Below are 51,633 nucleotides of genomic sequence, written 5' to 3'. Positions count from 1 at the left end.
CGAGGAAGGCAAGTTCGGCTGGGACGGCATCCTGCGCGCGGCATCGATCGTGTTCTTCGCCTATATCGGGTTCGAGGCGGTCTCGACCGCGGGGCAGGAAGCCAAGAACCCCAAGAAGGACATGCCGATCGGCCTGCTCGGATCGCTGGCCGCCTGCACGCTGATCTACATCCTCGTGTCGATCGTGATGACGCTGATCGTGAACTACAAGACGCTCAACGTCCCCGATCCCGTCGCCGTCGCGGTCGATGCGCTTGGGCCGCAATGGGCCTGGTTCGCCAAGCTGGTGAAGGCAGGCGCGATCGTCGGCCTGACGTCGGTGGTGCTGGTGCTGATGTACGGCCAAACCCGCATCTTCTACACCATGGCGCGCGACGGCCTGCTCCCGCGGGTGTTCGCTACCGTCCACGCAAAGTTCAAGACGCCGTGGGTCAACACCATCCTCGTCGGGCTGATAACCGGCGCGGCGGCGGCGTTCTTCGACATCAACACGCTGGGCGACATGACCTCGGTCGGCACATTGGCCGCCTTTGCCATCGTCTGCCTTTCGGTCATCTGGCTGCGCAAGACCCACCCGCACATCCCGCGCGGCTTCACCGTGCCGTTGTTCCCGGTGCTGCCGGCGCTGGGGATCGTATCGTGCATCGCGCTGATATTTACGGTCGAGAACCGCGTGCTCGTGTTCTTCGGCTGGTACACGCTCGGCGCGATCATCCTCTATTTCGTCTATGGGATGCACAACAGCCGGCTCTACAAGGGGCTGGATCAGGAAGACCGCCCGGAGATGGGCGAATATGTCGCGCCGGTGGGCGAACAGCCCTGACGCGGCTGCGGCCGTGCTGACATGAGAAGGCCCCGGCGAACGACCGCCGGGGCCTTTTCTTTGCATCGCATGTTCGGGCGACTTTACCCCACCCGCGCAGTCAATTCCCTCAGATCGACGATCGGCCGTGCGCCGACATGGCTGATGATCTCCGCCGCGCAGATCGCGCCGAGCTTCAGCGAGGCCTCCAGCCCCTTGCCCTGCGCCTGGCCGTGCAGGAATCCTGCCGCGAACAGGTCACCCGCGCCGGTAGTGTCGACGACGCGCGCGATCGGCTCGGCGGAAACTTGCGCGCGCGTGCCGTGCTGGATCGCGCATGCGCCCTCGGCACCGCGCGTCACCACCAGCGTCGCGACCTGCGGTGAAATCCGCGCCACCGCCGCCTCGAAATCCGTCATCCCGGCCAGCGCCGCCAGTTCGGCCTCGTTGGCGAAAAGGATGTCGATCAACCCGTCGGCGAGCAATCTGCGGAAATCGTCGCCGTGGCGCGAGATGCAGAAAACGTCGCTGAGCGTGAACGCCACCTTGCGGCCCGCCTTGCGCGCGATCTCGATCGCGGCGCGCATTGCGGCGCGCGGTTCCTCGGGATCCCAGAGATAGCCTTCGAGATACAGAATCGCGGCATCCGCGATGAGGTCGCGATCGAGCGCCCCGGCCGGCAGGAACTGCGACGCGCCGAGGAAGGTGTTCATCGTCCGCTGCCCATCGGGCGTCACGAAGATCAGGCAACGCGCAGTCGTCGGGGCGCCTGCGCGCGCCGGCGTATCGAAACGGATGCCGACGCTGCGGATGTCGTGCGCGAACACCTCGCCCAGCTGATCGTCGGCGACCTGCCCGATGAAGCCGCACTTGCCGCCCAATGCGGCGACGCCGGCGACGGTATTCGCCGCGGACCCTCCGCTCGCCTCGATCCCCGACCCCATCTTGGCGTAAAGGGCGTCGGCCTCTTCCGGCGAGAACATCAACTGCATCGAGCCCTTAGCCATGCCCTCGGTCGCGATGAAGGAATCGTCGGCCTGGGACAGGACGTCGACGATGGCATTGCCGATCGCGACGACATCATAGGTGGGCTGGGTCAACGCTGGCTCCGCATACGGTAAAGCGCCGCCGTAATCGGGCGGTCCGGCGCGCGCAACCGGCGCGACGTTGACGGGCGGGGCGGGCGACGTGCATCGCGGCGCCCGGTCGTCCCTGATTCCGGAGAGAAGTGTGACGAAGCGAAGTGCGATCCTCCTCCTGCCGCTGCTGGGCGGCTGCGTGGCTGGCGCCGGCCCCGGCATCGTGGCGGCGCCTCGCGTCACCTATGGCAGCGTCGGGCTGGAGCGCGTCAACGGCCAGACCGCGGCCGCGCTGACCCAGCTGTTCGGCCAGCCGGACGCCGACTTGCGCGAAGGCACCGCGCGCAAACTCCAGTTCCAGAGCGGCATCTGCGTGCTCGACGCCTATCTCTACCCGTCCAGTGCCGGTGCCGAGCCGCGCGTCACCTATCTCGATGCGCGCGAGCCAGACGGCAGCACGATCGACCGCGCAAGTTGCGTCGCGGCACTGACCCGCCGGGACGGAGGAAAATAGCCGCTCGTTGCCGGGTCGGATCGTGCGGTCCAGAGGCGGCGATCCATCGGCCTCGGCAGCTTGAGCGAACCGCGCGCTAGATTCGTTCATCTTGACTTTTTCGACGGAACTTGAGCAGGTCTGGGGCGGTTGAGGCATTTCGGGCGTCGTCCAATTGGACGGTGTTGATCCTGGAACTGTTGGGAGACGTTGAATGAAATTTGGTAAATACATGGCGATCGCCGCCGCTGCATCCTTGTCGGCCGCACCGGCCCTCGCTGCACCGGCCAATCCGGCAGCGTCGCTGTCGGTCGCCAAGAGCGTTCGCGCGAAGGCACCCTCGGCCCGGGCCAACAAGCTCGGTGGCGGCGCAGGCGGCATCGTTGCCCTGCTGATCGGCGCCGGCATTGCTTCGATCCTGATCGTCGACGCGACCAAGAACGACGATTCCGACAGCAACTAAGCGATAGGGGGGCGGAACGGCACGGCGTGCCGCTCCGCCTTTCACCTGACCGACGGTGTAGCTCTACCGGCCTATATGATCGGTGCAATCCTGGCCGAGCTCACCCCGCGCCCGGACGCACCGGCTTTGCGGAACAGCCGCGCCGATGCTAGCCATAGCGCCACGAAGAATCCGTCGAGGATCACGGCAGCACCGCTTCCCGAAAGAAGCGCGATTATCGCGACAAGCCCCTGCATACCCGCCACAGCAGTCATCGCCCGCGCCATCCCTAGCGGCCTGCCGCGCGCCACGATCGCGCCTGCGACACCGACCACCAGCACCCCGCCATAGATCAGATTGGCCGCGTCACGCTCGGTGCCGATCATGCCGACCGCCAGATTGAGCCACACCAGCGAGAAGGCGCCGAGCACCGCCAGCCCGGTTGCGGCGCGATATGCGATGCTCGCACTCATCCGCACGGCAAATTCGTAGGTGCCGCATGCGGCGAACAGCATCGCGCCCAGGATCACGAAATCGGCCGTGTCCCACCGCATCTCTCGCGTGAACTGCATCGCGACCAGCGGCAGCATCAGGAGCAACGCGGCACCGCCCCAGACGAACGGCCGCGACGGGTTCGCCTGCGTCGCAGGAATGCGCATGATGGCCATCAAATCCTCCGTTGCCCGCGAGGCGTTCCGCTAGACTATCGTGATGAAGCCGGCTTGAGCAAGGTCCATCGATCCGGCCATGCCACCGTCCCCGACCATGCTACGGCCGGAAGCGTCCCACTCTGCCAGCACACCCACGTCCTGCTCCGCAGCAGCCCTGCCGTCCCGCTCCGCCGCCCACCGCCGCGGGTCCAGCCGTGCGAGCGCCCACACCGCCGCCCCGCGCACCGCCGCCGCCGGATCGGCCAGCAACGCCGCCACCGGCCCGGTCAGGTCCGCGTCGCCACTGTTTCCCGCCGCGATTACCGCGTTGCGCACCATCCGGTCGCGCCCGATCCGCTTGATCGGCGAACCCGCGAACACCTTGCGGAACCCGGCATCGTCCAACGCCAGCAGATCCGACAGATCGGGCGCAGCCAGTTCGGCGCGCGGTGCGAACGCCAGGTTCGCCGAGGCCGAAGCCGCAAACTTGTTCCACGGGCACACCGCCAGGCAATCGTCGCAGCCATAGATGCGGTTGCCGATCGCCTCGCGGAATTCGTACGGGATCGGCCCGGCGTGCTCGATCGTGAGGTAGGATATGCAGCGCCGCGCATCGAGCCGGTAGGGCGCGGGAAAGGCAGCCGTCGGGCAGGCACGCTGGCACGCATCGCAACTGCCGCAGGTATCGGCCGCCGCCGCGTCCGGCTCCAGGTCGATGGTGGTATAGATGGCGCCCAGGAACAGCCAGCTGCCATGCTCGCGGCTGACCAGATTGGTATGCTTGCCCTGCCAGCCGACGCCCGCCGCCTCCGCCAGCGGCTTTTCCATCACCGGCGCGGTATCGACGAACACCTTGAGATCGCATTCCTGTCCCGAACCGGCCCCCTCCGCGGCCAGCCACCGGCCCAGCGCCTTCAGCGCCTTCTTGACCACGTCGTGATAATCGGCCCCTTGCGCATAGACCGAGATGCGTCCGACCCCGCCCTCGTCCGCCAGCCGCAACGGATCGGCTGTGGGCGCATAGCTCATGCCCAGCGAGATGACGCTGCGCACCTCGGGCCACAAGGCGGACGGGCTGCCGCGCTGATGGCTGCGCTCCTCCATCCAGATCATGCCGCCGTGCATGCCCTCGTCCAGCCATTGGCGCAGCCGCGCGGCCGTGCGCGGCGCGGCATCGGCGCGCGCGATCCCGCAGGCGGCGAAGCCCAGTTCGCGCGCCTTGGCCTTTATCCGCGCTTCCAGCTTGTCTTGGGACACGTCCGCCCGCTACCACCCGCGCGTGTCCGGGGGAATGTCGCGCGTGCAATCTGATCTGGCGGTCCATGCCCAGGGCCTGGTGAAGCGCTTCGGCGACCGGCGGGTGGTCGACGGTGTCGACATCGCGGTGCCGCGCGGCAGCATCTACGGCGTGCTCGGGCCCAATGGCGCAGGCAAGACGACGACGCTCAGGATGCTGCTCGGCATCATCGAGCCCGACAGCGGCGAGCGGACGCTGCTCGGCGAAGCGCACCCGCGCGACGCGTCGGACCGGGTCGGCTATCTGCCCGAGGAACGCGGACTCTACCCCTCGATGAAGGCGCGTGAGGCGATCGCCTTCCTCGGCGCCCTGCGCGGCCTGCCGCTGCGTACCGGTCGCGCCCGCGCGGTGACGTTGCTGGAAGCGGCCGGCCTCGGCCACGCCGCCGACCAGAAAATCCGCAAATTGTCCAAGGGCATGGCACAGCTCGTGCAACTCCTCGGCTCGGTCGTCCACCAGCCCGACCTGCTCGTCCTCGACGAACCTTTTTCGGGCCTCGACCCGGTCAATCAGGAGCGGCTGGAAGCGTTGATCCTGGCCGAGCGGACCCGCGGCGCGACCATCCTCTTTTCCACCCACGTCATGGCGCATGCCGAGCGGCTGTGCGACCGGCTGGCGATCATCGCGGGCGGCAAGAGACGGTTCGAGGGCACGGTAGACGAGGCGCGCGCCACCCTGCCCGAGCGTGTCCGCTACCGCCCGCATCGCGACGGGGCGGGCGTCGCGGCGCTGCTCCCGCCGGATGCGGTGCGCGAGGGCGCCGAGTGGAAATTCGAGATGCCCGGCGGCGGGATCGAGCCGCTGCTCGTGGCACTGATCGACGCAGGGTTCGGCATCGCCGGGCTGACGATCGCGCGGCCGGGGCTGCACGAGGCGTTCGTCCGCATCGTCGGCGAACAGGATGCGCCGCGCGGAGACGCCGCATGACGCGCACCCGCCGGATGATCCGCCAGACGCTGACGATCGCACGCCGCGATTTCGTCGCGACGGTGTTCACGCCGATCTTCCTCCTCTTCCTCTTCGCGCCGGTGCTGCTGGGGTCGTTCAGCACGATCGGTGCGCTGGCCGCCAGCAACGTCGGCAGCACGCCGGACGTCGAACGCATCGTCGCGATCGTCCCGCCCGCGCTGGCCGCGCCGATGCAGGCAGCGGACAAGCGATTGCGCACAGTCTTCCGGCGCGAAGAGGCCCCGCCGATGCTGCTCATCGCCGCGCCCTCGCGCGATCCCGCCGCCCAGGCGCGTGCCGCCTTCACGGCAAAGGATTACGACGCCAGCGCGGTCATCTACGGCCCGCTGAACCGCCCCGCGATCCTCTATGGCCCGCGCGGCCCGCGCGCCGCCGATTACCTGGCGGTGCTGGCACGGGAGACGCTGACCGATAGCCGTCTGGGCGCCAGGGCACCGGAAGTCGTCGCGACCAGAACCATGATCCAGCCCCCGGCGCACGCCACGCGGCGATCGCAACGGTTCGGGCTTCCTGGCAGTCTTCGGCATCTTCTTCCTGACTTTGTTCCTCTCCGGCCAGGTGGTCGGCACGATGGCCGAGGAGCGGAACAACAAGGTCATCGAGGTGCTCGCCGCCGCGGTGCCGCTGGAGGCGGTTTTCCTGGGCAAGTTGCTCGGCATGTTCGGCGTTGCGGTCCTCTTCGTGGGCTTCTGGGGCACGGTTGCGGGCAACGTCGGCGCGCTGCTGCCGCCCGCGATGGCCGCGGGGCTTGGCGGCCTGTCGCCCGCGGTCGGCGCCCCCATGTTCGCGCTGCTGTTCGCCGGCTATTTCACGATGGCCTATTTGCTGCTCGGCTCGGTCTTCCTCGGCATCGGGGCGCAGGCGTCCACCCCGCGCGAAATCCAGATGCTGTCGCTGCCGATCACCATCCTGCAAATGGCGATGTTCGGGCTGGCGAGTGCCGCCGCCGCGCGGCCGGGAAGCTGGGTTGCCACCGTGGCCGAGATCTTCCCGCTGTCGTCACCTTTCGCGATGGCCGGGCATGCCGCCAGCCTGCCCGGATTGTGGCCGCACGCCGCGGCGCTGGCGTGGCAGGCGTTATGGGTAGCGATCTTCATCATCATCGGCGCCCGCCTGTTCCGCCGCGGCGTGCTGCAATCGGGCAGCGCCCAGCCGTTCTGGCGGCGGCGCAAAGCTGTTGACATGGGTGTCAGTTAAGCGTCTGCTCTGCGAAAATTGGAGAGATGACATGGCGACACAATCGGTAGAGGCGCTCACCGCCGACCCCTTCGACGTCAGCCGCGCGGCACTGTACCGCGACGACGTGTGGCAGGCTCCGTTCCGCACGCTGCGGGCAGAGGCGCCGGTCCATTATGTCCCGCACAGCGATTATGGACCCTATTGGTCGGTCTCCACCTACAAGGGCATCGTCGAGGTCGAATCGCTGCCCGACCTCTACTCCTCCGAAGCGGGCGGCATCACGATCGCCGATTTCCAGGAGGGGCGCGATGTGCGCATGCCGATGTTCATCGCGCGCGATCGGCCCGTCCATACCGCGCAACGCCGCACCGTGGCACCGGCATTCACCCCGTCGGAGATGACGCGGATGTCAGGGGACATCCGCCGGCGCACCGCGGACATTCTCGATTCGCTGGAGTGGAATACGCCGTTCGACTGGGTGGACACCGTCTCCGTCGAACTGACGACGCAGATGCTGGCGATCCTCTTCGACTTCCCCTGGGAAGATCGCCGCAAGCTGACCTTCTGGTCGGACTGGGCCGGCGACATCGAACTCGTGAAGACCGAGGAACTGCGCCAGCAGCGCCTGGTCCACATGTTCGAATGCGGCGCCTATTTCCAGAATCTGTGGAATGCCAAGGTCGGCAAGGAACCCACCCCCGACCTCATCTCGATGATGATCCATTCCGATGCGATGCGTGAGATGGATCATCACGAATTCATCGGCAATCTGATCCTGCTGATCGTCGGTGGCAATGACACGACCCGCAATTCGATGAGCGCGCTGGCCTATGGCCTGGACTGCTTCCCTGATGCGCGTGCGAAGCTGGAGGGCGATCCGTCGCTGATCCCCAATGCGACCCAGGAAATCCTGCGCTGGCAGACCCCGCTCGCGCACATGCGCCGCACCGCGACTGCGGACACCGAGCTGATGGGGCAGACGATCCGCGCGGGCGACAAGCTGGCGCTCTGGTATATCTCCGCCAACCGCGACGAAACCATGTTCGAGGATGCGGACACCATCCGCGTCGATCGGCCCAACGCACGGCGTCACCTGGCATTCGGCCACGGCATCCACCGCTGCGTCGGCGCACGGCTGGCGGAATTGCAGATCGGCATCCTGCTTGAGGAAATGGCCAAGCGCCGCATGCGCGTAAACGTCCTCGGCGAGCCGGAACGCGTCGCTGCATGCTTCGTCCACGGCTATCGCAAGCTGCCGGTCGAGATTTCGAAATATTGAACCTGCCCCCTTCCCTCTCCCGCGGGGAGAGGGAGAGACGGCGAAGCCGGCGATGGGTGAGGACAGCCGGCTGGCAAGACACTGGAACTGGGCGACACCGCTCCCATATTCCACGGATGGATACAGACCGCCGCACCTTCTTCCGCCTCGCCGGGCTCGGCGCCGGCGCCTTCGCCCTGTTTGGCTGCGGAAGCCGTTCGGCCGACGCTGCCGAGCGCTTCCCCGTCACCCGCAGCGACGCCGAATGGCGCCGGATGCTCTCGCCGGCCGCCTATCGCGTGCTGCGCCAGGAGGATACCGAAACGCCGGGCACCAGCCCGCTCAATCGAGAAAAGCGCGCCGGCACGTTCGCCTGCGCCGGCTGCGCGCAGCCGCTGTTCGCCTCGAAGACCAAGTTCGAAAGCGGCACCGGCTGGCCCAGCTTCTGGGCGCCGCTGTCCGGCGCCGTCGGCACCCGCACCGACGGAAAGCTGATGATGGCACGTACCGAAGTGCATTGCGCGCGCTGCGGCGGGCATCTGGGCCATGTCTTCGACGACGGCCCCAAGCCTACGGGGAAGCGCTATTGCATGAACGGCGTCGCGATGACTTTCAGGCCGGAGAAGGCGGCTTAGCGCGATTTGCGATCACGATTCGCTCCCGCCGCGCCGTTCTCCTGCGAAAGCAGGAGCCCAGGACGGCAGGGCACATCGCTGGTGGCTCTGGACTCCTGCTTTCGCAAGCAAACAGGTGCGCGAGAGGATACCAGATACCGCGTCGCGCCTAGAGCGCAGCGCCCACCGCGGCCAGCGAACCCGCATTGGCGAGCTGCGTCTCGTTCGGTGCGGCGACCAGCTCCACCGGCGGCAGCGTGTCCGCCTTAAGCGCGCGATCCGCATAGATGAAGCCGTTTGCAGGATAGGCCGAGGTGCCCAGCGACCCTTGCGGTCCGTACCACACCCGCACCAGGCTCCAGTCGCCCGCCGCCGAAACGTCGATCGCCCGAACGTCGGTCTCGACACCGCCGCGGCGCGACCAATTGGCATGGGTGAGCAGCACTTCGCGCTCGCCCACGACCTTGGACACCATGGCCACATGGCCCACGCGCATCCGCCGCGTCGCCTCGAACGCCAGCACCGCGCCGGGTTTCGGCGTGTTGCCGCGGGCGTACCGCCCAGCGGCCTGGCCCCACCAGGTGTTCGCATTGCCGCGGATGTCGATCCCCGAAGCCTGGCGGGCGAACGGCGCGCACTGCCAGAATTGCGCGAACGCCGGAGTGGCCGTCATCAGGCCGCACGAGAACACCAGCGCGAATCGCACTGCAAAAGTCTTGAAGTTCAAAATGACCCCCCGGTCGGAAGCGGTTGTCGCAGCCTCGCTACGGGCGGAGGTTTATTATTCCTATACGCGCCGGAACCTTATCGGATGAAGCGTGTTCCGCCGCCGACGACCTGTGTCGAAACCCGCATTCGCGCCGCGATGGACCCCAATCTTGTCGGCACTCACGCCAGCGAACGCCGCCCGTTGCGGCCGGACTCGCCGATCAGTCCGCCGCGGCCAGCCGCGCCAGTCGCGCGTCATGCTCTGCGCGCCCGAACGGAAAGCGGGTGAAGAAGAACGCAGCGGCGCAGGCGAGCAGGATGTAGAGCCCCGCATAGGTCACCGTCAGCCGGTCGATCGTCGCCACCGGCACCGTGCCCGGATTCGCCCGCGCGGGAAAGTTCGCAAGCGCCAGGATCATGCCCGCGGCGAAGATGCCGATGCCCGATGTGCATTTCTGCACGAAGAACGATCCCGCGAAGAACACGCCCTCCGATCGCCGCCCGGTCTTCGCCTCCGAATCCTCCGCGACATCGGCCATCATCGACGCCCCCAGGATGAAGCCCGACACGTTGCACGCGGTGCCCGCGATGAAGAAGGCGAACAGGACCGGCAGCAAGGCGGCGTCCCCCACCTCCGGGAACAGACCGGCGAGCCGCAGCCAGTAGGGCGCGGTGTTGAACGTCGCCCCCATCAGCACCCCCGCCATCGCCGCGCGCGGCTTGCCCAACAGCCTTCCGGCACGCGGCGCCACGCCGAATGCCACGAACACCCCGGAGAACAGCGCCATCGTCAGATACGCGAACACCGGCCCCTCAAACCGCCAGACATAGCTGTAGAGGTAATTCGACATCGCATAACTGATGCCCTGGAGCGTGTAGGCGCACACGCTGGCGAGCATCAGCACGACGAAGGCCCGGTTGCGCACCGTCTCGCCCAATTCCCGAAAATTCTGGACCAGCGACTGCGGCACGATCTCGGGCTGCGGCAGATTGGGGATTTCGTGGTGGGTGCCCCCCGCCGACACCAGGATGGCGATCCCCATGAACAGCGCGCCCGCCAGCGCGAACCCGCCATAGCCCGCGCGGTTGAGCAGCCCGTTGGGAAAGCCCGCGGTGGGCGCCAGGAAATAGAGGTATGCCGCGGTCAGCATCGCCAATCCGCCGATCCAGCCGAAAAGATAACGCCACGCCATGATCCGCGTGCGCTCGTCGTAATCGGCGGACAGTTCGGGGGTAAGCGCGACCGAGGGCACCTCGTAGCAACTCACCGCACTGCGCACGAGCACCGCGCAGGCGAACAGCCAGACCAGCGCGGTCGTGTGTGAGGCATCCGCGGGCGGGTTCCACAATGCGATCCACCCGACCATGATCGGCAGCGCGGAGGCATACATCCACGGATGCCGCCGCCCCCAGCCCGAACGCGTGCGATCGGACAAGAAACCCACCGCGGGGTCGATGAAGGCGTCGATCACCAGCGCCAGCATGATGACCAGCCCGACGGTCGCGGACGGCAGCCCGACGACCTGATTATAGAACAGCAGCAGGAACGTGCCGAAGCCCGAATCCTTCACCCCGTAAGCCGTCGCCCCGAACGCATAACTCGTCATCGTCCGGCGGCTGAGGCGACGGACGGACGGCGTGGCCGACGTCACCGGAAAGCCTCCAGCGCGGTGAGGAGCGAAGGCGACTGCCGGTCCCAGCTCGCACGCGTGCCGATCGTCAGCCCGCCGTCGATCACGATGTGCGTACCGGTGACGAAGCTGGCGTCGTCGCTCGCCAGGAAGGCGACCGCCGCCGCAATGTCCTCGGGCGTACCCGCGCGCTGGATCGGCTGCGCGCCCGCCGCGACCCCGGCGATTGCGGCATCGGCCGCGGCCAGCTTCTCGCCCGCGATGCCGAGATGCCGGGTGAAGATGCCGGTCGTGATGAAGCCGGGCACCACCGCATTCACGCGAATGCCGTCTCCCGCCAGATCGGCGGCGGCGAGCCTGGTCAGATGGAGCACCCCGGCCTTGGCGGTGGAATAAGCGGTCGGCGCATAGCCGGTGCCCAGCGCCGAGACGCTCGACGTGTTGACGATCGCGCCGCCGCCGCGTTTCGCCATCAGCGGCGCGGCATGGCGGATGCCCAGCGCGACCGATCGCAGCAGCAGTGCCATCGTCGCGTCCCAATCCTCCGCCGCGATTTCCCCGATCGGCGCGCGCGCGCCGCCTGCGCCGGCGTTGTTGAACAGCACGTCCAGCCCGCCCGCGGCATCGGCGGCGGCGAGCAGCGCGACGATGTCCGCCTCGTGGGTGACGTCGGTGCGCAGGAACGCGATCGCGCCGCCGGACGCGTCGGCAATGGCCGCACCGCCCTCCGCGTCCAGGTCGCCCACGATCACATGCGCACCCTCTTGCGCCAGCCGCAGCGCCGTGGCGCGCCCTATGCCCGAAGCGCCGCCGGTCACGACCGCGCGCTTGCCCTCGAACCGCATATGTCCACGTCCTTTTTTCGGAGCATAGTATGGGCGCCACCCCCGTCAATCGGGCATCGTTTCGAACTCCGGGTTTGCGCACCGCCGCCGCGCGCGATAGCAGCGGCGCAAACATGCAGGAGAGCCAAGCGATGGATACCACCAACCTCTTCCGCCTCGACGGGCGCGTGGCGCTGGTCACCGGCGGATCGCGCGGGATCGGCAAGATGATTGCCGCCGGCTTCATCGCGCAGGGTGCCAAGGTCTATATCTCGTCGCGGAAAGCCGATGCCTGCGAAGCCGCGGTCGCCGAACTCGGCCCCAATTGCATCGCCCTGCCGCAGGACGTTTCGACGGTCGCGGGCTGCAAGGCGCTCGCCGCGCAACTGGCCGAGCATGAAGGCGCGCTCGACATCCTCGTCAACAACGCGGGCGCCGCCTGGGGCGAACCGTTCGAGGATTTCCCCGAAAAGGGCTGGGACAAGGTCATGGACCTGAACGTCAAATCGCCGTTCTTCCTGACCCAGGCTCTCCACCCCGCGCTAAAGGCCGCGGCGTCTGCGGCGCGGCCCGCCAAGGTCATCAACATCACCTCGATCGACGGTCAGCGGCTGAACCCGTGGGAGACGTACAGCTATCATGCCTCCAAATCGGCGCTGATCTATCTGACCAAGCGGATGGCCGCGCGGCTGGTACAGGATTCGATCAACGTCACCTCGATCGCACCTGGCGCCTTCGCCAGCGAAATGAACAAGGCCGCACGCGACCACGGCGACGCCATCGCCAAGGGCATCCCGGCCAAGCGCATTGGTGTGGACGAGGACATGGCCGGCACCGCCATCTATCTGGCAAGCCGCGCCGGCGACTATGTGATCGGCGACACGATCACCGTCGACGGCGGGCTGGTCCATGCCGCTCTGGGCACCAGCATCGACGCCTGAACGCTCGTCGGAGAGTGGTCTTGTTCCACTCCGATCTTTCCTGTTCTCTTGGCGAAAGCAGGAGTCCAGGGTGGCAGGGCGCATCCCCCCCTTGGCTCTGGCTCCTGCGTTCGCAGGAGAACGGATCCCGCAGTCAGAAACTCGGCCGAATGTCGCGTGCATCCCGGAGCCGTTCGCGACCAAGTTGATACGCCTGGGCCAGCGAACGCCTCCCCGGCGAAGGCCGGGGCCCAGGCGCACAGGTCGTGCGCCGTCGGGACGACCTTGCCATCCAGGCTGGAGCCGTTCGTTTCGAGGCGCCGGCCCGCGGTGTCAGATCGCGCTCAACAGCCGCAGGAACTCGACCTCGGTCGGATCGTGCGCCACCCCGCCCTCGTCGAAGATATCGTGGAACCAGGCGTCTGCCGGCGTATCGGGCAGGCGGCCGTCCCAGCCGTCCCACGGCAGATGCGTCTGGGTCTTGCCGCGCACCAGGCCCCAGCAGAAGGCGCCGACCTTATATTCTTTGGCGGGTGGCAGGATCGCCTGGAACGTGCTGCCCGCCGGACGCGCCATGAATTCGGTGCACATCAGCGGCCGGCCCATCGCGCCGAGCCACTTCACGCGGGTGACGAAATCCTCGGCATTGCCGTAATTGTGAAACGAGATCACGTCCGACTGGCCGGTCTGCGCGCGCTGGATCGGACTGAGCAGGTCGGGTGCGGACCAGTCGCCCAGCCAGATGCCGCTGGTCAGGGGTTGCGTCGCCCCGCTCTCGCGCGCCCAGCCGAACGCCGCATTCAGCAGCGGCACGACCAGGTCCGCCTTGGCCTTCAGCGCGACCGGATCGCACAGCGCCACTTCCGGACCATTGTCGGGCTCGTTCCAGATGTCCCAGGCCAGCACGCGGGAATCGTTCGCGAAACGGCGAACGACGTCCTTCACATAGCTTTCCAGCCTGAGATGCTGACTGGCATCGTTGAGCGCGGGGATGCCCGGCGACTGGACCCAGCCCGAATTGTGCACGCCCGCACGCGGCGCGCGCTGCGGCCCGAGCGCGGGTTCGGGATCCCAGCAGGAATCGAACAGCACCAGCATCGTGCGGATGCCATGCCGGTCGGCAGCGCGCAGAAACGCATCGACCCGATCGAGAAAGCCCGGCCCATCCTGTAGCCAGAGAAGATCGTGAAGATAGACGCGCACGGCATTCATGCCCAGCGACGATGCCAGCGCCAATTCGCGCGCGATCGCCACGAGATCGAAGCTCTCGGGCTGCCACATCTCCAACTGGTTGATCGCATAGGCAGGCGTGAAATTGCACCCCACCAGCCACGGTTGCGCATCGAACCAGCCATGCGCGGCCTCAGCCGTCCATCGTCCCGACATCATTTCCATTGCCTTCCGCTCCCTCTCCACGGGCGGATATACATGGATAACCTGAATTAACCCTTACATTGAATCCGGTACGCCCCCACCGCCAATCCGCTCGCATCGCGCACGCACGTATCGAAGCAGACGGCGGATCAGTTGGGCGGCGGCAGCGGCGCAAGCACCTGAGGCGCAACCGCGGCGGGCGGCGGCACGGCGGGCGGAGCTGCGGCGGCAGGCGCCCCCGGGGCCGGGGCGACCGGAACGGGGGCCGCCACGAGCGGTTTCGACTGGGCGGCATTCTGCTGTTCGATCTGCGCGGTCTTCTCCGTCACCGATGTATTGAGGAGATCCTGCATGCCCAGGAACGAACATAGCCCGGCATAGCGCAGGATCGTCGATTCCGCCGCGAAGATGGTCTTTGGCGGCTCGTTGTCGATGCGCAGCCGCATGTTGTCCTGTGCAGAAAGAACCAGGCGGCGCAGCTTGGACAGATCGGCGTCCACCATGAAACTCTGGTCGTAATTGCGGAACGTGCCGTTGATCGCGTTGAACCCCAGCGTCGACGCCGTGATCCCGTCGGCGCCCGCCTTCGCCAGGTTCAGGACACCCGCCACCAACGTGCTGGCATCGGTCGCCAGACCGCTGCCGAACCGTCGCTTGCGCGCCGCCTGGTTGGTGCTGCGAAAGAAACGGTCGCAATAGAGATCGGAGAGCGCCATCCCGGCACCGGTGAAACGCGTCACGCCGGCCACGTTCAGGTCGGTCTGAAACCCCTGGCAATCCGCTGGCGCGTCACCGGGGCCGCACCGCGCGCGATACGCCTCGCGAAGGTTGGCGACCAGCGCCTCGGCCTCCCGGTCGGTGGACGGCGCCGGTGCCGAAAGATCGGTTCGCAAGCTGTTGAGCGACGAACACCCGCCCAGCGCCAGCGCGCCCGCCATGATCCAGATCCGCATGTCCGCTTCCCCCCTCGGTTCGACAGACGATGCCTGCGCCATCGCTGGCGGCAAGCAAGACAACCTCCGAAACGGAGGCATCCTCTCCAACGACAGCCAGGGCGGATCGACATTGGACCGCTGGAATGGCTTGCGTCACTCCTCCCGTTCTCTTGGCAAACGCAGGAGCCCAGAGCCACAGGCCGCACCCTGCCATCCGGGACTCCTGCTTTCGCAGGAGAACGGTTGCGGTAGGTGAGCCCTCGAAAGAATAGCGCGCCCTAGCGCGCGATTCCCCCGGCGGCCAGCACCGCCAGCGTCACGAGTTCGCTCGCCGTGCTGTTCATCGGCGCGATCTGCACCGGCTTTTCCATGCCGATCAGCATCGGGCCGATCATCGTGTCGCCGCCCAGTTCGCGCAGCAGCTTGGCGGACAGGTTGGCCGATTGCAGCCCCGGCATCACCAGCACGTTGGCCGGGCCGGATAGCCGGGCGAAGGGATAATTGGCCAGCTGCCGCGGGTTGAGCGCGACGTCGGGGGTCATCTCGCCTTCGAATTCGAAGCCGACGCCCCTGCCCTCCAGCACCTTCACCGCCTCGCGGATATTTTCCAGCCATTTGCCTTCGGGATTGCCGAAGTTGGAATAGCTGAGAAACGCCACGCGCGGTTCGTGGCCCATCCGCCGGGCGACCGCGGCGGTCTGTTCGGCGATGTCGGCCAGCTCCACCGCGGTCGGGCGTTCGTTGATCGTGGTGTCCGCCATGAACACGGTATGGCTCTGCCCGACGAGCAGATGGATGCCGAACGGGGTGCGCCCGGCCTCGGGGTCGATCACCCGCCGAACCTCGCGGATCGTGTGGGCATAGGTGCGCGTGATCCCGGTTATCATCGCATCGGCCTCGCCCAGCTGCAGCAGCACCGAGCCGAAGATGTTGCGATCCTGATTTATCATCCGCTCGCAATCGCGGCGCAGATAGCCGCGGCGCTGGAGCCGCGCGTAGAGGAAATCCGCCATCCGCGGCACCAGCGGCGAATTGCGGCTGTTGTGGAGTTCGTAGGCGGCGGGGTCGTCGACACCGAGCGCACGCAGCCTGTCCGGCACGTCGTCTCGCCCGACGAGCACCGGCGTGCCATAGCCGCCCTCCTTGAAAGCGATCGCCGCGCGCAGGACGACTTCCTCCTCGGCCTCGGCAAAGATCACGCGCTTGGGATGCGCACGCGCGCCTTCATAGGCCAGACTGAGTACCGAGGTGGTGGGGTTCAGGCGCGCGCGCAGTGACTGGCGATAACCCTCCATGTCCAGGATCGGCTTGGTCGCGACGCCCGAATCCATCGCCGCCTTGGCGACCGCGGCTGGCACGACCTCCATCAGCCTCGGGTCGAACGGCGCTGGGATGATATACTCGGGGCCGAAACTGTGGCGCACGCCATAAGCTATCGCGACCTCCTCGGGCACCCGCTCGCGTGCCAGTTCGGCGATCGCATGGGCGGCGGCGATCTTCATCGCATCGTTGATGCCCGTAGCACGCACGTCCAGCGCCCCGCGGAAGATGAACGGAAAGCCCAGCACGTTGTTGACCTGGTTCGGATAATCCGACCGGCCGGTGGCGACGATCGCGTCGGGACGCGCCGCCTTGGCGAGTTCGGGGCGGATCTCGGGTTCGGGATTGGCCATCGCGAAGATGATCGGCGCCGGCGCCATGTCCTTGACCATCTCCGGCGCCAGCGCACCCGCGGCCGACAGCCCCAGGAACACGTCGGCGCCGTGCAGCGCCTCGGTCAGGGTCCGGCGCTCGGTGACCGCGGCATGCGCCGACTGCCACTGGTTGATGTCGTCGCGGCCCTGATAGATCACGCCGGTACGGTCGCACATGATGACGTTGTCGCCGCGCACCCCCATCGCCTTCATCAGCTCGGTGCACGCGATCGCCGCCGCGCCCGCGCCGTTGACGACCACCTTGATCGTGTTCAGCCGCCGGCCGGTCAGCAGGCACGCGTTGATGAGTCCCGCCGCGGTGATGATCGCGGTGCCGTGCTGGTCGTCGTGGAAGACCGGGATGTTCATCCGCTCGCGCAGCGTCTGCTCGATGATGAAGCATTCGGGCGCCTTGATATCCTCCAGGTTGATCCCCCCGAAGGTCGGCTCCATCAGCTCGACCGCGTCGATGAAGCGGTTCACGTCCTCGGTCTTCAGCTCGATGTCGATCGAATCGACGTCGGCGAAGCGCTTGAACAGCACCGCCTTGCCCTCCATCACCGGCTTGGACGCCAGCGCGCCGAGATTGCCCAGCCCCAGGATCGCAGTGCCGTTGGAGATTACCGCGACCAGATTGCCCTTGGCGGTATAGTCATAGGCCGCCGCCGGATCCTCGTAGATCGCGCGCACCGGCACCGCGACGCCGGGCGAATAGGCCAGCGCCAGATCGCGCTGCGTCGCCATCGGCTTGCTCGCGATGATCTCGATCTTGCCCGGCCGCCCCTCCGAATGGAACAGCAGCGCCTCGCGCTCGGAGAATTGGACGTTGGTTTCGTCGGACATGTGCGCGGCTCCCGGGGACGCTAGAGGCTCTAGGCGGTTTACCGCAGGCCTTTCAAGCGGGGGCCTACGGGGCTATGCTCATCAACGTGAAGCACGAAGCAAACATTGCCAAGCCGGTCACCGGCATGTCGGAAGACGAGTTGACCGATTGGCTATGCGCGCTGCCGCCCCCTCCGGAGACCGGGGAGGACGACCTTGCCGAGAGTATCGCGCGGGCACGCACCGACATGGCAGCTGGCCGGTGGTATACGCACGAGCTAGTCGGTGAATGGCTCAAGACGGCGGGCAGCGCTGAGTTCCTCCCGATCGAGGAATGGCTCGCCTGCAAGAATGATTAAAGTTCGCTGGCCGATCGGAACTGCTCGGCAAGTACATACGATCGTCGCCTACGTCCGGCGATACGACGTTCGAGCTGCCGACGATATTTCCACGCGTCTGTTCGCATTGGTTGAGAGCCTCAAAACCTTTCCTCATCGAGGCCGGCACGCTGGTGAAGGCCTGCGTCAGATGACCGGCGTACCGCCTTACGGCCTGACGTACGAAGTGACCGGCGATGAAGTCGTGATCCTCGACGTCCGCCACGGCCGCCGCCGACCTTATCGGCAGCGCGGATGACCACCCCTCCCACGCCCATGATGGCGCAATATCACGCGCTCAAGGCCGAAGCCGGCGACAGCCTGCTCTTCTACCGCATGGGCGATTTCTTCGAATTGTTCTTCGACGACGCGCGCATCGCCGCCGCCTGTCTCGACATCGCGCTGACCGCGCGCGGCGAGCATGATGGCGCCAAGGTGCCGATGTGCGGCGTCCCCGTCCACGCCGCGACCGGGTATCTGCAAAGGCTCATCAAGGCCGGGCACCGCGTCGCCATCGCCGAACAGACCGAAAGCCCCGATGCCGCCCGCAAGGCGCGCGGGTCGAAGGCGCTCGTCAACCGCGCCATCGTCCGCTTCGTCACCGCGGGCACGCTGACCGAGGAGGCTTTGCTCGACGCGCGCACCGCGAACTGGTGCGTCGCGATCGGCGAAGCCGGGGGGCAGGTCGCCGTCGCCGCCGCCGATGTCTCGACCGGGCGGTTCGAGATCGTCGAGACCGACGCCGCCGGGGTCGGCGCCGAACTCGCGCGGCTGGCGGCAGCCGAAGTGGTGGCGGGCGAGGCGAGCGCCTTTGCCCAGGCGGCGACGACCTTGCGCCCGCACGGCGATTTCGACAGCGCAAGCGGGGAAGCGCGGCTGAAGCGGCTCTACGGGGTCGCGACGCTCGACGGCTTCGGCGCGTTCGGGCGCGCGGCGCTGGCCGCGGCGGGCGGGCTGGTCGCGTATCTGGAACATGCCGCCAAGGGCGCGATGCCGTTCCTGCGCCCGCCCACACTCGCCGCGACGGGCGCGACGATGGCAATAGATGCGGCGACGCGCGAGAGCCTGGAGCTGACCTGCACCACCGCGGGCTTGCGAAAAGGATCGCTGCTCGACGCCGTCGATCGCACCGTCACCGGCGCCGGCGCACGCACGCTGGCGGCGGATATCGGCGCGCCGCTGATGGACCGGGCGCAGGTCGATGCGCGGCTCGATCTCGTGCGCTTCCTCCACGACGATGCCGGCCTGCGAGAGACGCTGCGCGCCACCCTGCGCGCGCTTCCCGACGTCGGCCGCGCGCTCGGGCGGCTGGCGGCGGGACGCGGCGGCCCGCGTGATCTGGGGCAGTTGCGCGACGGGCTGGACGGCGCGTGGAGCCTGGGCGAGCGACTGGCCGGCGCCAGCGATCCGCCCGCGATGCTGGCCGCGCTGGCACCGCAACTGCGCGGCCATGGCGCGTTGATCGACCTGCTCAAGCGCGCGCTCGTCGCCTCGCCGCCAATCGAGACGTCGGAGGGCGGCTATATCGCCGCCGGCTATGACGCCGCGCTCGACGACCTGCGCGATGCGGGCGCCGGCGGCCGCCGCGCTATCGCCGCGCTGGAGGCCGAGTTCCGCGCGAAGACCGCCACGCCCGCGCTCAAGATCCGCCACAACGGCGTGCTGGGCTATCACGTCGAGGTGCCCGCCCGCGCCGCCGACGCGCTGATGGCTGCCGACAGCGGCTTCACCCACCGGCAGACGCTGGCCGGCGTGGTGCGCTTCAACACGCCCGCGCTGCACGAGGTCGCGATGAAGGTGAGCCAGGCGGGCACCCACGCGCTGGCCGCCGAAGCCGCGCATCTGGAGGAACTGACCGCGACCGCGCTCGCCACGCGCGAGGCGATCGCCGCGACCGCCGACGCGCTCGCCCGGCTCGACGTCGCCGCCGGGCTCGCCGAGCGCGCGGCGGAAGGCGGCTGGACGCGGCCGGTGCTGGTCGACGAACCCTGTTTCGAGATCCGCGGCGGGCGCCATCCGGTGGTCGAGGCGGCGGTCGCCAAGGCGGGGGGGCGGTTCGTCGCCAACGATTGCACGCTGACTCCGGAGTCGCGGCTATGGCTGGTGACGGGACCGAACATGGGCGGCAAATCGACCTTCCTGCGCCAGAATGCGGCGATCGCGGTGCTGGCGCAGGCGGGCAGCTACGTCCCCGCGACGGCCGCGCGCGTCGGCCTGGTCGACCGGCTGTTCAGCCGGGTCGGCGCGTCGGACAATCTGGCGCGCGGGCGCTCCACCTTCATGGTCGAGATGGTCGAGACCGCGGCGATCCTGGCGCAGGCGACGCCGCGCAGCTTCGTGATCCTGGACGAGGTCGGGCGCGGCACCTCGACCTACGACGGCCTGGCGATCGCCTGGGCCGTGGTGGAAGCGGTGCATGACGAGAACCGCTGCCGCTGCCTGTTCGCCACCCATTATCACGAACTGACCCGGCTCGCCGAACGCTGCGACGCGCTGACCCTCCACCACGTCCGCGCGCGCGAATGGAAGGGCGAACTGGTCCTGCTCCACGAACTGGCCGAAGGCCCCGCCGACCGCAGCTACGGCCTCGCCGTCGCCCGCCTCGCCGGCATGGCCCCGGCAACGGTCGCGCGCGCCAAAGCGGTCCTCGCCAAGCTGGAGGCGGGCCGGGCAAAGACCGGTGGCCTCGCCGCGGGGCTGGACGACCTCCCCCTCTTCGCCGCCGCCGCACAGGCGCAGGAGGCCGAATGCGACACCGTCCGCCAGGCACTCGCCAACCTCGATCTCGACGCAATGTCTCCGCGCGATGCGCTGGATGCGCTCTACCGGATCAAGGCACTGGCGAATGAGAAAAGCAATTAGCTTGCATTTAGCGCAATACAAAATATATGGATCATGCAGTCGGGAGATACGCCGTAGCGGATCGTCGGAGCCATGTGCTTCGCCCGGCTGCCTCTTTGCGGTAAATGCACCTTCTTTATCTTGATGACTCCGGCTCGGTTGGCAATGCGAGCGACCGTCATATCGTGCTCGCTGGCGTAAGCGTGTTCGAGACGAGCGGGCACTGGCTTTCACAACAGCTCGATCGCCTTGCCGAGCGGCTTTGGCCGGACAATCCAGCAAACCTTGAATTTCATGGCACGGAAATATTTTCCGGAAAGAAGCAGTGGCGCGGCATACCCCGCGAAACGCGGATGGAAGCATATCGCGAGGCGCTGTCTTACTTGGTACAGAGTAGAAATACGCGACTGTTTTGCGCCGCCGTCCATCGCCGCGCGGCAGGGGAAAACGATCCTATGGAGTTGGCGTTCGAGCATGTTGCGAGCCGTTTCGATCGCATGCTCGGCCGCTTCCACAAGCAGGGAAATACCCAGCGCGGATTGATCGTTCTTGATGAGACCTCATACGAAACCTCGCTACAAACGCTCGCGACACAATTTCGTCTGATCGGTCATCGCTGGGGACAGCTTTATAATCTCGCAGAAGTACCGTTGTTCGTGAATTCAAAAGCCACGAGAATGATCCAGTACGCCGATCTGGTCGCACATTCAGCGCGCCGATATTTCGAACATGGCGATCCCATATTCTTCGATGTCATTAAAAACTCGTTCGACGGCGTAGGTGGACAGCTACAAGGCCTGATTCATCGCGTTCCGGCGGGCGAGGAATGCATCTGCCATTCCTGCCGCAATCGGTAATCACGCAGATCGCAATCCGGATAGGCCGGCTGCACCGATCGAGAGGATGCGATCACGACACGCCGGTCGCTACAGCGCCGCGAACGCGTGGTTGGCGAAGTGGCGAAACGCCAGGTTCGGGATATAGAATTGCGTGGCGCCGCCTGGCAGCTTGGAACTGCCGCCACGCTTCTCGACCGCCGAGTTGCGCGCCGACTGCGCGTCCTTGTCGATCCGGTCCATGCTCTTGAAACCACCGAACCAAGCATACACCGGCTCGGCGAGTTCGACGGTCAGCAACCAGTCGAGCGAACTCCAATTCTCCTTGATCGCCGAGGTGAGCCGTCCCCATTCGCGAAGGCTGACGCTGTTCGCCTGCGCAATCTTGATCTTCTGCTCCAGCCCGGCATCGTGCTTGTAGGCGTGGATGGGACTCCACCACGGCGACATCGGCGTATCGGGTGTCAGCGCGTCTCGCGCCAGCGTCCTATAACCGTTGAACTTGTAGAGTTTCGTGCCCTTGACCAGCAACTCCTTGGTAGGATTACCGAATAGAAGCTGAAATGCGTCCGACACATTGGTGCCTGGACCCGTGCTGATCGCGCCGACATTTGCCCATGTCAGTTCTTCGTTCAACGCGGCCATGACGATCCCCCCTCAAGCATTTGGGCATATCTGGATGCCGGCGCGCTGAGCATAGTCTCCGGGTGCTCGCCGTGGCAAGGTCTTGGCGCTGTTGAGAGCGTGGAGCGGCCCTCGGGACTGCGCCAACCGCGAGACTCGTCATTGCGCTGTCCTACAACCCCGTGACTCGTCATCGTCGCCGCCATGCGCCCTCCCTCGACCCGCCGAAACGCCTCGAACGATGGCCTCGAAAAGGGCGACCCTCAAAGGGGACGCTTCCCGCGCGAGCGTAGCGTGCGGTTCCTCCGGTTTGGAACGAACGGTATGGCGTCATGCTGCGGCATCAAGCCCCGGCGATACGCCGGACCCGCAAACTTCACGCCCGCATCATCCCTCATATGCGCGACGAAAGGGAAGTTTCGCGCCGGCCGGCTCGCCCCGCGCGCTGCATTTTCACGTCGCGCCCCTATCTAGCCGCCATGCCCAGCCGATTCGAATCGATCCCGAACCGCCGCGCGATCGTCGATCGCCGCCTGCTCGCCGACGCGCTGGCCGCGCTGGACGGCGCCGATCGCGGTGCCTTGCGGCGTCAGGCCACCGCATTGCTCAAGCAGGCGCTGGTGGAGGGACGTGCCGAGGTCGAGCGGCGGATGCTCGCCCACCCCTCGCGCGGGCTGGAAGCGGCGGGCGCGCAGGCGTATCTGGTCGATCAACTGCTGCGCGCGCTCTACGATTTCACCGTCGCGCGCCTCCACCCGCTTCCCAATCCGACCGCGGCCGAGCGGCTGACCTTGATCGCGGTCGGCGGCTATGGCCGCGGTGAGATGGCGCCCTATTCCGACGTCGACATCGGCTTTCTGACACCGTGGAAGCAGACGCCCTGGGCCGAGGGCGTCATCGAATCGATGCTCTATGCGCTTTGGGATCTGGGGCTCAAGATCGGCCACAGCAGCCGCTCGCTCGACGAGATGGTGCGCCAGGCAAAGGCCGATGTGACGGTGCGCACCGCGTTGCTGGAGGCGCGGCACGTCGTCGGCGACACCGGCTTGTACGAGGAGGCGGCGCGGCGCTTCAAGGCCGAGGTGCAGGCCGATACCGCGCGCCAGTTCGTCGCCGACAAGCTGGCCGAGCGCAACGCCCGCCACGTCAAGATGGGCGATACCCGCTATGTCGTCGAACCCAACGTCAAGGAGGGCAAGGGCGGGATGCGCGATCTGCACGCGCTCTTCTGGATCGGCAAATATGCCTATGACGTTCAGCGCGCGGCGCAATTGGTCGAGCGCGGGCTGTTCACACCGCAGGAATACCGCCGCTTCCACCGCGCCGACAATTTCCTGCTGGCGGTGCGCTGCCACCTCCATGCGGTCGCCGGGCGCGCCGAGGACCGGCTGACCTTCGACCTGCAACGCGAGATCGCGGGGCGGATGCGCTTTTCTGACCGACCGGGCAAGTCGAAGGTTGAGCGGTTCATGCAATTCTACTTCCTGCAAACCAAGATCGTCGGTGACCTCACCGGCGTGTTCCTGGCGCATCTGGACGAGACGTTCGCCGGGCGCGGGCGGCGGTTCGGATTGCCGACAATCCGGCGGCGGCCGACGCGGCTGCACGGCTTCGTGCTCGATCGCGGCCGCCTGGCGCTGCCGCGCGACGATTTCTTCAGCGAAGACCCCGCGCGGCTGATCGAACTGTTCGCGCTGGCCGACAAGCACGGGCTGGAAATTCATCCGCTGGCGATGCGTGCGGCGGCGCGCGACGTGAAGCTGGCCGACGACATCCGCACCGATCCTCGGGCAAACGCGCTGTTCCTCGACGTGCTCGCCTCCCCGCGCGATCCCGAACTGGTGCTGCGCTGGATGAACGAAACCGGCGTATTCGGCCGCTTCGTTCCCGATTTCGGCCGCGTCGTCGCGCAGATGCAGTTCGACATGTACCATCACTATACCGTCGACGAACACACGATCCGCGCGATCGGCTTGCTATCGCAGATCGAGCGCGGGCTGCTCGACGGCGATCACCCGCTGGCGGCTGCGCTGGTCCGCCAGATCGTCTCACGCCGGGCGCTGTACGTGGCGCTGCTCTGCCATGACATCGCCAAGGGGCGCGGCGGCGATCACTCGGTCCTGGGTGCCGCGGTGGCATGTCGTCTCGGCCCTCGGCTCGGGCTGACGCCTGCGGAGACGGAGACGGTGTCATGGCTGGTCCGCCACCACCTGCTGATGTCGGCGACCGCGTTCAAGCGCGACCTGAGCGATTTCAAGACGATCCTCGATTTTTGCGAGATCGTGCAGAGCCCCGAACGGCTGCGGCTGCTGATGCTGCTGACCATCGTCGATATTCGCGCGGTGGGACCGAACGTCTGGAACGGATGGAAACGCCAGCTGCTCGCCACTCTCTACGAGGCAGCCGAAGAGGTGCTGCGGCTCGGCCACAAGCAGAAGGGCCGCAGTGAACGGGTCGCGGTCAAGCAGGAGCAGCTGCGCGGGGCGCTGGGCTGGGACGACGCCGCCTTCGCCGCCCACGTCCGTCGCCTGGCCGAACCCTATTGGGTGGCCGAGCCGGACGACGTGCTGGCACACAATGCCCGGTTGATGGCGCGCGCCGCCGACATGCCGCTGGCGATCGACGCACAGGTCTATGCCGAGCGTGGCGCCACTTTGGTGACGATCTACGCCGCCGATCATCCGGGGCTGTTCTATCGCATCGCAGGCGCGATCCATCTGGCGGGCGGCAACATCATCGACGCGCGCATCCACACCACGCGCGACGGCATGGCGATCGACAATTTCCTCGTGCAGGATCCGGTCGGGCGCCCCTTCGACGACACGCAGCAGCTCGGGCGATTGCGCCGCGGGATCGAGGATGCGCTCGCAAATCGCGGCAAATTGGCCGACCGGCTGACCGCACGCCCGCTATCGCGCAGTCGCGCCGAAGCGTTCGACATCCAGCCCAACGTGCTGATCGACAATCGCGCATCGAACCGCTTCACCGTGGTGGAGGTCAACGCGCGCGACCGCCCTGCGCTGCTGAACCAGCTCGCCCATGCGCTGTTCCAGTCGAAGGTGACCATCCATTCCGCCCACGTCGCGACCTATGGCGAGCGCGCGGTCGACGTCTTCTATCTCACCGACCTGACCGGCGACCGCATCGTCAATCCGGGCCGGCTGAAGACGCTGGAGCGCAAACTGCTGGCGGCGGCGGCGGGCGAACCGGAGGAGGTGGCGGCATGAATCAATCCTCCCCGTTTACGGGGAGGGGGACCAGCCAAAGGCTGGTGGAGGGGGTTCTCCACCAGCGACACCCTTTGCGGAGAACCCCCTCCACCACGCCGCTGCGCGTCGAGGTTCCCCTCCCCGGCCAGCGGGGAGGATCGCCAGGATCAGAAGCGCGAGCGCAGGGTCACGCCATAGGTGCGCGGCTCAGCCAGAAATGCCGAATACAGCGCGTTGCCGGTCGTGCCGAACGCCTGGGTGTTGGCCGACGAGCCTGCACCCTGGAACGGCGTGTTGAACGCCACCTGGATGTAGTTCTTGTCGAACACGTTCTGCGCCCACAGTTCCAATGCCCAGTTCTGGTCGGGACCACGGATGCCGATGCGGGCGTTGACCAGCGCGAAGCCGTCCTGCTTCTTCTCCGGCGCCAGATCGGAACCGGTGTTATAATCGGACGACAGGCGGCTATCGACGTAGAACAGCCCCGAAAGCCCGTTCGCGCCGATGTCCGGAGTCCAGCTGAACGACGTGGTGACGACGTTCTTGGGCGCGTTCGAGAGTTGAGCGCCCGGCAGCAGGAACAACGCGGGGTCCAGCGCCTCGCCTTGCGAATTGCCGACCAGGTTGCGGCGGAACTTGGTATCGGAATAGGTGTAGCCCGCGCTGAACGACACCGAGCGCACCGGGCTCATCGTCGCTTCCAGCTCGACACCCTGCGAGATCACGCCGCGCTTGTTCGCGTCGCCGACGCAGGTGCCGTTGCCCGCCAGGCTGTCGGTATCCGCCCCACCCAGGTCGTTCGAGCAGCCCTGGATATTCTGCACCACGAACACCGAACCGTTGAAGGTATTCAGCTGGAAATCCTGGAACTCGGCACGGAATGCGGCGACGTTCAGGCTGAAGCCGCGGGTGTTGAACTTGGCGCCCAGTTCGTAGCTGTTGACCTTTTCCGCATCAAAGCGAAGCCCCGCCGCATCGGCATTGGTGCGCGGGCTGAAAACCCCGTTAAGGCCGCCGAGGTCGGACCGATCGAGGTTGTACCCGCCCGCCTTGTAGCCCTTGGCGAACGAGGCGTAGGTCAGCAGCTTCGGCGTGGGCTTCCACGAAAGCACCGCGGTGCCGGTGACTTCGCTGTCATCGAAGCTGTCGTTCAGATTGAGCGCGTTCAGCGTCGAGGACGAATTGCCGGTGCAGGTCAGCGTCACGATGCCGGCAATGAACGTCCGCGCCGCCGCGGGGACCGCAGGGTTGACGACCAGCGGCGACAGATTGGCCTGCTGCGCCGGGCAGATCGTGTTGTTGTTGTTGAAGTTGGCGCGGAATTCCTTCTGCTCATGCGTGTAGCGCGCGCCGAGCGTCAACGACAACGTGTCGGTGAAACGCACGATGTTGTGCGTGAAGAAGGCGTAATTCTCGCTGTCTTGGCGGTAGATCGAACGCTGATCGCCGCGATTGTTGAGTGTCGACAGCAGATCGAGGCCACCGAGGACCGCGGGGGCAAGCGCGCCGAAATTGGCGCCGAAGGCTTGCCGCGCGGTGGCGCCTCCGAACGCCGCCTGCGGTGCCGTACCGAGGCAGCCCGGATTGGCCTGGTTCTGGAGCAGCACCAGCGGATTTGCGGTCGCCACCAGGCGACAGGCCGCAAACGCGCCATAGTTCGCACCGAACACCACGTTGTCGACGAGCTTCAGCTTCTCCTTCGAATAGAAGCCGCCGACCAGCCAGTCGAGCTTGTCCTCGAAGAGCGAACCCTGAAGACGCACCTCCTGGGTGAAGGTCTTGAACTGGCGAAAGGCATTGCCGTCGCCCGCACGGTGGGTGAGATCGACGTTGGTGTAATCGACGTCGCCCGCGTTACCCGATTTGTATTCGCGGTATGCCGTGATCGACGTCAGCGTCGCGCCGCCCAGGTTCCAGTCGAGCTGCGCCGATCCGCCGTAATCCTTGGTCTTGTTGCGGAACGTCTGACCCGGCGTCACCGCAACCTCGCGGTTGAACGGATCGGCGGTCACGCCCGCGCGGGGGTATACCGCACCCTGGCGACGCAGGATGTCGACGATGCGGTTAGACGTGCCGGAAGTGACCGCGCCGTCGGTATTGACCGCGCTGCCATTCGCCTGAACCGCATTGGCGGTCGGATCAGTCGTCTCGGCCTGGCTGTAATAGGTCGCGCCGCAGCAGCTTTCGTTACGGCGGGTGTAATCGCCGATCAGGCGGAAGCTGATGTCCTCGGTCGGCTTGAAGAGCAGCTGGCCGCGGACGAAGTACCGATTGCGATCGTTGACCCGCGCTTCGCTGCCGCCGCCCTGCGTGACGTTCTTGTAGAAGCCGTCACGGTTCACGTACACACCGTCCACCCGAAACGCGAGCGTGTCGCCGATCAGCGGCCCGGTGATCCCGCCCGCTGCACGATATTGGTCGAAATTGCCGTAGGTTGCTTCCGCATTGCCGTGCCAGTTGAACTCGGGCGCGCGGGTGATGATATTGATAAGGCCGGCGCTCGCGTTGCGGCCGAACAGCGTCCCCTGCGGTCCGCGCAGAACCTCGACCCGCTCGACTTCGCCGAGTTCGTTGAGGCCGACGCCGGTACGGCTGCGATACACCCCGTCGATGAACACCGCGACCGAACTTTCCAGGCCGGGGTTGTCACCGACCGTGCCGATGCCACGAATGCGCGCCGATGCGTTGGATTCGTTGCCCGTCGAGGAGATCAGCAGCGACGGCGCGAGCTGGTTGAGCGAACGAATGTCGCTGCCGCCCGAATTCTGCAGCGACTGCTGGCTGACCGCCGACACCGCGATCGGCACGTTCGACAGCCGCTCGGAGCGGCGCGTTGCGGTGACGACAATGTCGCCGGTGCTGACCTGCTCGGTCGCGGCGGCCTCGGTGGCGGTGGTATCCGCGTCCGTCGCACCCTGCGTCTGGCCGTCCACAGAGCCGCCGGCGACCGCGTCGGATGGCACCGGCGCCTGCGCTGGCGCGGTCTCGGAGCCTGCCGGCACCTGGGCGGCGGCAGGTAGTGCAATTGCAACGGCGGCAACGGACAAAAGGAACGCGGTGGCACGCATGGGCTTCAACTCTCCGGGTACGATTCGAATGATCGGTATCGCGGGCCGGTAGGGTGATAATGAGGCGTGCGTCTAGGAATTTTTCTGTTCGTTAAGGGTTTTAGAATGAGTGTCGCCAAAACACCACACCGGGATCAAGGCCAAGGCGATGATACGACGCTACGCCCGGTGTCTGCACACCGGGCGGGAACCGCAAACCCTATCGGATGCGCCGCCGGGCGGCGGCGTCACTTATTTGGGCGCGAGCACCATCAGCATCTGGCGGCCTTCCATGCGCGGATAAGCCTCGATCTTCGCGACTTCGGCGACGTCGTCCTGGACCCGCTTGAGCAGGTTCATGCCGAGCTGGCCGTGGCTGAGTTCGCGGCCGCGGAAGCGCAGCGTGATCTTGACCTTGTCGCCCTCGCCGATGAAGTCGTTCACCTTCTTCATCTTCGTGTCGTAATCGTGATCGTCGATGTTCGGACGCATCTTGATCTCCTTGATCTCCTGCGTCTTCTGCGACTTGCGCGCGAGGTTCGCCTTTTTCTGCGCCTCGTACTTGAACTTGCCGACGTCGAGGAACTTGGCGACCGGCGGATCGGCGTTGGGCGACACTTCGACCAAGTCGAGACCCAGTTCGTTAGCCTGCGCCATCGCCTCGCGGGTGTACATCACGCCCAGATTCTCGCCCTCGTGATCGATCACGCGGACCTTCTGGCTCTGGATGAACTCGTTGAATCGCGGGCCGTTCATCGGCGGCGCCTGGTTGGGCCGGCGCAGTGTGGGAGGACGTATGGGTGTTGCTCCTGTGGTGGTTCAACCCGTCATATAGAGATTTTTACGGCCGAGCGAAAGGTTCGAGCGTCAAACCTTCGTCAGATAAGGTCCGGCGGCGTTGCCTCAGCCATCAACCGCGCGATAACGTCTGCCAGGGACAGCATCTCCTGGCCTTGGCTGCCGAGACGGCGGACCGCGACGGTGCCTTCCTCCGCCTCGCGCTTGCCGACGACCAGGAGGACCGGAACCTTGGCCAAGCTGTGTTCGCGGACCTTGTAGTTGATCTTCTCATTGCGGAGGTCGGTCTCGACGCGGATACCCGCTTTCGCCAGGTCCGCTGCGACCTGCCGTGCATATTCGTCGGCGTCGGAGACGATCGTCGCCACCACCGCCTGCACCGGGCTGAGCCACAGGGGGAAGCGGCCGGCGTGGTGTTCGATCAATATGCCGATGAATCGTTCGAACGTGCCCAGAATGGCGCGGTGGAGCATGATCGGGCGGTGGCGATCGCCGTCCTCGCCGACGTAGCTCGCGTCGAGCCGCTCGGGGAGCACGGTGTCGGTCTGGATCGTGCCGACCTGCCACGTTCGCCCGATCGCGTCGGTCAGGTGGAATTCGAGCTTTGGCGCGTAGAAGGCGCCCTCGCCCGGCAGTTCCTCCCAGCCGTAATCCGCGGTGTCGCGCCCGGTCGCCTTCACCGCATCGCGCAGCGATTGCTCGGACCAGTCCCACATCGCCTCGCTGCCGAAGCGCTTCTCGGGGCGCAGCGCCAGCTTGATCGCATAGCTCTCGAAGCCCAGATCCTTGTAGACCGAATCGAGCAGGTCGCAGAAGGCGCGGACCTCGCCGATCAGCTGGTCCTCGCGCACGAAGATATGCGCGTCGTCCTGGGTGAACTGGCGCACCCGCATGATGCCGTGGAGCGCGCCATGCGGCTCGTTGCGGTGGCAGCAGCCGAATTCGGCCATGCGGATCGGCAGGTCGCGGTAGCTCTTGATCCCCTGGCGGAAGATCAGGACGTGCGCGGGGCAGTTCATCGGCTTCAAGGCCATGAGGTCGCCCTCGCCCGACAGCACCGCTCCCTCATCCTCGATGTTGGGCACCTCGTCGGGCACCACGAACATGTTCTCGCGATACTTGCCCCAATGGCCGGACTGTTCCCATTGGCGCGCATCCATCAGCTGCGGGGTCTTGACCTCTGCATAACCCGCGGCGTCGAGGCGGCGGCGCATATACGCTTCCAGCTGCCGCCACAGCACGAAGCCCTTGGGGTGCCAGAACACCGAGCCTTGCGCCTCGCTCTGGAGGTGGAACAGGTCCATTTCCTGGCCGATCTTGCGGTGATCGCGCTTGGCGGCTTCCTCCAGCCGGAACAGATGCTGGTCGAGCTGCTTCTTGCTCAGCCAGCCGGTGCCATAAATGCGGCTGAGCATCGCATTGTTCTGATCGCCGCGCCAATAAGCGCCCGAGACGCGCGTCAGCCTGAACGCCGCCGGATCGAGCCGCCCGGTCGACGGCATGTGCGGCCCGCGGCACATGTCGAGCCACTGGCCTTGCCGATAGATCGTCAGTTCCTCGCTATCGGGAAGCTCGGCGGCCCATTCGGCCTTGAACGTCTCGCCCTGGCGCTGCCACGTCTCAATCAGCTGCTCGCGGCTCCAGACCTCGCGCTGGAACGGTTCGTCGCGCGCGATGATGCGCCGCATCTCGGCCTCGATTCCCGGCAGATCCTCGCCGGTGAACGGGCGCTCTTTTGGCGCGAAGTCGTAGTAGAAGCCGTCGTCGGTCGCGGGGCCGAAGGTGATCTGGGTACCCGGAAACAGATGCTGCACCGCTTCGGCCAGCACATGCGCGAAATCGTGGCGGGCGAGTTCGAGTGCATCGCGCTCGTCCTTCATTGTGACGAGCGACAGGCTCGTGTCGCCGTCGAACGGGCGCGCCAGATCGCGCACCTCGCCGTCGATGCGCGCGGCGATCGCGGCCTTGGCCAGCCCCGGCCCGATCGCCGCCGCGACGTCCGCAGGGGTGGTCCCCGGCGCTACCTCACGGACGGACCCGTCGGGCAGCGTGATACGGAACATGACGGACATGACGAGCTTTCATACGCGAATGGATGGCGCGGCTTATGCCGTCCGCGGGGGCGGATAGGCAAGCCACCCCGCGTTCTACCGCGCGCATCATCCCACGTTCTACCGCGCGTACCATTTCGCGTCCGCGTCTTCGCCCAGCCGCGGCGATGCCTTGCCGTGCCCCATTCGCACCCCGTCGATCACGATCGGCGGCGCGAGGCCGGGCAGCGTGTCACCATGCGCATCCTCCACCGCCACCCGCATGCCGCGCGCCAAGACCTGTGGGTCGGCGAAGACCTGATCGATCCGGTTGACCGCGCCGACCGGAACGCCGGCGGCGTCCAGCGCGGCGTGAAGTTCGGTGCTGGTGCGGCCCAGAGTCAGCGCGGTGATCCGGGGTATCAGGTCTATGCGATTCGCGACGCGGGCAGGGTTGGTGGCGAAGCGTTCGTCCTGCGCCAAGGCGGGTTCGCCGAGGACCGCGCACAACCGCGCGAACTGCCGGTCGTTGCCGACCGCAACGATCAGGTCGCCGTCGGCGGTGGGGAAGCTCTGATACGGGGCGAGGTTCACGTGGCCGTTGCCCATCCGCTGCGGCACGCGGCCGCTCGCCATCCAGTTGAGCGCCTGGTTGCCGAGCACCCCCACCTGGCTGTCGAGCAAGGCCATGTCGATCGTCGCGCCCTCGCCGCTCGCATGCCGGCGCTCGATCGCGGCAAGGATGGCGACGGTAGCATAGACGCCGGTGAACACGTCGGCATAAGCGATGCCGCTCTTCTGCGGCGGGCCGTCCGGCTCGCCGGTGATCGACATCGCGCCGCCCATCCCCTGGATGATGAAGTCATAGCCCGCACGCGCCGCATATGGCCCGCTCTGGCCAAAACCTGTGACCGAGCAATAGACGAGGCGCGGATTGGCGGCCCGCAGCGTGGCGGCGTCCAGGCCGTATCGGGCCAGACCCCCGACCTTGTAATTCTCGATGACTATGTCCGCATCGGCGGCCAGGGCGCGAACCTGCGCCTGACCCTGCGGACTCGCAATGTCGATCGCGACCGAGCGTTTGCCGCGATTGCAGCTGTGGAAATAGGCAGCGCCGAGATTCGTGCCGTCGCTGGCGGTGAGGAAGGGCGGCCCCCAATGGCGGGTGTCGTCCCCCTCCCCCGGCCGCTCGACCTTGATGACGTCCGCACCCAGATCGGCGAGCAGCTGCCCCGCCCAAGGTCCGGCAAGGATGCGCGCGAGTTCGAGGACGCGCAGGTTGAGGGGGGGAGGGTTCAGGGGGGGAGTCATGGACGCTGCTTAGCCCATTCCTCCCGGGCAAGGGGAGGGGACCAGCCGCAGGCTGGTGGAGGGGGCTTTTCCGCGAGGGACGTGCTGGCGGAGAACCCCCTCCACCTCCGCTCCGCGGCGGTCCCCCTCCGCGGAGGATCAGAACGACCGGCTTACCGTCACCCCATAAGTGCGCGGGTCGCCCGGCTGGCCGACGACCAGCCCGGTGCTCCCCGATTGCAGCGCCAGCACTTCGTAATAGTCCCGATCGAAGGCATTGCGCAGCCAGCCGAACACGTTCCAGCTGTCGGTCGCCTTGAACCCCGCCCGGAAGTTGCTCAGCCCATAACCCTTGATATCGGTATAGAGCGAGCGCGACGGGTTGGAGGAGAAGGTCGAGCGATAGCTGCCGTCGTAACCGACGTAGAATTGCCCATCCAGCCCGCCGACCTGCCCCGGCAGGTCATATTCGGCGCCATAGGAGAAAGCCCATTTCGACACGCCGGGCAGCCGCTGGCCCGAGATATCGCAATTGGCCGGGCTGAAGCCGCCGATCGTGCCCGCGGGGCTCGCCGGATTGGCCGCGGTCGCCGCGGTGCCGCCGCTGAGTTCGGGAGGACACGGCGCATCGACGAACTTGACGTATTTCGCGTCGGTATAGGCGCCGTTGAAATAGACGTTGAGCCGCTCGTTCGGGCGGAAGGCCGAGTCGAACTCGACACCCTGCGTCCGGACCTTCCCCGCATTGGCCAGATAGCCGCGCAGCACGCCCAGCTGGCCGTTGGTGACGGTCGCCTGATAATCGCCGATGTCGGTGCGGAAGGCCGCAAGGTTGACCGTCGCACGGCGATCGAGGAACTGAGTCTTCAGCCCCAGCTCATAGTGGTTGACCTTTTCCGGCTTGACCGTGGCGGCTTCGAGGATGGGGTTGTTGCCAAGGTCAAGCGGCAGGCCCGACAGGTTGATGCCGCCGGACTTGTAGCTGCGCGCGTACGTTGCATAAGCGTGGATATCCGGCGTCACCGTGTAGGCCGCAGTGATGTCGCCCGACAGGTTCCAATTGTCGAACCGTGGCTGATAGCTCTGCGGCGCAAGCACGCCGCGCTGGTCGTTGAAACGCGCCGCGCTGGTCACCAGTTCGCCCGCGCCCGTCGTCACCACCGAGACATAATCCCCCTTCTTCTCGTCGTAGTTCAGCCGCAGCCCCGGCGCGATCTGCAAGGCATCGGTGACATGCCAAGTCAGCTTGCCGAACAGCGCCGCCGAAGTGTTGGTGAAGCCGATCGTGTTGCGCGCGGTAAGGCCGTTCAGCGTCGCAGGGTTGCGCCCGCCCGCGCTGGTCGGGTTGAGCAGGAAGGCGCTCGCCGCCGGCCCCTGCACCTGCAACCCCTGGGTGTCGATCGTCTGGTAGAAGTAAAAGGCGCCGAGCACGTAATCGAGCGCATGGTCGCCGTTCGACCCGATCCGCAGTTCCTGGCTGAACTGGCTCTGCTGCGACGGATTGGCCGAGACGGTGGTGATCGGCAGCCCGATGAAGTCGCGGTCGTTCGACGGATCCCAATGCCAGAAGCGCCACGCGGTGACCGAGGTCAGCGTCGCCGCGCCCAGATCGAGGTTGCCGACCAGCGACACGCCGCCCAGTTCCTGCTTCGCCCGCAGCGCGGTATCGACGTCGGTCACCCGGTCGAAGGCGTTCGTCGAGGGCACCGCATAGCCCTGTGCCGCCGCCAGCGCTGCATATTGGCGGTTGAGCGGACGCTGGGTGGCGCCGGTGCGGACGTAATATTGCACGCAGCAATCGGGGTTTTGCCGGTTGTAATCGGCGTATAGCGTCAGATCGAGGCCCGGCGTCGCCTTGAACAGCATCTGGCCGCGCAGGCCGACATTGTCCTGGCTGTTCAGATGCTCGCCGGTGCGCACGTTATAGACCGTGCCGCGCCGCGTGGTGACCGAGGTCGACAGGCGCACCGCGACGCGATCGGGCACCAGCGGCCCGGAGACCGAGGCCTTGCCCTGGAAGAAATCGTAATTGCCCGCGCTCAGCTCGACCCGCGCCTCGGGGGTGAAGCTGGGCGCGCGGGTGGTGATGTTGATCGCGCCGGCGGTGGTGTTCTTGCCGTACAGCGTGCCCTGCGGCCCGCGCAGGATCTCGATCCGCTCGGTATCGGTGAAGTCGAAGGTCGCCGAGGCGATGCGGCTGTAATAGACCTGGTCGACATAGATGCCGACGCCCTGTTCGATGCCGTCGTTGGTCAGCCCGAACGGCGCCCCCAGCCCGCGGATGTTGGCGGCGGAATTGCGCGGGTTGGTCGAATAGAACTGCAGCGTCGGCTGCAATTGGGTGATGCGCGCGACATTATACGCGCCGGTCTCCGCGATCGCGGTGCCGCCGATGACCGAGATCGCGATCGGCACGCTCTGCACCGTCTCGGCACGGCGGCGCGCGGTGACGACGATATCGCCGCCGCCCTGCTGCGCGGTGCCGAGCCGCCCGGCCGGCGCCTGCGCCTGGCCTTCCACCTCCACCTGCGCCCCGACGGGTGCGGGCGCCGGCGTGTCGGGCGCCGCGATCTGGCCGGCGAGCAGGATGGCGAGCGTAAGCATCTATCGAATCCCCTTGGTACGGCTTCCATAAAGCCTATCATTTCGGTGGGCGTTCAATGCGGTCACGGCTTGGGCAGCCCCAAGCGGACCTTTCGAAAGCGTCCACCTTGCGCCAATGTGGCTGCAACCCACCACCGGGCTGGGAGGACGAGGAGCGGACATGCCCAAGGTAAAGGCAAACGGAATCGAACTGTTCTACGATGAGCGCGGGGACGCTGGCGCGCCGGTCATCCTGCTCATCATGGGGCTGGGCACCCAGATGATCGCGTGGCCGGATGCGTTCTGCGACGGGCTGGCGGCCGCAGGCTATCGGGTGATCCGTTACGACAATCGCGACATCGGCCTGTCCACGACGCTGGACGGCGCGACGGCAATCAACCCGCTGGTGGCGATGATTATGGCGCGGTTCGGCATGGCATTCCCGCTGGCCTATTCGCTGAATGACATGGCCGCCGATGCGGTCGCTCTGCTCGACGCGCTAAGCATAGCTAGGGCACATATCGTCGGCGCGTCGATGGGCGGCATGATCGCGCAACTGGTCGCCGCGGGCTGGCCCGATCGGGTGCTGACACTGACTTCTATCATGTCGTCGAGCGGGCGACGCGGGCTGCCCGGACCAACGCCACGCTTGCGCAAGCGGCTGTTGGCAAAGCGTCCGGCAAATCCGAGCCGCGCGGAGGCGATCGCCGCGGGCGTCGATATCCTGTCGCTGATCTCCTACCCCGATCCGGGACGGAACCCGGACGCGTTCGCCACCATGGCGGCGGCGGCGTTCGATCGCGGCTACAACCCGATGGGGGTGCGGCGACAGCTGCTCGCGATCGTGGCGGATGGCAGCCGTGTCGACCGGCTGAAGACGATCCGTGCGCCCACGCTGATGATCCACGGGGGCGCCGATCCGCTGGTTCCGGCCGCCCACGGGCAGGATGCCGCGAAGATCGTGCCGGGAGCCAAGCTGGTGATTCTGCCTGAGATGGCACATGATCTGCCGCCATCGCAGATCCCTCGGATGGTGGCGCTGATCGCCGAGCATTGCGCGGCCCAGCAGTCCTGAATCGACAGGGCAGCTCGTCGCGCTGGCATCGCTTCACCCGCAACGCTAGGCGTGCACCCATGCACATAGCGACCACGCGCCTGGGCGACGATCACCCTGCCGTCTCTGCGATGCGCGCCGAGTGGAAGGCGGTTCTGTCGCGATGAGCGCGGGTTGGCAGTTCTGGATCGACCGCGGCGGCACCTTTACCGATGTGGTCGCGCGCACGGCGCACGGCACGATCGTCACCGCCAAATTGCTTTCGGAAGATCCCGGCCGTTATGCCGACGCCGCCGTCGAGGCGATCCGGCGGATGACCGGGGGTGAGGCGGTGCCGCTGTCTTTGCGCATCGGCACGACCGTGGCAACCAACGCCTTGCTCGAACGAAAAGGGGAACCCACCGCCCTCGCGATCACCCGCGGGTTCGGCGACGCGCTCGCGATCGGCTACCAGGAACGGCCCGACATATTCGCGCAGGCCATTGTTCGGCCGCCTGCGGTGTACGGCCACGTCATCGAGATCGACGAGCGCGTCGATGCCGAGGGCAACGTGCTGCGCGCCCTGGATCGGGATACGGCGCGCGCTCAATTGCAGGCAACCCATGACGCCGGATACCGCGCGCTGGCGATCGTGCTGATGCATGGCTACCGCTTCACCTGCCACGAACGGGCATTGGCGGAGATTGCGGGCGACATCGGCTTTGCCCAGATATCGGTCAGTCACCACGTCGCGCCGCTGATAAAGCTGATCGGCCGCGGCGACACGACCGTCGTCGACGCCTATCTTTCGCCTGTCCTGGACCGCTACGTCGCCGGACTCACCGCCGCCCTGGGCGAAGGCGCATTGTTCATGCAGTCCTCGGGCGGACTGGTCGCAGGGGCGGCGTTTTGCGGCAAGGACGCGATTCTGTCCGGTCCCGCCGGTGGTATCGTCGGCATGGCCGCGACCGCGAAGGCGGCGGGGTTCGACCATGTCATCGGCTTCGACATGGGAGGCACCTCTACCGACGTGTCGCATCACGCAGGCGTATTCGGGCGCGACAGCGAGACGATGGTGGGCGGAGCGCGCATCCGCACGCCCAGCCTGCGCATCCACACGGTCGCGGCGGGTGGCGGGTCGATCTGTCGCTTCGATGGCGACCGGCTGATCGTCGGTCCGGGGTCCGCCGGTGCGATTCCCGGCCCCGCCTGCTACCGCCGCGGCGGCCCGCTGACCCTCACCGATTGCAACCTTGTCCTGGGCAAACTCCGCCCGGACCATTTTCCGGCGCTGTTCGGCCCGCACGGCGACCAGCCGCTCGACGACTGGGCAGCGATGGCGCGCTTCGCCGAACTCCCACTGGATCGTCACGTCGCGGCCGAAGGCTTTGTCGCGGTCGCCGTTGCCGACATGGCGAATGCGATCCGCGCGATCTCGGTGGCGCGCGGGCACGACGTCACCCGCTACACCCTCGCCTGCTTCGGCGGCGCAGGAGGGCAGCATGCGTGCCTGGTGGCCGACGCGCTGGCGATGAGCCGGGTCATGATCCATCCGCTCGCCGGCGTGCTGTCGGCCTATGGCATGGGGCTGGCAGATCGTCGCAGCTTGCGGGAGGCAACGCTCGGGACTGCATTGGAGGATCGCGATACGCTTCTGAACGCGTCGGACGCGCTGGCCGACGCTGCAAAGGCATCGCTCGTCGAACAAGGCGTCGATCCCGCAACCGTGACCGTCGAACGCCGCGTCCACCTGCGCCGCGGGCAGACCGATCACACGATCGAGGTCATGCTCGACGCGCCGGAAGCGATGGCTGCCGCGTTCGACGCCGCGCATGTCGCCCAATTCGGTTTTACTGGCACGGCACCCCTGATCGCCGACCGCATCGTCGCGGAAGCCGTAGCCGTAAGCGCTGCGATCGACTTGCCAGTTGATTTTCCGGACGCCCCCGCCCCACCGCTGGAGACCGTTCCCGTGTATCTGGCGAGCGCATGGCACGATACGCCGGTGTTCGCGCGCGAGGGACTGCCTGCCGGGCATGACATATCCGGCCCGGCGCTAATCATCGACTCGTCCGCCACTACTGTTGTCGAACCGGGCTGGAGCGCCCGTGTCGACGGTCTTGGCAATCTCATCCTAGACCGGGCAATCCCGCGTGCTGCGCCGACCGTCGGGACCGAGGCCGATCCCGTCCGCCTCGCCATCTTCGCCGGGCTGTTCATGGGGATCGCCGAGGAGATGGGCGCAGCGCTCCAGCGTTCTGCAGCCTCGGTCAACATCCGCGAGCGGCTCGACTTCAGTTGCGCGCTGTTCGACGCCTGCGGCAATCTGGTCGCCAACGCGCCGCACATCCCCGTCCATCTCGGGTCGATGGGAGAGAGCATCCGAACGATCATCGACAGCCGCGCAAGTTCGCCGCGCGGCATCCGCCGCGGAGACGCCTATGCCCTGAACGCCCCCTACCGCGGCGGCACGCACCTGCCCGACATTACCGTCATCGTGCCGGTGTTCGCCGATAGCGCCGCACCCGCGTATTTCGTCGCTGCCCGTGGTCACCATGCCGACGTCGGCGGGATCACGCCCGGGTCCATGCCGCCCGAAAGTACTTCGGTGGAGCAGGAAGGCGTGTTGCTTGACGATCTGCTGATCGTCGATGAAGGGCATTTCCGCGAAGCCGAATTGCGCGCTTTGTTCGCAAGTGGCGCGTACCCGGCACGTAACATCGATCAGAACATCACCGATCTGTCCGCCCAGCTTGCCGCCTGCGCAAGGGGCGCGGCAGGGCTGGCGCGGCTGGCGGACGATTACGGTGCCGAGGTCGTCGGCGCCTATATGGAGCATCTCCAGCGCCATTCCGACGCCGCGGTGCGCCGCTGGATCGCGCGGCTGGACGACGGCGACTTCGCCTATGAGATGGACGATGGCGCCGTCGTGCTCGTCGCCGTCCGCGTCGATCGGACCGCCGCCACGATGCGGGTCGATTTCACTGGCACCAGCGCGCAGCGGGCGAACAACTTCAACGCACCCGTATCGATCGTCCGCGCCGCCGTCCTCTACGTCGTGCGAACCCTGATCGACGAGGCGGTTCCACTGAACGACGGTTGCCTGCGCGGAGTGGAGATCGTCGTTCCGCAAGGGTCGATGCTGCGCCCGTCCTATCCCGCTGCGGTCGTCGCGGGGAATGTGGAGACGAGTCAGGTCGTCACCGATGCCCTGTTCGGCGCACTAGGCGCGATGGCGGGGGCGCAGGGCACGATGAACAACTTCACCTTCGGCGACGACACGCGCCAATATTACGAGACGATCGCAGGCGGAGCGGGCGCCGGGCCTGGCTTCGACGGCGCCTCGGTCGTCCAAACCCACATGACCAACAGCCGCCTGACCGATCCCGAGATCCTCGAAACGCGGTTTCCGGTGCTGCTCGAGGAATTCTCCCGACGAGTCGGATCGGGTGGCGCAGGTGCGCACCGCGGCGGCGATGGCGCCACCCGCCGTATCCGCTTTCTGGCGCCGATGACCGCCTGTATCCTCGCGAACCGGCGCCGCGTGCCGCCGTTCGGGCTGGCGGGCGGCGACGAGGGCGCGCCCGGAACGGCCAGCGTCGAGCGGGCGGACGGGCGCGTCGAGGCGCTCGGCTCCACCGCGCGCGTGGCAATGGAACCGGGCGACGTGTTCGTGATCGAGACACCAGGTGGCGGGGGTTATGGGAAGACATGATGCTGGACGAAGCCACCGCCGCACGCTTCGCCACCCTGACGCTTGCGCATCTGACCCGCGAATGGCCGTACAAGCTCGATCATGTGCTGACCGGCCCCGACGATCTCGTCCGCCCGCGCGACCTGCACCCGATCTTCCACGGCAGCTTCGATTGGCATAGCTGCGTTCACGGCTGGTGGCAGGTCATGCGCCTCGCCCGCCTGTATCCCGCGACGGCCAAGCCAGCCGAAGCGCTCGCCGATCGCATGCTGGTGCGCGATCGCGTGGCGGGCGAACTCGCCTTTCTGAGCCGACCGATGACCGGCGGCTTCGAGCGACCCTATGGCTGGGGCTGGCTGCTCGCGCTCCATGACGAATTGGCGCTTCGGCCCGACGGCGGCTGGGCCGCCGCCCTCGAACCGCTGGCAGGCGCTTTCGCGGCACGCTTCGCGGGCTATCTGCCGCGGCTGATCTATCCGGTGCGCAGCGGCAAGCACGACAACACCGCCTTCGCGCTGATCCACGCATTGCGCTGGGCACGCTCGCACGACCCTGCGCTCGCCGCCCTGATCGAGGACCGCGCACGAACGTGGTTCGGGCAAGACCGAGACGCGCGACCCTGGGAGCCGAGCGGAGAGGACTTCCTTTCCGCAACGCTTACAGAGGCGGTGCTGATGCGCGAGGTGCTCGGCGACGACTTCGCGCGCTGGTTCGCCGGCTTCCTGCCCGATCCGTTCGGCGAGTTCGCACGGTGCTTGCGCGAACCAGCGATCGTCAGCGACCGCCACGACGGCCGCCTGGCCCATCTCGACGGCCTCAATCTCACACGCGCCTGGTGCTGGTCCGCGCTGGCTGACGCCACGCCGGACCCGGCACGCGCGCATGCGATCGCGGACGCTCATCTGGCCGCCGCGCTCCCCCACCTCGCCGATGACTATATGGGCGAACACTGGCTTGCCACGTTCGCGCTGCTCGCCCTGTCCGTCAGGTGACGGCGGCGCGCACGCGGTAGGCCGGATCGTCCCAGGCGCGGGCCTCCATTACGGCGGCCAGCATATCAACCGCGCACCACACGTCCTCGAACCCCGTATAGAGCGGCGCGAAGCCCATCCGCAGTACATCGGGCGCGCGAAAGTCGCCGATGACACGACGCGCGATCAGGGCCTGACAGATCGCATAGGCGTGCGGGTGCGCGAAGGACACATGGCTCCCGCGCCATGCCGCGTCGCGTGGGGATGCCAGCGCGAACCCGTCGCACCGTTCCTCGACCAGCGCGATGTAGAGGTCGCACAAGGCCTGGCCCTTGGCGAACAGCGCGGGCATATCGACGCCCTCCATCTGCGCCACGCCCTCCTCCAGCGCGGCGATCCCCAGGATCGGCGGCGTGCCGCACTGGAACCGTGCGATCCCCGGAGCGGGCGCATAATCGTCGCCGAAATCGAACGGCGCGGCATGCCCCATCCAGCCGGACAGCGGCGAGTGGAGCACCTCCTGCAGAGCCTGCGCGACGTAGAGGAACGCCGGCGCCCCCGGCCCACCGTTCAGATATTTGTACCCGCAGCCGACCGCCAGATCGACGCCGCATCGGTTCAGATCGACTGCGACCGCACCGGCGCTATGGCTCAAGTCCCAGAGCATCAACGCGCCCTCGGCATGCGCGGCTGCGGTGATCGCCGCCATGTCGCGCTTGGCGCCGGATTTGTAATGGACGTGGGTCAGCAATACGACCGCTACATCGTCGTCGATCGCCTGCACCAGTGAATCGAAGGCGACCGTCTTCACCCGCCGCCCGACCATCATCCCCGCGACCCCCTGCGCCATATAGAGGTCGGTCGGAAAGTTGCCCGGTTCCGAAAGGATCGTCGCGCGATCCGGCCGTGCCGTGCACGCAGCGGCGAGCAGCTTGAACAGGTTGACCGAGGTCGAATCCGCGACGAGCACCTCGCGCGGGCGCGCGCCCACCAGCGGCGCGATGCGTGCGCCGACGCGGGCCGCCGCGTCGATCCACCCATGGGCGTTCCACCCGGCGATGAGGTCGCGGCCCCATTGTTCTTCGATCACCTGCGTCAGCCGCGCGGGCGTGGTCTTGGGCAGCGCACCCAGCGAATTGCCGTCGAGATAGATTGTGCCTTCGGGCAGTGCGAAGCGGTCGCGCAAGCCCCGCAGCGGATCGGCAGCGTCGCGAGCGCGTGCTTCGTCTCGCGTCATGTCGTCGATTTCTGCGGATGATGCGGGACCAGGATCAGCGTCCGTCCCTCGACCCGCCACGATTTCAGCCGGGACAGCAGGTTCATCCCGATCACATCGGTTTCTCCCAGACCAGGCGACACCACGACTTCGACATTGCGCGCCGCGATATTGCCCAGCGCGAACCGCTCCACGGTCGCGGTTTGCGCGCGGATCGTGCCGTTCGCGGTGCGCAGCAGGACCGGCACCAGCGGCTCGCGCACGTCCAGCCCCGCGGCCTGCGCGGTGGCAGGCGACAGCGCGGTAACGGTTGCACCGCTGTCGATCAGCATCCGGCGCTCGACCCCTCCCAACGTCGCGCGAGCCCAGAAATGCCCATCGGGCGCCATCCGAATGCGCACCTCGTCGCCGACCACCTGCTGCCCGTCGAGGCTCAGCGCACGCCCGATCCGGCTGAGATACGGATCGAAGCGCTGCCGCTCGCCCACCACCACTATCAACGTCCCGAGCAGCGCGATCCAGGTGACCACGCTCACCACCTTGCCCAACACCGGCACGCGCCGCACCAGCGCACCCAGGATCACCAGCCCGGGCAAAATCAGATAGAGCGGCGGCACCGCGGATAAGTCGAAGGGCATGGCGCATATATAGGCGAGGCTTGGCGCGCCCGCATCGGTTTCGTTCCATCTCTCTGCCGCGGAGGATGGGCCGGAAACACGATGGGCGCGATCAAAGCGATCAACGCGGCCTATATCGCGCTGCACGGCGATGGCCGCCATCGTGAGCCTGGATCAGGTGATCGCGCTGACGAGCCGGGCGCAAGCGGGTTAACCGAACCACAAGGCGTTGCCGCTAAGGCGAGGCCGATGGAACGGCTGTCGACCCGCAGGTTTTTGGCCGTCGCCACGGGGTTGCCCGCGCTGATCATGGCGACCTCGTGCGTCGCGCCACAACGCCAGTACCGCGTAAGCCAGGACGTGCCCGCGCCCGATGCACGCGCCCTTCTCCGCCGCCTCGCGCTGGATGTGCCGACGGGAACCTCCCTCTCGGGCAACGCGGGGGCGCCGGTGCGGCTGGGGGCAGCACCCCCGTTCGCAGGTCCGCAGGCGCCAGACGATGCCGCGCGCGCGAACGACTGCCTGACGGCCGCAATCTATTACGAAGCGCGGTCCCAGGGGGCCGACGGGGAGCGTGCGGTGGCGCAGGTCGTCCTCAATCGCGTCCGCGACCGCGCTTTCCCGCGCAGCGTGTGCGGCGTGGTCTATCAGGGATCGGCGCGCGCGACCGGCTGCCAGTTCAGCTTCACCTGCGACGGGTCGATGGACGCCCGGCGCGATCAGAGCGCCTGGGCGCGCGCGCGCGCGGTCGCCGCGGCCGCGCTCGACGGCTACGTCTACGCGCCCGTCGGCTCGGCCACCCATTATCACGCCGACTACGTCCTGCCGTGGTGGGCATCCAGCCTGGCGCGGGTGACCAAGGTCGGCGCGCACGTCTTCTACCGCTGGCGCGGCGCGATGGAGAATGCGCTCGCCTTCCGCCAGCAATATGCCGGGACGGAGCCCCGGGCAGGCGCGCAGGTGGCGTCGGACGAAGCCACCGGGGTAGCGGTCCACTACGGCAATCGGCCCGACGAGGAGGAGGCCACCACGGGCGGCGTCGCCATCCACCGCGGTGTCGCCGTAGCACCGGCGGAGGCCGTCCGCGCGCATCTCGTTTCAGGCGTTCGTATCCACCTCGGCGTCGCGCCAGATCACGAGGATGGCGGCGAAGACGTGACGCTTTCCGACGAAACCTGACCCGTCAGGGCAAGGAGCGCGCGTCTCTATAACCCGAAGCGCACCGTCGCGCGCAGATCGCGTCCGGCCAGCGGCGCAAAATCCTTCAGAAAACTCGCATGTCGGCGCACCGTGACATCGAAGATGTTGTTCGCACTCAGCAACAGCGTGGTCTTGCTGTCCCGTCCGAACGGGGAAAGGCTGATCGAGGCGTTGACGATCGTGTAGTCGCGCGTCGGCGTCTCGAACGGCGCGATGCGCTCTTGCGCGAACAGATGTTCGACTTCGCCACGCGCGGTAAGTTTGTCACCTTGCACTTCCATCCCGCCCAGCACGCGCGCAGGCGGGATTCGCGGCACCGGCGCTTCATCGACAATGCTGGCGTGGACGTAATCGCCGAGCACGTCGGCGTTGATCCGGTAATCGCCCAGCTGGAACAGATGCGCGGTCAGTTCCGCCTCCAAGCCGTAATAACGGGCATCGCGCTGCTGATAGACGAAGCACGGAAGATCGACCGTCCGCCCGGACGGCGCGGCAGCGGCCTCGCACAAGCCGGGATCGACCTGGTTCTCCGAAATGTAGTTGCTGAACCAATTGTAATAGGCCGAGGCATCGAAATCGAATCGCTCGCTGTGCGCGTGCAGCGTCGCTTCCAGGCCCCAGGATTTCTCTAGGCGGAAGTCGGGACTGCCCAATTCGTACGCCTGCGTGCCCGCATGCGCACCATTGGCGAACAATTCCTCGGCGGATGGCGCACGTTCGGTGCGCGAACCGTTCAGGCCGAGACGGACGCCGTCCGCAAATTCGTACGATGCGCCGAGCGACGCCGAAACCGCATCGAAGCTCCGCTTGCCCGCGAAGAAGCGATTGTCGTCGAGCGGTGTGCGTGCCGCCAGTTCGGTTCGCTCGTAACGAAACCCGCCCGCCGCGCGGAAGCCGCCCGACGCATATTGCTGGAGCGTGAAGACACCGGTCTGGTTGGTCTCGTTCCTGGGCAGGAAGGCTTCGTCACCCGCAACGTCGAAGAGGCGGTTGAAGAATTGCACCCCCGACGCACCCTGCCATCCGCCGCGATTCGCCTGGACGAGTTCCAGACGCGCCTCGGTACCATTGTTGAAGAAGGCGGTGCCGATCCCGCCATCGGGTTCCAGTTCGAAATGGCGATAAGTCGCATGCCCTGCGCGGATGCGGATCTTGTCGATCACGCTTCCCCCCGCATCGACCTCACCGCGCAGATCGACGCGGTTCTGGACGACGTCGAGCCGGGGTGCTTCCTGCTCCTGCCCCACCTGCGTCGCATAGCGGATCGGTACGCCATAGAGGCTGTCGTAATGGCTATACGATACGCCGAGCGTCCCGCCCTCGGTGATGATCGTCGCGCCGGCGCCCGCGGTCCAGGTCTTGGCGGCCGTATTGGGCAGCTTGCCGCGGATGGCGGCAGAGGCGGCGAAGTCGATCGGTTCGTCACTATCCTGGGGCAATCCTACCTGCGACAGGGCCGAGGCGCGGGCGCTGCGCGACAGCGCGAAGCCGCCTATCTTGAGATCGCTCGCCTTCAGATACGATCCGTCCGCGTGCAGAACGAGCATCGCGCCGATGGCCAGATCGCCGGCGGCACCGATGGACCGCTCGTCGGCGGCCGATCCATAATTGGCGATGGCGTTTAGCCGGTATCCATTCGCCGGGATCGAGCGGGGGATGCGGGCGTCGATGACGTTGACCACGCCGCCCACCGCCGACGACCCATAGAGCAAAGCCGCCGGGCCGCGCAGCACCTCCACCCGCTCGGCGAGCAACGGATCGATGATGACCGCGTGATCGACGCTGGTGTTCGACACGTCGATCGAGCCGATACCGTCGGTCAGCACCCGGATCCGCTCGCCCTGGAAGCCGCGCAGGATGGGGCGCGACGCGCTCGGTCCGAACGACGTCGCGGAGACGCCAGGCAGGCGGGCCAGAGTCTCGCCGATGGTCGGCCGCAGGTCGCGGGTCAGTTCCTTGCCCTTGAGCACCGATGTGCCCTGCAGCACATCGGTCTCGCTCTGCTCGAGCACCCCGGTTACGATCACCTCCGCCCCAGTCGACGGGGGCGGCACGGTCTGGGCCGATGCCGCCGAGGCCATGAGCAAGGCGAGAACGCTGACCCCCGTGGAATAGATGTTCATGCAACGCTCCGATAATGTCGAAGCCGTGAGTTATGCGACCTGATATAACATATCAAGTCGCATGTTGCGCCGCAGCGCTCCTTTCACACCGAAGACCCTGCGCAGGCCGCGCATGTGCCGCGCACCTCGATCACCGGCCGACTGGGGCGAAAGCCGGTTGCGGCCGCAACGCTGCGGATGGCGCGGCTGACCGGATCGTCGTCGATATGCACCGTGTCGCTGCACAAGTCGCAGACGAGAAAGATGCAGTCGTGAACGCAATCGGGATGCGCATTGGCGATATAGGCGTTGGCGCTTTCAACCCGGTGCGCCAGGTTCTTGTCCACGAAGATGTCCAGGATGCGATAGACGCTGTTCGCTGCCACCCGCTTGCCCCGCGCCTTGGACACCGCGTCCGCAATGTCATAGGCCGATGCCGGGTTGGCGAACCCGGCGAGCGCGACGAACACGGTTTTCCGCATGTCGGTCCACTGCTCGCCCGCCCCCTCCAGCGTCACGCGCGCGGCATCGAGGAGCGCGTCGCCGCGGGGTTCGTGATGCGCATGTCCGGTCATGCCTCGGGAAATAGGTCCGTGCGGGACGCGCGGCAAGCCGGCCACGCGTCCCGGCGGCGCCGCGCTATTTCGGCTTGGTATCCAGATTGGGATATTTGATGCCGAGTTGGTCGAGGTACGTCGGATATTTCGCCGGATCGTAATAGAATTTGCGCATCTCGGGACGGATGCGGTCCATCAGCTGCTTGTTGAGGTGGATCGCAGGCTTGTCGGCGGCGGTCACGACCGGATCGTATTTCTGATCCTTGAACTGCACGTCCTGCTGGAAAGCCTTGGCGTCGGCCACCAGCTGCGGGGTCGTCATGATGTCGAGCGTGGTCATCGCCACCGACTTCGCACCCGCCACCGCACCCTTGTGCGCGATCGGGGTCGCCATCGCGATCGCCGAGAGGACATTGTGGCCGATCAGACTAGGTATGTTCGACGGGAAGCGGATGGTGATCGTCGGCACCGTCCACATGATGTCGCCGATGTCGTCCGATCCGCCGCCCAGCGACCGCTCACGATTGTCCGGCGTGGACAGCGGCGAGGGGGTGGTCGCTAGCGGCTTGGGCGTGCGCTTGTTCGCGGTCTGCACCGCCTTGGCGAACGCCTGATCGTCCGCGCTCCACTTCGGCATGCCGACCGCGGCGATGTTCGCATAGGCGGCCTCGGCCAGTGGCTTGTTCCCGAAATTGGGCGCCGCATAGCCGAGCAACTTGTGCTCGACTGTCGTACCCGTCGCCTTGGCCGCCGCCTCGGCGATCTCGTTACCGGTCTCGTAGAGCCCCCGCACCGTGCCGAAGGTCTGCTCGCGGAAATAATACCAGACCGATGCGACATCGGGGACGATGTTGGGCTGCCCGCCACCGTTGGTGATGACGTAATGCGAGCGCTGCGTCACCGGCAGATGCTCGCGGCGCATGTTCCACGCCATGTCCATCACCTCGACCCCGTCGAGCGCGCTGCGCCCCTCCCACGGTTGCCCGGCGGCGTGCGCGGTCTTGCCGTGGAACGTGTATTCGGCGGACACCAGAGCATTGTTGCCGCTGTCGCCCCAGCCGGTCGAGAAGTCGCTGCTGACATGGGTGAAGATCGAGACGTCGACCCCCTTGAACAACCCCTCGCGCACGTAGAACGCCTTGGTGGCCAGCAACTCCTCGGCGACGCCGGGCCACAGCATCAGGCGTCCCTTGATCCCGTTCTTCTCCATGACCTGCTTGGTGGCGATGGCGGCGGCGACGATCAGCGGCATGCCCGAATTATGCCCCTCGCCATGCCCCGGCGCACCCGCGATCATCGGCTTGAGCGTCGGCGAACCCGGATATTGCGACAGGCCGAGCAGCCCGTCGACGTCGCTGCCCAGCGCCACGAGAGGCCCGCCGGCGCCCCATGTCGCGGTCCACGCGGTCGGGATGCCCGCGACGCCACGCGTGATCTTGAACCCGTTTTTTGCCAGTATCCCAGTCAGATACTCCATCGTCTGATATTCCTGAAAACCCGGCTCGGCGAAGCTGAAGACCGAATCGACCATCTGCTGGACCAGCTTGGCCTGCGCATCCACCGCGGCGATCGCCTCCTGCTTCAGGCGTGCGCGATCGACGGTCCCGCCAGCCTGAGCGGGTGGCGCGGGTTCGGCGGCAGCGAGAACGGGCGCCGAGATCAAGGTGGCAGCGAGCAGCGCGGACATCGTTTGGCCGGGTGTCTTGCGAAATACTGTCATGGCTTTCTCCTATGTGGTTCCGGACGGCGGAAGGGACGACACCGCCGCCCGGATCTCGGAAGCTGAAATTAAAGGCCGAAGCGCACGCCCATGCGGAAGACGCGACCGAGCACGTCGTAGAGCGCACGGTTCGTCTGCGGATAGGCGGGCGTGTTGTTGCCGGTCGGGCCGTTGCCGACCAGGGTCGGGTCGCGATCGAGCAGGTTGCGGATGGAGACGAACACCTGCGCCTTCGCATTCTCGATCTGGAAGGCGTAGCTCGCGTTGACGTCCAGATAGAAGGCGCCGCCGATCGAGTTGGTGTTGACGGTGCGCCGGTCCGCGGTCGAGGCCGGGCAGTCGGTGGTGCAGACGATGTAATTGTTATTGTACACGCCGCCACTGACGCCGCGCCCGATCACCTGCATCGCCAGGCCAGAATCGAGATCGTATCCGGCCGAGAGGCGATAGGTCCAGTCGGGCAACCCGCCGGTATTCTGCCCGGCCGCATCGGTGGTGAGCGTGACCCCATTGTCGGTCTTCAGTTCGATCGCATAACTGGCGAGCGCGCGCAGCGTGAAGTTCCCGGGGCCGACCATGCGCCGATAGCTCGCCTCGAAGTCGATGCCGCTCGTCTTCTCGCTGACGAAGTTGAACGGCTTCACCTCGATGCTGGTCACCGCCAGCCCCGGCGTCACCACCCCGCGCCCGCCGGTTGTCGATATGAAGGCGCAGGAGGTCGCGATCGATTGCAGATAGCATTGATCGGTGATGACCTGTGCGGTCAGCGACGAGATCGCGTCCTTGATCTCGATATTGTAATAATCGACCGACATCGCGAAGCCGGGCAGGAAGCCGGGCGTGAAGATCGCACCCGCGCCATAGGTCTTGGCGACTTCCGGTGTCAGTTCGCGGTTGCCGACGGTCGATTCGTTGAACTGATTGGCAACCGTCGTACCATTGGCCAAGGGGACGTTGACGGTGTTGGTGCGCCCGGTGCCTGGCGCGAACAGTTCGGACAGATTAGGTGCTCGGATATCACGCGACACGGTGCCGCGAAACTTGATCGCATCCAGCGCCTGCCAAGTCAGGCCCGCCTTCCAGGTATTAACGCTGCCGCTCGTCGAATAATCGGTGATGCGGAACGCGCCGTTGAAATCCATGCCGCGAAAGATCGGCACCACCGCCTCGATATAGGCTTCCTTGACGTTGTATTTGCCGTCGGTCGCCAGATAGTTGCCGTAGATCCAGGTGCCCGTCGTCACGCCGTTCGCGACGATCGGCTGGAACAGCGGGTCGACATCGCCACTGACCGACTCTTCGCGATACTCGCCGCCGAACGCGATCGAGATCGGCCCCGCCCACAAGTCGATCAGATTGTTGGTCGAGAAATTCAGCGCGCCGACCTGCTGCTTCAGTCGCTGGGTGCGCAGCGGCTGGAGACCATCGTAGAGCACATATTGGATCGCCTGCGGGGTGGCGCCGCCGATGCCGATGCGGTTCAGCGGAACGCAGCCGTTGGTGGGCGCGGTCAGCGTCGATCGGCAGACGATCCTGCCTGCAGGTATGCCGGCGGCGTTACCCGCCTGCGCGACGACCGCGTCGGTCGCCAGCGCCATCCGTTGAATGTTCCAGGCGTTGGTCAACATCTCGCGCGTCTTCGTCGTGCCGTGCTGGTAATAAGCGTCCCAGTTCCAGTCGTCGCCAAGCATCCCGAACTTGCCGTTGGCGCCGACGACGTAGCGGCGGACGTTGCGCTCGTTGGCACTGCCCTGCGGGGGAATGTCGATGTTGCTGGTGCCGATCTGGATGGACTGCAGATTGGCCGCGACCATCTGCGCACGCACCGCATCGGGCAGATACGCATTGTCGCGCTGGATCACGACGCCGGTCGTGGGTGTCTGCTGATAGAAGCTCTCGCCGGTGTAATAGCTGTGCGAGAATTGGGCGAACATGTTGAACGCTGGCGCGAATTCGTAACTAACCCGCCCGAACGCACTCGCCCTCTTTTCCGACGGCAGCAACGTGGCGCTGCTGCGATGCCCGGCGCTGGTGATGTTGTAATCGCCCCCGATCATCCATTGGCCGCTGGTCGGGCCGAAGGTCAGCTGGTTGACGCTGGCCTTGCCTGTCGCAGGGTTGATCGTGCCGAAATACGTACCGCGCAACGGCCCGGTGCTGACCAGCCCGCCCGGCGTGAACTGGCCGGTGCCGATCCCTGAACCGACGAAGAATTCCGGCGCGCAGCCTGCGATCGGCGTGCCCGCGACATAGCCAGCAGGCGCGCGGCAGTTGTCTGTCGCGCTATAGGCCGGATTATTGGCCAGGAAGAAGCCGCCATCGTTCCAGTCGCGGTCGATCGACTGGATGCCCTTCTGAGAGAAATACTCGCCCGAAAGTAGGATATGCCCCCTGCCCTCGTCGAAGGACGTGCCGCCGGTGAACGATCCCTTGTGGTTGGCGCCGTCGCCATAGGTGGTGACGCCATATTCATATTCGCCCTTCATCCCGGTGAAGTCCTTGTCGAGGATGAAGTTGACGACGCCCGACACCGCGTCCGATCCATAGGCCGAGGAGGCGCCGCCGGTAACGACCTCGACCCGCTCGATCAGCGCCTGGGGGAAGGTGTTGACATCGACCTGGCCGGTCGTAGTCGAAGCGACCGAACGCTGGCCGTCGAACAGCACCAGGGTCCGCGCCGAGCCGAGCGCGCGCAGGTTGACGCTGTTGATCCCGGCGGCGCCGTTGGAGAGCGACCCGTTGCTGCTCGCGGCGGTGCCGCTGTTGCGGACGGCGGGCAGCGTGTTCACGAAATCGCTGATGTTGGCCGGCGCTTCGGATTTCAGTTCCTTGGCGCTGACGACGCTGACCGGGGTCGGCGCGTTATAGCCGTTGCGTTCGATGCGGCTCCCCGTGACGACGACATCGCCCTCCGTGCCGCCCATCGTCTCGGGATCGCCGGTGACGGGGTCGGTCTGCACCTGCGGCTTGCCGCCCGGAATGTTTACCGTCTCTTCCGACGTGTTGGCCGATTTCGTCGGGCCGGTCACAACCTGACCCGCCTCCGGCGATGCGGGCGGGGTCTGTGCCCAGGCGGCCGGGCTGACTAGCGCCAGCGCGCCGCACGTGGCGAAAAGCCGCGACCGTGCCGAGCCGCCGCGCTGAGCGGCGTGGATACGAACAAACATAGATGCCCCCTTCTCGTCCCTGAAATCGAG

At 66.6% G+C, this 51,633-nt stretch carries 38 protein-coding genes; 17 read left to right on the top strand and 21 right to left on the bottom strand.

Annotated elements, in window-relative coordinates; all coding sequences use genetic code 11:
• A partial coding sequence (locus VF643_RS14845; protein WP_331044153.1) for an APC family permease occupies positions 1-823 on the top strand: 823 nt, incomplete at its 5' end.
• A gap of 83 nt (positions 824-906) precedes the next feature.
• On the opposite strand, the gene VF643_RS14840 is transcribed toward VF643_RS14845, so the two are convergent.
• Positions 907-1,902, bottom strand: coding sequence for an adenosine kinase (locus VF643_RS14840; protein ID WP_331044152.1), 996 nt, complete (start codon positions 1,900-1,902; stop codon positions 907-909).
• A gap of 130 nt (positions 1,903-2,032) precedes the next feature.
• Here VF643_RS14840 and VF643_RS14835 point away from each other — a divergent pair, with 130 nt between their 5' ends.
• Both VF643_RS14835 and VF643_RS14830 read left to right on the top strand, forming a co-directional pair.
• A complete protein-coding gene (locus tag VF643_RS14835) occupies positions 2,033-2,395 on the top strand; it encodes a hypothetical protein (protein ID WP_414713875.1) in 363 nt (120 codons plus the stop codon).
• Between the two features lie 193 nt (positions 2,396-2,588).
• Positions 2,589-2,837 (top strand): hypothetical protein, encoded by a 249-nt coding sequence (locus VF643_RS14830; protein ID WP_331044151.1) that lies wholly within the window; start codon positions 2,589-2,591, stop codon positions 2,835-2,837.
• Between the two features lie 71 nt (positions 2,838-2,908).
• Here VF643_RS14830 and VF643_RS14825 read toward each other — a convergent pair whose 3' ends face one another.
• Positions 2,909-3,484: a hypothetical protein gene (locus VF643_RS14825; protein WP_331044150.1), complete on the bottom strand. Its 576-nt coding sequence runs from the start codon at positions 3,482-3,484 to the stop codon at positions 2,909-2,911.
• A 30-nt stretch (positions 3,485-3,514) separates the two neighbouring features.
• Entirely contained in the window at positions 3,515-4,723 is a 1,209-nt protein-coding gene (queG, locus tag VF643_RS14820; protein ID WP_331044149.1) for a tRNA epoxyqueuosine(34) reductase QueG, read from the bottom strand.
• A gap of 43 nt (positions 4,724-4,766) precedes the next feature.
• Between queG and VF643_RS14815 the strand changes: the two genes are divergently transcribed.
• The 4 genes from VF643_RS14815 to msrB all read left to right on the top strand — a co-directional run bounded on the left by VF643_RS14815 (position 4,767) and on the right by msrB (position 8,804).
• Entirely contained in the window at positions 4,767-5,690 is a 924-nt protein-coding gene (locus VF643_RS14815) for an ABC transporter ATP-binding protein (RefSeq protein ID WP_331044148.1), read from the top strand.
• Between the two features lie 600 nt (positions 5,691-6,290).
• Positions 6,291-6,929: an ABC transporter permease gene (locus VF643_RS14810; RefSeq protein WP_331044163.1), complete on the top strand. Its 639-nt coding sequence runs from the start codon at positions 6,291-6,293 to the stop codon at positions 6,927-6,929.
• 31 nt (positions 6,930-6,960) lie between these two features.
• Positions 6,961-8,190 (top strand): cytochrome P450, encoded by a 1,230-nt coding sequence (locus VF643_RS14805; RefSeq protein WP_331044147.1) that lies wholly within the window; start codon positions 6,961-6,963, stop codon positions 8,188-8,190.
• Positions 8,191-8,306: 116 nt separating this feature from the next.
• Positions 8,307-8,804, top strand: a complete 498-nt coding sequence (msrB, locus tag VF643_RS14800) for a peptide-methionine (R)-S-oxide reductase MsrB (protein WP_331044146.1) — start codon at positions 8,307-8,309, stop codon at positions 8,802-8,804.
• Positions 8,805-8,952: 148 nt separating this feature from the next.
• Here the strand turns inward: msrB and VF643_RS14795 are convergent, their stop codons facing one another.
• The 3 genes from VF643_RS14795 to VF643_RS14785 form a co-directional block, all read right to left on the bottom strand.
• Positions 8,953-9,456 (bottom strand): CHAP domain-containing protein, encoded by a 504-nt coding sequence (locus VF643_RS14795; protein ID WP_331044162.1) that lies wholly within the window; start codon positions 9,454-9,456, stop codon positions 8,953-8,955.
• 256 nt (positions 9,457-9,712) lie between these two features.
• Entirely contained in the window at positions 9,713-11,098 is a 1,386-nt protein-coding gene (locus VF643_RS14790) for an MFS transporter (RefSeq protein ID WP_331044145.1), read from the bottom strand.
• Between the two features lie 41 nt (positions 11,099-11,139).
• Entirely contained in the window at positions 11,140-11,967 is an 828-nt protein-coding gene (locus VF643_RS14785; RefSeq protein WP_331044144.1) for an SDR family NAD(P)-dependent oxidoreductase, read from the bottom strand.
• A 131-nt stretch (positions 11,968-12,098) separates the two neighbouring features.
• On the opposite strand from VF643_RS14785, the gene VF643_RS14780 reads away from it, so the two are divergent.
• Positions 12,099-12,887 carry an SDR family oxidoreductase gene (locus tag VF643_RS14780; RefSeq protein ID WP_331044143.1) on the top strand — a complete coding sequence of 263 codons (789 nt, stop codon included), beginning with the start codon at positions 12,099-12,101 and terminating at the stop codon, positions 12,885-12,887.
• Between the two features lie 312 nt (positions 12,888-13,199).
• On the opposite strand, the gene VF643_RS14775 is transcribed toward VF643_RS14780, so the two are convergent.
• From VF643_RS14775 to VF643_RS14765, 3 genes are all read right to left on the bottom strand, one after another.
• Positions 13,200-14,261 carry a cellulase family glycosylhydrolase gene (locus VF643_RS14775; protein ID WP_331044142.1) on the bottom strand — a complete coding sequence of 354 codons (1,062 nt, stop codon included), beginning with the start codon at positions 14,259-14,261 and terminating at the stop codon, positions 13,200-13,202.
• 128 nt (positions 14,262-14,389) lie between these two features.
• Positions 14,390-15,193 (bottom strand): hypothetical protein, encoded by an 804-nt coding sequence (locus VF643_RS14770; RefSeq protein WP_331044141.1) that lies wholly within the window; start codon positions 15,191-15,193, stop codon positions 14,390-14,392.
• Between the two features lie 260 nt (positions 15,194-15,453).
• Positions 15,454-17,712, bottom strand: a complete 2,259-nt coding sequence (locus tag VF643_RS14765) for an NADP-dependent malic enzyme (RefSeq protein ID WP_331044140.1) — start codon at positions 17,710-17,712, stop codon at positions 15,454-15,456.
• A gap of 74 nt (positions 17,713-17,786) precedes the next feature.
• On the opposite strand from VF643_RS14765, the gene VF643_RS14760 reads away from it, so the two are divergent.
• The 4 genes from VF643_RS14760 (at position 17,787) to VF643_RS14745 (ending at position 21,766) form a co-directional block, all read left to right on the top strand.
• Complete coding sequence (locus tag VF643_RS14760) at positions 17,787-18,050, top strand: hypothetical protein (protein ID WP_331044139.1); 264 nt, start codon at positions 17,787-17,789, stop codon at positions 18,048-18,050.
• Positions 18,043-18,327, top strand: a complete 285-nt coding sequence (locus tag VF643_RS14755; RefSeq protein WP_331044138.1) for a type II toxin-antitoxin system RelE/ParE family toxin — start codon at positions 18,043-18,045, stop codon at positions 18,325-18,327. The genes VF643_RS14760 and VF643_RS14755 overlap by 8 nt, the downstream gene beginning before the upstream one ends.
• Before the next feature lie 17 nt (positions 18,328-18,344).
• Positions 18,345-20,930 carry a DNA mismatch repair protein MutS gene (mutS, locus tag VF643_RS14750; protein WP_331044161.1) on the top strand — a complete coding sequence of 862 codons (2,586 nt, stop codon included), beginning with the start codon at positions 18,345-18,347 and terminating at the stop codon, positions 20,928-20,930.
• Between the two features lie 104 nt (positions 20,931-21,034).
• Positions 21,035-21,766, top strand: coding sequence for a DUF3800 domain-containing protein (locus tag VF643_RS14745; protein WP_331044137.1), 732 nt, complete (start codon positions 21,035-21,037; stop codon positions 21,764-21,766).
• A 69-nt stretch (positions 21,767-21,835) separates the two neighbouring features.
• Here the strand turns inward: VF643_RS14745 and VF643_RS14740 are convergent, their stop codons facing one another.
• Positions 21,836-22,390 (bottom strand): hypothetical protein, encoded by a 555-nt coding sequence (locus tag VF643_RS14740; protein WP_331044136.1) that lies wholly within the window; start codon positions 22,388-22,390, stop codon positions 21,836-21,838.
• A 458-nt stretch (positions 22,391-22,848) separates the two neighbouring features.
• Between VF643_RS14740 and VF643_RS14735 the strand changes: the two genes are divergently transcribed.
• The gene (locus VF643_RS14735; RefSeq protein WP_331044135.1) at positions 22,849-25,596 is read left to right on the top strand and encodes a [protein-PII] uridylyltransferase; all 2,748 of its coding nucleotides are present in this window, start codon (positions 22,849-22,851) and stop codon (positions 25,594-25,596) included.
• A 149-nt stretch (positions 25,597-25,745) separates the two neighbouring features.
• Here the strand turns inward: VF643_RS14735 and VF643_RS14730 are convergent, their stop codons facing one another.
• The 5 genes from VF643_RS14730 to VF643_RS14710 all read right to left on the bottom strand — a co-directional run bounded on the left by VF643_RS14730 (position 25,746) and on the right by VF643_RS14710 (position 35,347).
• Positions 25,746-28,646 (bottom strand): TonB-dependent receptor, encoded by a 2,901-nt coding sequence (locus VF643_RS14730; protein WP_331044134.1) that lies wholly within the window; start codon positions 28,644-28,646, stop codon positions 25,746-25,748.
• 231 nt (positions 28,647-28,877) lie between these two features.
• A complete protein-coding gene (gene infC, locus VF643_RS14725) occupies positions 28,878-29,381 on the bottom strand; it encodes a translation initiation factor IF-3 (protein WP_331044133.1) in 504 nt (167 codons plus the stop codon).
• 122 nt (positions 29,382-29,503) lie between these two features.
• On the bottom strand, positions 29,504-31,495 hold the full coding sequence (gene thrS, locus VF643_RS14720; protein WP_331044132.1) for a threonine--tRNA ligase: 1,992 nt from the start codon (positions 31,493-31,495) through the stop codon (positions 29,504-29,506).
• Between the two features lie 99 nt (positions 31,496-31,594).
• Positions 31,595-32,764, bottom strand: coding sequence for a CoA transferase (locus VF643_RS14715; protein ID WP_331044131.1), 1,170 nt, complete (start codon positions 32,762-32,764; stop codon positions 31,595-31,597).
• 138 nt (positions 32,765-32,902) lie between these two features.
• Complete coding sequence (locus tag VF643_RS14710) at positions 32,903-35,347, bottom strand: TonB-dependent receptor (protein WP_331044130.1); 2,445 nt, start codon at positions 35,345-35,347, stop codon at positions 32,903-32,905.
• Positions 35,348-35,507: 160 nt separating this feature from the next.
• Here VF643_RS14710 and VF643_RS14705 point away from each other — a divergent pair, with 160 nt between their 5' ends.
• From VF643_RS14705 to VF643_RS14695, 3 genes are all read left to right on the top strand, one after another.
• Complete coding sequence (locus VF643_RS14705; protein WP_331044129.1) at positions 35,508-36,401, top strand: alpha/beta hydrolase; 894 nt, start codon at positions 35,508-35,510, stop codon at positions 36,399-36,401.
• 142 nt (positions 36,402-36,543) lie between these two features.
• Complete coding sequence (locus tag VF643_RS14700) at positions 36,544-40,074, top strand: hydantoinase B/oxoprolinase family protein (protein ID WP_331044128.1); 3,531 nt, start codon at positions 36,544-36,546, stop codon at positions 40,072-40,074.
• Positions 40,071-41,045, top strand: coding sequence for a DUF2891 domain-containing protein (locus tag VF643_RS14695; RefSeq protein ID WP_331044127.1), 975 nt, complete (start codon positions 40,071-40,073; stop codon positions 41,043-41,045). Before VF643_RS14700 ends, VF643_RS14695 begins: the two co-directional genes overlap by 4 nt.
• On the opposite strand, the gene kynU is transcribed toward VF643_RS14695, so the two are convergent.
• A complete protein-coding gene (gene kynU / locus VF643_RS14690; RefSeq protein WP_331044126.1) occupies positions 41,038-42,261 on the bottom strand; it encodes a kynureninase in 1,224 nt (407 codons plus the stop codon). The genes VF643_RS14695 and kynU overlap by 8 nt on opposite strands.
• A complete protein-coding gene (locus VF643_RS14685; protein ID WP_331044125.1) occupies positions 42,258-42,878 on the bottom strand; it encodes a retropepsin-like aspartic protease family protein in 621 nt (206 codons plus the stop codon). Before VF643_RS14685 ends, kynU begins: the two co-directional genes overlap by 4 nt.
• A 228-nt stretch (positions 42,879-43,106) precedes the next feature.
• Between VF643_RS14685 and VF643_RS14680 the strand changes: the two genes are divergently transcribed.
• Positions 43,107-44,036, top strand: a complete 930-nt coding sequence (locus tag VF643_RS14680) for a cell wall hydrolase (protein WP_331044124.1) — start codon at positions 43,107-43,109, stop codon at positions 44,034-44,036.
• A 26-nt stretch (positions 44,037-44,062) separates the two neighbouring features.
• On the opposite strand, the gene VF643_RS14675 is transcribed toward VF643_RS14680, so the two are convergent.
• The 4 genes from VF643_RS14675 to VF643_RS14660 all read right to left on the bottom strand — a co-directional run bounded on the left by VF643_RS14675 (position 44,063) and on the right by VF643_RS14660 (position 51,603).
• Positions 44,063-46,180: a TonB-dependent receptor gene (locus VF643_RS14675; protein WP_331044123.1), complete on the bottom strand. Its 2,118-nt coding sequence runs from the start codon at positions 46,178-46,180 to the stop codon at positions 44,063-44,065.
• 83 nt (positions 46,181-46,263) lie between these two features.
• Positions 46,264-46,734, bottom strand: a complete 471-nt coding sequence (locus tag VF643_RS14670) for a Fur family transcriptional regulator (protein ID WP_331044122.1) — start codon at positions 46,732-46,734, stop codon at positions 46,264-46,266.
• A gap of 64 nt (positions 46,735-46,798) precedes the next feature.
• Positions 46,799-48,436: an amidohydrolase gene (locus tag VF643_RS14665; RefSeq protein WP_331044121.1), complete on the bottom strand. Its 1,638-nt coding sequence runs from the start codon at positions 48,434-48,436 to the stop codon at positions 46,799-46,801.
• 68 nt (positions 48,437-48,504) lie between these two features.
• Positions 48,505-51,603 (bottom strand): TonB-dependent receptor plug domain-containing protein, encoded by a 3,099-nt coding sequence (locus tag VF643_RS14660; protein WP_331044120.1) that lies wholly within the window; start codon positions 51,601-51,603, stop codon positions 48,505-48,507.
• Positions 51,604-51,633: the final 30 nt, after the last annotated feature.

Source organism: Sphingomonas sp., from assembly GCF_036387595.1.
Lineage (GTDB): Bacteria > Pseudomonadota > Alphaproteobacteria > Sphingomonadales > Sphingomonadaceae > Sphingomonas.
This window is presented reverse-complemented; position numbering and strand designations above follow the sequence as displayed.

Excerpts from the sequence above, each read along its gene's own strand:
- VF643_RS14780 (WP_331044143.1), top strand. The coding sequence starts at position 12,099 with ATGGATACCACCAACCTCTTCCGCCTCGACGGGCGCGTGGCGCTGGTC.
- VF643_RS14765 (WP_331044140.1), bottom strand. The coding sequence starts at position 17,712 with ATGTCCGACGAAACCAACGTCCAATTCTCCGAGCGCGAGGCGCTGCTG.
- VF643_RS14740 (WP_331044136.1), bottom strand. The coding sequence starts at position 22,390 with ATGGCCGCGTTGAACGAAGAACTGACATGGGCAAATGTCGGCGCGATC.
- VF643_RS14775 (WP_331044142.1), bottom strand. The coding sequence starts at position 14,261 with ATGGAAATGATGTCGGGACGATGGACGGCTGAGGCCGCGCATGGCTGG.
- VF643_RS14700 (WP_331044128.1), top strand. The coding sequence starts at position 36,544 with ATGAGCGCGGGTTGGCAGTTCTGGATCGACCGCGGCGGCACCTTTACC.
- infC (WP_331044133.1), bottom strand. The coding sequence starts at position 29,381 with ATGAACGGCCCGCGATTCAACGAGTTCATCCAGAGCCAGAAGGTCCGC.
- VF643_RS14710 (WP_331044130.1), bottom strand. The coding sequence starts at position 35,347 with ATGCTTACGCTCGCCATCCTGCTCGCCGGCCAGATCGCGGCGCCCGAC.
- VF643_RS14745 (WP_331044137.1), top strand. The coding sequence starts at position 21,035 with ATGCACCTTCTTTATCTTGATGACTCCGGCTCGGTTGGCAATGCGAGC.
- VF643_RS14735 (WP_331044135.1), top strand. The coding sequence starts at position 22,849 with ATGCCCAGCCGATTCGAATCGATCCCGAACCGCCGCGCGATCGTCGAT.
- VF643_RS14785 (WP_331044144.1), bottom strand. The coding sequence starts at position 11,967 with ATGCGGTTCGAGGGCAAGCGCGCGGTCGTGACCGGCGGCGCTTCGGGC.
- VF643_RS14795 (WP_331044162.1), bottom strand. The coding sequence starts at position 9,456 with ATGACGGCCACTCCGGCGTTCGCGCAATTCTGGCAGTGCGCGCCGTTC.
- VF643_RS14770 (WP_331044141.1), bottom strand. The coding sequence starts at position 15,193 with ATGCGGATCTGGATCATGGCGGGCGCGCTGGCGCTGGGCGGGTGTTCG.
- VF643_RS14790 (WP_331044145.1), bottom strand. The coding sequence starts at position 11,098 with ATGACGAGTTATGCGTTCGGGGCGACGGCTTACGGGGTGAAGGATTCG.
- VF643_RS14685 (WP_331044125.1), bottom strand. The coding sequence starts at position 42,878 with ATGCCCTTCGACTTATCCGCGGTGCCGCCGCTCTATCTGATTTTGCCC.
- VF643_RS14755 (WP_331044138.1), top strand. The coding sequence starts at position 18,043 with ATGATTAAAGTTCGCTGGCCGATCGGAACTGCTCGGCAAGTACATACG.
- VF643_RS14665 (WP_331044121.1), bottom strand. The coding sequence starts at position 48,436 with ATGACAGTATTTCGCAAGACACCCGGCCAAACGATGTCCGCGCTGCTC.
- VF643_RS14705 (WP_331044129.1), top strand. The coding sequence starts at position 35,508 with ATGCCCAAGGTAAAGGCAAACGGAATCGAACTGTTCTACGATGAGCGC.
- mutS (WP_331044161.1), top strand. The coding sequence starts at position 18,345 with ATGATGGCGCAATATCACGCGCTCAAGGCCGAAGCCGGCGACAGCCTG.
- VF643_RS14715 (WP_331044131.1), bottom strand. The coding sequence starts at position 32,764 with ATGACTCCCCCCCTGAACCCTCCCCCCCTCAACCTGCGCGTCCTCGAA.
- VF643_RS14660 (WP_331044120.1), bottom strand. The coding sequence starts at position 51,603 with ATGTTTGTTCGTATCCACGCCGCTCAGCGCGGCGGCTCGGCACGGTCG.
- VF643_RS14680 (WP_331044124.1), top strand. The coding sequence starts at position 43,107 with ATGGAACGGCTGTCGACCCGCAGGTTTTTGGCCGTCGCCACGGGGTTG.
- VF643_RS14695 (WP_331044127.1), top strand. The coding sequence starts at position 40,071 with ATGATGCTGGACGAAGCCACCGCCGCACGCTTCGCCACCCTGACGCTT.
- thrS (WP_331044132.1), bottom strand. The coding sequence starts at position 31,495 with ATGTCCGTCATGTTCCGTATCACGCTGCCCGACGGGTCCGTCCGTGAG.
- VF643_RS14805 (WP_331044147.1), top strand. The coding sequence starts at position 6,961 with ATGGCGACACAATCGGTAGAGGCGCTCACCGCCGACCCCTTCGACGTC.
- VF643_RS14670 (WP_331044122.1), bottom strand. The coding sequence starts at position 46,734 with ATGACCGGACATGCGCATCACGAACCCCGCGGCGACGCGCTCCTCGAT.
- VF643_RS14675 (WP_331044123.1), bottom strand. The coding sequence starts at position 46,180 with ATGAACATCTATTCCACGGGGGTCAGCGTTCTCGCCTTGCTCATGGCC.
- VF643_RS14760 (WP_331044139.1), top strand. The coding sequence starts at position 17,787 with ATGCTCATCAACGTGAAGCACGAAGCAAACATTGCCAAGCCGGTCACC.
- kynU (WP_331044126.1), bottom strand. The coding sequence starts at position 42,261 with ATGACGCGAGACGAAGCACGCGCTCGCGACGCTGCCGATCCGCTGCGG.
- VF643_RS14830 (WP_331044151.1), top strand. The coding sequence starts at position 2,589 with ATGAAATTTGGTAAATACATGGCGATCGCCGCCGCTGCATCCTTGTCG.
- msrB (WP_331044146.1), top strand. The coding sequence starts at position 8,307 with ATGGATACAGACCGCCGCACCTTCTTCCGCCTCGCCGGGCTCGGCGCC.
- VF643_RS14730 (WP_331044134.1), bottom strand. The coding sequence starts at position 28,646 with ATGCGTGCCACCGCGTTCCTTTTGTCCGTTGCCGCCGTTGCAATTGCA.
- VF643_RS14825 (WP_331044150.1), bottom strand. The coding sequence starts at position 3,484 with ATGGCCATCATGCGCATTCCTGCGACGCAGGCGAACCCGTCGCGGCCG.